This window comes from Roseovarius sp., assembly GCF_030373445.1.
In the GTDB taxonomy this organism is placed as follows: domain Bacteria; phylum Pseudomonadota; class Alphaproteobacteria; order Rhodobacterales; family Rhodobacteraceae; genus Roseovarius.
Window position 1 is genome coordinate 1 of sequence record NZ_JAUCYU010000011.1, and the last position, 55,877, is coordinate 55,877.

Below are 55,877 nucleotides of genomic sequence, written 5' to 3' on the forward strand. Positions count from 1 at the left end.
GCTATGCCGGGGGCTCCGCGCGCGGCCTCTTACACCAAGCGTTGGGACACGGCCGCATTGCATCACAAACCTGACAGAGGCAGGCCTAAGGGAGATCGTCATTCTTATCTTCGCGGGTGAAACCGCTGAAGTATCCCGTATCGAGAATGAACTAGAAGATTGCGATGATGGAATTATCCGCCACTGCAGAAAAATGAGTTGCGATATTTCTATCTGGTCGGCTCCATCATTGGTCGCGGGTTTGGTGCCGTTCTCGGAAAAGGATATGCTGGTTCATCTTGCTACGGATTTGTGGGCACAGGGTGAATCCGGGGCGGGCGCAAATGAATGTGCCGTCTACTGCAATTCTGCATGGCCGGACAGCCGGTCGAGAATTCAGTTCATCAGCGAAATGATGATCCGCCTGAAGCAGCCGGTTGCCTGTGTGCAAACCGGGGCGCCTTGGGAAAACGCATTGCATTCCTGTGCGGTGCTGCGGTCAGACGTCGGACACATTGTCAAAATGCTGGAGCCGGAAACCTGCGTTCCATTGCCAGATACATTGGATGTCATTCGCACTGCGGTCTGTATCCCTGCGGGCACTCTTGGCGACCTGGTCCCTGATGAGGATGGCAGCGGCCGATACTCCTTCCAAACGTTGGTGCATCACTTGATTTCGCGTGCACAGGGCATGTTTGCGGTGCCTGAACAAGGGCGTTTTTTTGACGCGAGATTTTCCGCAGAATTGAATGCTTTCAAACGCATAGGGGGCGAAATCGCGGTTTAGTACGTCCAAACCAGTTTGGACCCTTCTGGCGGATCGGCGCCCAACAAGGATGACTGCGACCACGCCAACTGCATAAGCAACGTCAATTTAACACAGGAAGTGCTGATGATTGTGAACAGCGAGATCAACTCAACCGAGGGCGCGGAAAGGTTGGACTGTATCGTTCCGGCACGGTTGACGATATCAATCCGGAACATCATTAAGAGCGGACTTTGGAACTGCATCAATCACGTGCCCAAGGTCCAATTGCAAACCCCCCGGATCATTCGACTCTGACGTGCCAAGGTGGCGTGCGTCGACGACCCCCCACTTCCAGCGTGCTGAGGAAAGCTTGCAAAATCTGTTCCAGCCGAGCTTAACCAAAAAGAACAAACACATGAAAAACCAGAGCATCTATTATCTGCGTGATAATCTCCGCAAGTTGATCGAAATGCATTCCAGCGTATCACATGCGGCATCTGCGCTGGATATCAACAGACAGCAACTCAATAAATATTTGGTTGGAACTTCGACGCCATCGATACGGACGCTCGCAACTATCGCAAGTTACTTCAATCTCACGGTTGATGACATGTTCCTGCCACCTGACAAGTTCGCGCGTCGAGCGCCTAATCCAGATATAGCCGAACACCTACCTGATTTTACCACTGAGGCTTTGAGGGCGATTGTTCAGCGCGGAACTGCTGTACAGGATGCACTGGCAGGTTACTGCGGAAATTACTTCAGGATATCTTCCAGTCCCAATCTTCCCTACAAAATCATGAGAGCCTATACTAGAATTTACCAAGAGGAAGGTCTGACTTTAGCCACTACCGTTGAAGTGCATTCTGCGTGTCAATTACACGCTCGGGACGGTCGCTTTATCAGGAAACTACACAGCTTAGTCGTGTCCGTCGGTGACCGAATTTACTTCCTTGATGCATCTCAGAGGATGCGCCTTAGTGCATCAATATTCTACCCCGAAACCATTCCAAAATTCGAATTCCTCAGGGGGTCCGAGATGTCGGTATCAGACACGGGATTACGAAAGATCTACCAGATTCCGGTACTGTTACAAAAACTGGCAAACGGTCCACTTACGAAATCACAAGTCAAGGCTTGCGGGTTCTTTGACAGCGACAGCCCAGAGATCGGCGACGAAGCCCTTAGACGATTGAATCTCGAGTGGTGATGGTTGTCGACGGTGTCATGATGCTGAGCAACCTGATCTGACTGAAATGGTCCTGGTGTCCAGTTTCCTGTGTCTGGGCCGCTGATCGGGGGTGCTCTCAATGGGTTTCCGGGATTGGTGTGCGCATCTTGATAACCTGATGCGGCCGGGTTCGGTTGCACTGGCGACGCCTATGATTGATGACCACCTGGGCTTGGCCCGCCGTTTCAATCCATCGCCGCCGCGGCGGCATTGCCTTCCGCCTTCTTCGGTCTTTGCGCCAGCACCGAAGCCAGCGCCAGCAGGCCGGAGCCGAGCATCAGCACCACCGACATGGCATTGAGAACCGGGGTGGAGCCGACCTTCACCATGCGGTCATACATGGTGATCGTCAGCGGCGCGTCGGAGCCGACCAGCATCAGCGTGGTGTTGAAATTCTCGAAGGATACGAGAAAGGCCACCACGAACGCCGAGAATAGCGCCGGGAACAGGAACGGCAGCGTGACGGTCGTCAGAACGCGGACCCGGCTTGCCCCGAGGTTCAGCGCCGCCTCCTCCAGCGCGATGTCGAACTTCTGCAGCCGCGCGGCAATGACGAGCGACGTGATGGTCGTCAGGAAGGAGAACTGCCCCAGCACGATGAGCGGGATGCCCGGGCGGAGCGACAGGAGGAAGATGCCGAACTCCCGGTCGAGAAAATTGGCCACCATCGAGGCGAGGAGAAGGATCGAAATGCCGATGATGACGCCGGGAATGACCAGCGGGATGATCATCAGGATATAGAGCAGGGATTTCATCGGGAACTGCCGGCGCTCGAACAGGAAGGCGTTGCAGGTGCCTGCCGCCACCGACAGCGCGGCGACGATCACCCCGATGTAAAGCGAATTGCCCATGCCGCGCAGCAGCCGGTCGTCATGCAGCAGGCCAACCTTGGGATCGCTTGCGGAAAAGAACCAATCCCAGGTGAAGCCCTGCCACGGCAGCGAGGGGAACATCGAGTCGTTGAAGGCAAAGACCCCGGCGGCCACGAGCGGCGCGATCAGGTAGATGAAGAAGATCAGCACGTAGGCCCGGAACACCCAGACGAGCGATTTACTGCCCTGCATCGGCCTATTCCTTCGCAACCGTGGTGGCGAGGCTCTGCCCCGTCAGCCGAAGGCCGAGCCAGACCACCAACGAGGTGAAGATCAGCAGCAGGACACCGAAGGTGGAGCCCATCTCCCAGTTGTAGCGGGTGATGAACTGGGTGTAGATCTGCTCTGTGAACCAGCTCGAATTCTTGCCGCCAAGAAGGATCGGCGTCAGGTAGCTGCCCGCCGTCAGCATGAAGGTGATGATGCAGCCCGCCACGATGCCCGGCATGGCATAGGGCACGATGATCCGCCGGAACACCGTCAGGCGCGAGCCGCCAAGGTTGTAGCCCGCCTCCAGCAGCGCGTCGTCCATCCCCTGCAAGGTCGAGACGAGCGGCACGATCATGAACAGGATCACCGTGTAGACAAGGCCGATGATCACGGTCACATCGTTGTAGAGCATCTCGACGGGGCCGGAGATGATGCCGAGGCTGACCAGCGTGGTGGAAATGACGCCGGTTTCCCGAAGCAGCAGGATCCAGCCATAGGCGCGCACCAGGTCGGATACCCAAAGCGGGATAAGACACATCAGGAACAGGCCCGCGCGGCTGCGCTCCTTCGCGATCTTGGCGATGTAATAGGCAACCGGAAAGCCCATGATCAGCGCCAGTGCGGTCACCAGGATGGAAATCCACGCCGTGCGCAGCAGGGTATTGCGATAGATCGGCTCCTCGAAGAAGGCGGCGTAGTTCCCGAAGCCGAAGGTGAACTCGTTCACCCCCACCTTCTCCCGAAGGGACACGTAGCCGATGCCAAGCTGCGGCAGCACGATCAGAAGGCCGATCCACAGCGCGAACGGCGTGAAGAGCAGGACCAAGGACAGCCTGTCGGCGCTGCGGCCCATCAGCCGGCCCTCCGCGCGAAGACCAGCGCGTGGTCGGGGCGCCAGTTGACGGTGGCGGCATCGCCCTCGGCAATCGCAGGCGCTTCGGCCGGGATCGCAACCTCCAGAAGCTGTCCCGTGCCGGCGCGCATCAGGATGCGGGAATTGGCCCCGTTGAAGAGCAGGCTGTCCACCGTCCCCTCGAGGCTCTGTCCTGCCCCGCCCGCGCCGAGACGAAGCGCCTCGGGTCGCAGGAACACCTCCACGTCGTCGCCTGTCCGGCTGCCGTCGCAAAGCTTGCCGATCACCTCCCCGCCCTGTGGCAGCTCCACCCGCGCCTCGCCGGAACGTATCTCGGCGATCTTGCCGGGAATGCAGTTGGCATCGCCCACGAAACCCGCGACGAAGCCCGACACGGGCCGGTCATACAGCTCGCGAGGGCTGCCGATCTGTTCGAACCGGCCGGCATTCATCACCGCCACCTGATCCGACATCACCAGCGCCTCGGACTGGTCGTGGGTGATGTAGAGAAACGTCGTCTCGAACTGGTGCTGAAGCTGCTTCAGCTCGATCTTCATATGCTCGCGCAGCTTGAGATCCAGCGCGCCGAGCGGTTCGTCGAGCAGGAGAACATCCGGCTCCAGCACCATGCAGCGGGCGATGGCGATGCGCTGTTTCTGCCCGCCCGATAGCTGCTCGATCCGCTTTTCCTCGACCCCGGGCAATCCGACACGGTCCAGCACGCGAGCCACTTTTTCGGCAATACCGGACCGGGCATCGCCCCGGCAGCGCAGGCCATAGGCAATGTTTTCGCCCACGTTCATCATCGGGAAAAGCGCCAGATGCTGGAACACCATCTTCACGTTGCGCCGGTTGGGCGGCAGGCCCAGCACGCTTTCCCCCTTGATCCGGATGTCGCCGGAGCTGGGCGTCTCGAACCCCGCGATCATGCGCATCAGGGTGGTCTTGCCACAGCCCGACGGCCCCAGGATCGAGAAGAAGGCACCGGACGGGACGTCCAGCGACACTTCCGAGACGGCGGTGAAATGGCCGAATTTCTTGGTAACGCGCTCGCAGCTCAGGTCATTCATCGCGGCTCATCCGTCAAGCAAGGGGTCCACCCGGCGCACGGCGCGCGCCGGGTGGCCTGTACACTCATTCCGAGGTGGCGGCCTTCACGCGGTCCAGCACCCGGCCTTCCAGGTCTTCCAGCCCCGGCGGAACGCTGGGCATGAACTTGAGGTTGTCCAGCGCCTCCTCGTCAAAGGCGGCCGCGACGGCCTCCCGCGCGCCTTCCGGCATCAGCTCGACCCCGCCCTTCACCGCGCTGACCGCGCCGCTGGACTCGGAAATCATGGTGACGATCTCGGGCTGGTTGACGAAGTTGATCCACTTGTAGGCTGCATCGTCCGCCTCGCCCCGCTTGGGCAGGGTGAAGGTGTCGATCCAGGCCAACGCGCCGGTCCGGGTCGGGATGAAGCGGATATCGGGGTTTTCCTTGTACAGCTTGAAGGCGGTGGAATCCCACGCGTCGGACACGACGATCTCTCCGGAAAGCAGCAGCGCGGACAGGTCATCCCCGCCGGTCCAGTAGGTCTTCACGTTGTCCTTGCAGTCAATCAGGGTTTCGCCGATCTCGTCGATCATCGCTTCGTAGGCCTCGAAATCGTCATAGGCCGCAAACGGATCCTTGCCGGTGTCGAAGGCAAAGCCCAGCAGCAGCGCCCGCTTCAGGCGCATGGAGACGCGCCCCTTGTATTGCGGATCGCACAGGTCGGTCCAGCCTTCCACCTCCGGCGCCTTGGAGATGTCGACCACAAGGCCCTGGGTGCCCCAGACATGCGGGATGGAATAGATCTCGCCGTCTATCTCGGCGTATTTCTCCATCGCCTCCATCATGTTCGGCTGGAAGACCGAGGTGTCGACCTGGGACAGGTCCATCGGCTTGTAGATGCCGTATTCGGCCTGGGCCGCCTTGATGCGCGACACGCTCGGCTGCGCAAGATCATAGCCCGAGCCGCCGGTGGCGCGCAGCTTGGCGACCATTTCCTCGTTGTTGGAGAAGGTCACCTCCACGTCGATATCGGGATATTTCTCTTCGAAGAGTTCGATCACCGAGTCCGGGGCATAGCCGCCCCATGTCAGCAGCCGGAGCGTTTCCGCTTGCGCGCCGTGGGCCGAAAAACCGAGAGCCACGACACCGGATACGAATGCGTTCATCTTTTTATTCATCGTCTTCTCTCCTATTGGATGGCAGTTTCTGGTTGTTCTAGTTTCTTGTTTTTATGTGGAAATAAGGCGTGCTCGATACATCCTCGCCTAGGCCCGGAAAGAAGGACGACACCCCGTCGCAGGCGATCTCGAAATAGTAGAGGATCGCGTAGGGGCTGTCTGTGTATTCTCCGGGAATGGTGGCATGACAGGCGCCGCCGGCCCACGTCATCGGGGCCTCCTGCCACGGGGCTGTCTGCAGCGTCTGGCGGTAAAGCAGGCGGACGTCGCGGCGCGAGGCGCCGAAAGGGATGCAGGTGATCCGGACGGGCTCGCCGCGCGTGACCTCGGGCCGGGGGACATGCTGGCAGGGCATGATCTGCGCGGTGGACCAGTGCAGGATGCGCGCCATGGCCAGCGCGTCCTGCCGCGTTCCCTCGCCGGCGCCATCCGCTGCCAGTCTTGCCGCCATGTCCTCGATATCCGCGTCGATCGCGGGCAGTCGGTCATCCCAGCGCCCACGCAACCAGCGGAGCGGGCCGAAGGCGATATCCTCCAGGTAAACCTCGCGGCTGATCTCGGCCGCCACGGCCCAGGCGGCGCGGGCCGCGCGGTAGCAGCGCAGCGCCTCCCGACCCGCCCCGGCGGCCCCGGACAACAGGTAATATTCCCAAAGCGTCGCGGCGCGGATCTTCTCGGCGAAGAACCGGCCGATCCCGGCCATGATCGTTACGTCGACACGCAGCAAGTAAAGCGCCGTGCTTTCCTCCCCCGTCCCGTCCAGCGCGCGCGCCATTGCGGCCTCGGCCGTGTCGGCGAACTGTTCCAGCCAGTTGGCCCATGTCAGGGGGGCCAGCTTGCGGATCGGCGCGCCGTCCCGAAGCGCGCGGGCGAACCCTGCGGGAGAGAGGAACATCTGCGGATCGGTCGCCCCCACCGTGCCGAAGCGGGATCCGACAGGCAGTTCGTACCCGTAGGGCAGCGGCGGCGCGTCATGCAGGATCGACATGTTCTCGTACATCTCCGGCCAGTAGGAGTTGTTCGAGGCGGTTGGCGCATGGGCATGGGCGATCAGCGGCATGATCCGGCTGGCCGAGGCAAGGGCCGTCGCGCAATGCGGCGCGGCGGGCCCGTACTTCGCGGCCATCCCCCGCTCGAACGCCTGCCCGTCGGCGCGCGGGTCATAAAGCGACCGGCCCCAGACGCGGTAGGTATAGGTGAATTTCTCCCAGTCGCGGGACCGCGGGAAATAGGGCTTGTTGTAACCGATCCGGTCCTTGTCCTGCGCCGCGCCCATGCGGCCCTTGAAGGACAGCGGATCGCACAGCTCGATCCCTGCCGCACCGCTGAAACTGCCATTTGCCCCGAAACCCGCGGCCAGCACCGGATCGCCCCAGAGCAGCACCCGCTGCGTGCCCGGCCAGATGCGGAACATCAGGTCATAGGGCCGGTCCGCGGTCAGCAGGTCGCCATAGGAATAACGCATGAACTTGCGCGAGCCCTCGCTGAACTTCCACAGCCCGTCAAAGCGATGCGCATCGTCGCCCGAGTAGAGCGTCTTGCGCGCGCTTTCCTTGCCGCCTTCCAGATCCAGCTCCAGCGGCCGGATCGAGGCCTGGTGATAGGCCAGCCCCATATGCTCCAGCGTGTACTTGGGAGATACCGTCACCGGCATGCCCGTCTCCAGCGCCATGCCGATCAGCGTCTCGTCGATCCCCTTGGCATGAAGATCGAGCCGCAGGGTGCGACCGGCGCCGGTCACCGCGCCGAAATAGGTCTTCCAGAAGGCGTAATCGCCCTCGGGAATGCCCGATTCCACATGCACCCGCAGGGTCAGGCCGCTGATGTCCGGCACCTCCGCAAGGATCAGCGCCAGCGCGTCGCGGCAGTAGGCGGCCAGGTTGTCCGGGCCCAGCCCCTGCACCTGGTGGCGCGCGCCGGGGTAATGGTCGAAATCGTAATTCTGGGTCCAGAGCGCAAGCTGGAACTCCAGCCCGCGCCGCGCGGCCTCTCGCGCGATGAACTTCAACGTGTCGAGATTCTCGCGCCGCTCCGCCTCGGGCAGGTTGGTGATGGTGACGCCATGGCCCGGCACGTCGACAAGGAAAGGATAGGCGAAATGCAGGTAGACATCTGACAGGAACTCGTTCCCGTAGGGATAATTGTAGTGCATCCCCAGCGTCAGGGTCAGGCGGTTGAACCGGTGGGTGACCAGCTCGTCGAGATACGCCTGCCAGCCGTCGCGGTCACGGAACCACGGCAGGTCCTCCACCTCGCTTGAAAAGCATTTGGAAAGGCTTCGCACCCGAGTGGCGGGCTCTCCGACCAACGGCAGGGGGATGTCGAAGGCCTGCTCCGGCGCGGGCATGGTGCGCAGGCGGTCGGCCAGCTCGGTGATGGCGTAGATCAGCCCGCGCAGGTCCGCGCCGTAAAGGCAGAGCGGCGCCTGCGCCTCGCGGCCGTTGCGGAAGATCGCGAAGCTTTCCGCCCCCTCGGGAAGGGTCACGTCGCAGGCGGCAGCGCTACGGGTGATTTCCGCCCCGGCGCCCAGCGCAAGGACAAGGTGATCGCGACCGCCCGCACCCGGCGCAGCCGCCTGTCGAAGCGCCGCGCCGCAGGTACCCAGCCGGTCCGCCAGCAGGGCGATGCCCCAGTCGAGCCCGTCCCGCTCCGCCGCGCTTTCCACGCCAATCACGCGGAAGGACACGGAATCTTCCTGGTCCAGAACCGTCTCACCCTGTCGCGTCATTGCGGCCATCCCCACGTCTCGGGGTCGTCTTGCGCCTGCGCGGCGTCTTTCCCCTTGAGCCAAGGCTAGGTCACAAGATTAAACCGATAAAGCGAATATATTTGCGCAATATAATCGGAATATCCGATTGAATATCGACAGGCCGGCGCGCTGGGTGCTAGCCTTGCCTGCGCCCCCGGACCCCGCACGGAGAAGCGAAGAGCGATGCATATCGACCAGATCCGCACCTTTCTCGAAGTGGTGGCGACCGGGAATTTCAACCGCGCCGCCGAGAACCTCAATGTCACGCAATCCACCGTCAGTGCGCGCATCCGCTCGCTGGAAGAGGAGCTGGGCCGCGCGCTGTTCGAACGCGGCCGCAACGGCGCGCGGCTGACCGCGGCGGGGGACCGGCTGCTGCGGCACGGGCACAGCATGCGGCGCCTGTGGCAGCGCGCGCGCAATGACGTGGCCCTGCCGGATGCCTATGATTCCTCGCTCAGCCTTGGCGTGACGCTCAGCCTCTGGGAGGAGATAGAACTGCCCTGGGTCAACTGGATGCACCGGGAGGCGCCGACGGTCTCGCTTCACGTGGAGGCGGATTATTCCCCCGGCCTGATGCGCCACCTGCGCGACGGCATCCTCGATATCGCGGTGATGTACGAGCCGCTCCAGATGCAGGAACTGGTGATCGAGGAATTCCTGCGGGACGAGCTGATCCTGTTCACCACCCATCCCGCCTGCGACGTGGCCGATGAGATCTGGCGGCAGGATTACGTGCTGGTCGATTGGGGCGAGGATTTCCGCTACGACCACGATTCCATGTATCCGGACCTCGTGCACAGCTTCTCTGCCGGGCTCAGTTCGGTCGCGGTGCAATACCTGGAGCAGAACGCCGCCAGCGCCTATCTTCCGGCGCGTCTGGTGATGCGGCAGCTGAAGAAAGGGTCGGTCCGGCCTGTGCGCAATGCGCCGGTCTTCGAACGCACCGGCTGCCTGATCTACAGCAAGTCACCGGCGGATGGCGATCTTCTCCATCTGGGGCTGGAGGGGCTGCGCAGCGTCACCGCCGAACTGGAAGCGCAGACGGCGCGGCTCGTCGAAGCCGCGCGCTGAACCGCCCCGTTTGGCATGGACATATCAACGCGACGGACGGCGAGAGGCTACATCAAACCCCCGTCCGGTCCGCCGTGCCGGCGTCGCGCAGCGTCGCGAGCAGGGCCTGCACCGGGTGGGCGATGTCGAGCCCGGAGAAGCGCTGCACCTGGCTGCGGCAGGAGTAGCCGGTGGCAAGGGCCGGGGGTGCATCCACGGCCTCGGTCACCTCTCGCCACGACAGGTCGTAGATGCGGCGCGAGGTGACGCGGTTCCGTGCCTCGTGCCCGTAGGTGCCCGACATGCCGCAGCAGCCCGTCGGTACCAGCTCGAGCTCGCATCCGAAGGCCGCGAAGACGGCCTGCCACTCCCGCGTGGCCCGCGACCGCGTGGTTGCCTCGGTGCAGTGGGAGAGCAGGCGGTACGATCTGCCACGGCCGGGGGACGGGGGGTGTTTCAGCTCGCCTGTATTGGCCGCCATCCATTCCTGCAGCAGCTGCACCCCGGGTACGGCCTCCGGGCCAAGCGCCCTGCAATAGTCCTGCCGGTAGGTCAACGTCATCGCTGGGTCGATGCCAATCAGCGGAATCCCGTGGTCTGCCAATGCCCGTAGCCGCAGGGCCTGCCGGCGCGCGACCCGTTCGAAGGCCCCGAGGAACCCGTGGACCTGCATTGGTTTGCCGTTGGCCGCGAAAGGGGCAACAAGGACCCGGATACCGAGACGGGTCAACAGCTCGACGGCATCGGCCACAACCTGGGCGTCGAAGAAAGTGGTGAAAGCGTCCTGCACAAGGATGACGCTCCGGGCCTTTTCGGCTGGGGACAGCCGGGCGAGCCGGGCAGGGGTCGCGGGTTCGGCCCCCAGGCGTGTCAGCCGCGTGCGCAGTCTGCGGGGAGACAGCCGGGGGAGATCGCAGAGGCCAAGCAGGTGTTCCGACAACCGTTCCGCGCCCGGCAGGCGCAGCACCCCGTTGTAGATCGCGGCGCCCCGCGACAGGAGCGGCACGGCGAATTCCAGCCCGGCGACGAGGTAGTCGCGCAGCGGCCTCTGGTAGCGGTCATGGTAGAGTTCGAGGAACCGGGCCCGGAACTCCGGCACGTCCACCTTGACGGGGCATTGACCCGCGCAGGACTTGCAGGCCAGGCATCCCGCCATGGCCTCCCTTACTTCGTGCGAGAAATCCGGCACGCCCTGCCGCCTGTGCCGGTTGTTGGCCAGCCGCCGGGGCAGGCCGGACAGGAAGCTCCTCGTGCCACCGTTCCGAATGCGGCCCGCGACGCTCAGCACATCGGTGCCCGCTTTCCCCTGAAGCCGCAGCCATTCCCGCATCAGGCTGGCGCGGCCCTTCGGCGAATGAATCCGCTCGCGCGTGGCCTTCCAGGAGGGGCACATCGCATCCCGGGGATCGTAGTTGAAACAGGCGGCGTTTCCATTGCAGTGGACGGCACCGGCATAGGCCTGCCACACGCGCGGGTCGATCTGGCGATGCAATGCCCCGGCCGTGGTCACGCCGTCGATCCGCAGCAGGTCCGGGTCGTCGGGCCCGGCCAGGGGCGCCTTCTCCGGGCCGGCGGGGGTCGCGATCTTGCCGGGATTGAGCTGGTTGCGCGGGTCGAAGGCGCCCTTGATCCGTCGCAACGCCGGGTAGAGCGGGCCGAAGAACTGCGGCGCGTATTCGGACCGCACGCCCTTGCCGTGCTCACCCCACAGCAGGCCGCCGTAGCCTTGGGCCAGCGCGGCCACCTCGTCGGTGATCTCGCGCACCAGCCGGGCCTGCGCGGGGTCCTTCATGTCGATCGCCGGTCGAACGTGCAGCACACCGGCATCCACGTGACCGAACATCCCGTAGTCAAGCCCGCGTGCATCCAGCACGGCCCGGAAGTCGGCGATGAAATCGGCAAGCCGTTCGGGGGGCACGGCGGCGTCCTCGACGAAAGGGATTGGCCGCTTTTCGCCTTTGGCGTTGCCCAGCAGGCCGACGGCCCGCTTGCGCATGGCGTAAAGCCTGGCGACCTGTGGACCGCCGATGGCAAGCGTGTGGCCAAGCCGGTCAGTGCCCCCGTTGGCTAATCTTTCGGCCGCCAGGTGTTCGGTGAAACGGCGGATCTTCGCGTCGAGCGACCCGCGATCGTCCGCGTTGAACTCGACAAGGTTGATCCCCCGGATAGGGCGGCCGCCCTCGCCCTGCGGAAAGTAGCTGGCGACGCCATCCCAGGTGAAGTCTTCCATGGCGAGCGACAGCACCGTGTCGTCAACCGTCTCGATCGAGGTCGGCCGGGGCAGCGCCGGGTCCGGGCCGTCGTCCAGTCCCATCAGCGCACCGGCATCCCGCAGGGCCGCCATGAAAGAGCCGTAGCGGACATTGACCAGCGCGGTATGCGCCGGCAAGGGCAGGACGTTCAGCGTCGCCTCGCTCAGGAAGCCGAGCGTGCCCTCAGAGCCGCAGATGACGCTCCCCAGGTCGAACCGCCCGTCCGGCCTGCGCAGGTGCGCGAGGTCATAGCCGGTCAGACAGCGGTTGAGGTCGGGAAACCGTTCCGCGATCAGGTCGCGTTGCCCGTCGCAGATGTCGCAGACAGCGCGATAGACCTCTCCCACCCGGTCGCCGCGGCGGCATTCGGCGTCGAGCTCGGCCTCGTCCAGGGGACGGGTGACAAGCCGGTCGCCGCCCAGCAGCACCATCTCCAGCGCCAGGACGTGGTCGCGCGTCTTGCCGTATTCGCAACTGCCCTGGCCGCTCGCATCCGTAGAGATCATGCCGCCCAGCGTCGCCCTGTTGGAGGTCGACAGTTCGGGCGCGAAGAACAGCCCGAACGGGCGCAGCGCGGCGTTCAGCTGGTCCTTGACCACGCCGGGCTGTACCCGGACGCGCCGATTGCCCTCGTCGATCTCGAGGATGCGGTTCATGTGCCGCGAGACGTCGACCACGAGCCCCTCTGTCAGCGATTGGCCGTTGGTGCCCGTGCCGCCCCCGCGCGGGGCCAGGACGATGCCGGCGAACCGCTCGGTGCCGGCGAGGTGGGCGATACGGTCCAGGTCGGCGGTGTCGCGCGGGTAGAGCACCGCCTGCGGAGCGCGGCTGTAGATGGAATTGTCGGTTGCCAGAACGGTGCGGTTCGCATGGTCGCGCGCGATCTCGCCCGCGAAGCCCGCCTGTGCCAGCGCGTCCAGGAAGGCGCCATGGCCCGCATCGACAGGGGCCGGCGGGGGGAGACGGCTGATCATCGTCATCTTGGTGTCCGTGGTCACCATACGCCAAACGCTCTGCCACCGGCGCTGTCGTCGGCATGACTGCGGCCGGGGTGCCCCCGGCCGCAGCATGGCCAGGTTCAGACCGGGCGGTCGCCGTTCACGGTGACGCGGTGCATTTCGCGGCGGAACCCGTGGTAGTCGTTGAGCGCGTAGTGATAGGTGCAGCGGTTGTCCCAGAAGGCGATCGAACCCTCGGCCCAGCGGAAGCGGCAGGTGAACTCGGGCCGCGCGGCGTGGCGCACCAGGTAGTCGATCAGCGGCTGGCTTTCCGCGCGCGTCATGTTCTCGAACCGCACGGTGAAGGCCTCGTTGACGAAGAGGCACTTGCGCCCGGTCTCGGGATGGGTCCGGACGACCGGGTGAACCGCCGACATCTCCTGCCGCTTGTCCTCGCGCAGCTTGGTCGAGCGGGTCTTGTTCCGATCCTCATCGCCTTCCTTGCCACCAAGCAGGTAGGCATTGCTGTGGACGGCATTGAGCCCTTCCAGCATCTCCTTCATGCCATCGGAGAGCGCGTCGTAGGCCATGCTGAGATTGGCAAAGAGCGTGTCGCCCCCGTAGGGCGGGATCTCGCGCGCATAGAGGATCGAGCCCATCGGCGGTTCGGGCAGGAAGGTCACGTCGGTGTGCCACGTGTCGCCGATGTTGTGCTTGGCGTCCTTGTCCTTGACCACCGCGAGGATCTCGTCATGCCCCGGAAGGGGCTCGTAGGTGGGGTGGATGTTCAACTCACCGAAACGCCGCCCGAAGGCCTTGTGCTGATCGGGGGTGAGCGACTGGTCCCGGAAGAACACGACCGAGTATTCGAGGAAGGCGCGATGTATCTCCGCGAAGGCCTCGTCGGAGAGGTTCGACAGGTCGACCCCGATCAGTTCCGCGCCCAGCGATCCGGCCAGCGGCCGGACGTCGATGTGCCGGTAGACCTGCTCCTGTGCCGCGGTTTTCGTCATTGCTGTCATTGTTCGTACTCCTTTTTTTCCATCTGAAATTTTCCGGAACGCCCGGCGAGAAGGTAGCGGATGCCGATGTGCAGCGCGGCCAGCGCCAGGCCCGCCAGGTTGAGAAGGTTGGAGGGCTCCACCAGGCAGTAGGCGATGCCAAGGTAGAGGATCCGCTCCGGCACGGTCTTGGCCGGATGGCCGCTGACCGCGACCCCGAAGGCCACCGCGCCCGCGACGGCGGTGGTGACGGTATAGACCATGGCGACCGGTCCGAGGTCGCTGCCGATGATCAGAAGCTCGGGGTTGTAGACGAAGATGAAGGGCATGACGAAGGCCATGCCGGCATATTTCACCGCCGCATTCCCCGTGGCCGTCACCTTTGCCTTGGCCAGCGCGGCGGCGCCGAAACTGGCGATCATGACCGGCGGCGTGATCAGGGAAAGGACAGCGAAGTAGAGCACGAACATGTGCGCGGCCAGGAGGGGCACGCCAAGCTCGACCAGGATCGGCCCGCCGATGGCGATGGTGACGATGTAGGCGGCGACGGTCGGCATCCCCATGCCGAGGATCACGCAGGTCACCATGACCAGGAGCAGGGCGATCAGCATGTGCCCGCCGGTGATCGTGAGAAGCTGGCTCGACAGGCGCAGGCCCAGCCCGGTCTCGTTGATCACGCCGACGACGATGCCGGCCGCGGCACAGGCCACGGTGGCGATGATGGTCGTGCGCGCGCCGGTATGCAGGCACTCCACGATATCGGTAAGGCTCAGCCGTGTCTCGCGCCTCAGTGTCGCCGCCACGATCGCCACCCCGAGGCCGATGAGCGCGGCCATCATGGGCGAATAGCCGACCACCAGCGCCGCCACGAGCGCCACCAGCGGCAGGGTCATGTGCAACAGGCGCAGGATCTCGCCCTTCTTCGGCATCATCTCGTCGGGGACGCCGGCCATGTTGTCGCGCCGCGCGGTCAGGTCGATGGCGACGAAGAGCGACACGTAGAACAGCAGCGCCGGCAGGGCCGCGGCGATGATGATGTCGGTGTAGGGCAGGCCGGTGATATCGGCCATGACAAAGGCCACGGCCCCCATGATCGGCGGCGTCAGCTGCCCGCCAGAGGAGGCGGCGGCCTCGATCCCCGCGGCGTTGTGCGGCTTGATCCCGATCCGCTTCATCAGCGGAATGGTGACGGCGCCGGTGGCCATCACATTGGCCAGCGCACTGCCCGAGATGCTGCCGAAGGAGGCGCTGGTGACCACGGCAACCTTGGCCGGTCCGCCCGGGGAGCGGCCGGTCAGCGCCAGCCCGCAGCGCTGGATCAGCATGCCGGCCTGCGACCGCTCGATGAAGGCGCCGAAGATGATGAACAGGAAGACATAGGTGGCGATCACCCCGACGGGCGAGCCGAAGATCCCCTTGGTTGTCATGTAGAGGCTGAGAAACAGGTCCGTCGGTTCCACCGGGCGGTGCCGGAAGATGGAAAAGGTATTCCCGCCCCAGAGCCCGTAGGCCAGAACCACCAGCAGCAGGATCGCGATGGGAAGGCCGATGCAGCGCCGGGAAAGTTCCACGACAATCGCGACGAGCGACACCCCGAGCCACACGTCCATCCGGGTGAAGGAATAAAAGGCATACCGTTCCTCGAAGGCCGTCGGCTGCAGAATGGCGTTGAGAGAGGCGGCTATCAGCGCGAGGGCAATCACCGCGTCAATGGCCCAGCTCCAGTCGGGCGCGAGGAAATCACGCCGCTGCCCCCTGAAGTCGAAGAAGATCAGCCCCACCAGCCCGATGAGCATCAGGTGCAGCGGTCGCAACACGAAGGTCTCGTAGGCTCCGACGAAGGGAATGTAGATGTGGTAGAGGCTCGCGCCGACGGCAATCAGGATGCCGATGAACGCGATCCACCGCCCCCAGCCGCCCCGGAAGGGCCGACGGAGCAGGTCGCGGGTGCAGAGCCATTCGTCGCGGCCCGTTTCACTGCCTGCGGCGCCAAACTGCGCCGTGCTCGGTTGTGTATAAGATGACATGACGACCCTCTGATGCGGCATCCCGACCACGGGCCGCCACCGATTGGGGAACCAGGAAGACGCGCGCGGCCGGGGCCGCGCGCGCGGCGATCAGGACTTGAGAAGCCCGATTTCGCGCCAGTATTGTTCCGCGCCCGGGTGCAGGGGGATGCGGATGCCGCTGAGCGCCAACTCCTCGGTCAGTTCCTTGTAGGAGGGATGCGCCTGGATCATCCGGTCGCGCCCTTCCCAGGTCGCCTTCGTCAGCTCGTAGACCGTCTCGTCCGCGAGGTCTTCGTGGGTGACCACCTGGGTCACCGACCCGGCGGTCACGACAGCCTCGTCCTGGCCGACGAAGGTTCCCGCGGGGATCACCATCCGCTCGTAATTGTACTTTTCGCTCAGGCGCTCGACCAGGTCGTCGTCCATGCCCAGCAGGTGACCGTCCGCGGTCGAGAGGATCTCGTTGATCGTCGAGTGCGGGATGGAGCCGATGACGTTCGCCGCCGAGACGACCCCGTCCTTGAAGAGGCCGGACATCTCCGGGTAGTCGGTGTTCACCTCCTCGACCTGGTCGGCAATGCCCACCTCGTTGACCACGTTCCGGAAGGCCGCAAGGCCCGTCATGCCCGCACGCCCGGGGGCGACCGAATGGCCCGCGAGGTCGGCGTAGGTCTTGATCTCGGGCTTGGCCACCATGCTGAAATAGGCCGCATTGGTGGACATGATGGCGCGCAAACCCGGGATCGCCCGGCCCTCGAAGGCCAGCGTGCCCTGCTGGGCCGCCGTCACATCCATGGCGAAGGAATAGGCGATGTCGATCTTGCCACGGCCGACGCCCTGCAGGTTGGCAAGGCTTCCGCCGGGGGTGACGGTGGTGGATATGTCCGGCCAGAGGCCCTTGGCGATCTCGGCCATGGTCGCGGCCCCCAGGTACCAGGCACCGCCCTGGCCCCCGCCCACCAGCGTCAGGTATTCCGGTGCATCGGCAGCCTGCGCCATGCTCCCGAGCAGCGACGTTCCCGCCGCGAAGCCCGCCATGGAGCCCAGCCCCCGGTGCATGAACGCACGTCTGTTGATGTGATTTGCCATATCGTTTCCTCCCTGTTTGATTGATGGCACGTGATGATCTCGGGATCGGGTCAGAAGGCCTCGCGCTCTCTGCGCGGGGGCAACTGACCGACCCATTCGCTGGCCTGGAAATCCTCGGCCAACTGAACCAGACGCTCGCCCAGATCCTCCAGCTTGTCGGCGGGCAGCCGGTGTGAGGGGCCGCCACAGTTGAAGGCGGCCAGCATCTCAGAAGACAGGCGCACCGGGGCGCCCACCGCATTGACGTCATGCTCCCAGCTGCCGATCGCGCGGCAATAGCCCCGCTCCCGGTACTCGACCATGGCGTTGTTGAGGACCTCGCGCACCTCGTCGAACTGTTCGGGATGGTGCTGCGCGTAAAGATCGAGGATCTCCCGGCGCTCTTCCAGGCGCGCGGCCGCGAAATAGGCCCGGCCCATCCCGGTGGTCGCCAGCGGAAGCCGCGAGCCGATATCCAGCGGCAAAGCGCTGACGGTGCGGTTGCGCGACCGTTCGATCAGGACCATGGACAACCCGTCGCGCAGCCCGAGCGAGACGGTCCCGCCGGAATGGTTGGCAAGCTCATGCATCAGGGGCGCGGCCACGTGTCGGCGGTCGACATTCGCCAGCACCGGGTAGCCCAGTGACAGGATCCTCGGGTGCAGCTGGTAGTGGCCGATCTCTTCCCGGAAGGACAGGTAGCCAAGCTTCATCAGCGTATGCGTCAGCCGGGTGATCGTCGATTTCGGCAGGCCGGTACTCCGCGCCAGATCGCCCGCCGACATGGTCACCTTGTCGGGGGTGAAGGTCGCGAGAACCGACAGACCGCGCGCCAGGCTCGTCACGAAATGGCGGTCCTTGTCGTCGTTCTCCACCAGGCTCTCCTCCGATCCGGGGCGGTTAGGTTCGTGCAAGCCCTCCGAGACGTCATCCTGTCCGCTTGCCCGTCGGACGAAGTTGGCATAGCGTCGGGTCCAAGTCAAAATAATAGTACATTGTACTGCACTGCAGTACACATATACTGCATAGCGGTCTCGACGTGGGAGGAATAATCTTGAAGAAGCAACCAGTTACCCTGGTGACGGGCGCGACCCGCGGCATCGGCGCAGCCACCGCGCAAATGCTGGCGGAGGCGGGTCATTGCGTCATCGGCACCGGCCGCAACCGTCCCGAGCATGCGCCCGGCCCGTTCTACGAGGTGGATTTCGCCGATCCGGACGCCACGGCGGCGGTGCTGGCGCGAATCGTCGAGGAGCACGAAGTCGATCACCTGGTGAACAACGCCGGCGTATCGCAGTCGCGAAGCCTGGAAGAGACAACCGTCGCCGACATGGACCTGCATTATGCCGTTAACCTTCGGGCCGCCGTGCAATGCACCCAGGCCGTCGTGCCGGGGATGAAGGGCAGGGGCCGCGGCCGGATCGTGAACATATCCAGCCGGGTCGTGCTGGGCCGGGCGGATCGCACACCCTATGCCGCCGCCAAGGCCGGGCTTCTGAGCCTGTCGCGCGGCTGGGCGCTGGAACTGGCCGCCTTCGGGATCACGGTGAACACCATCGCGCCAGGGCCGGTGCGCACCGCGCTCTTCGACCGCAACCACCCGGAAGGGTCGGAGGCCTACGACACCCTGCTGAAAACGGTGCCAGGCGGACGTTTCGGAACCCCGGACGAGGTCGCGGCGCCGATCGCCTTCCTGCTGACGGACGGCGCCGCCTACATCAACGGCCAGGTCATCTATGTCTGCGGCGGCGCCAGCGTCGGCGCGGCGCCGGTCTGACCCGGCCCCGCCACCCGGCAAGGGCAACCGTCGCGGGCTGAGGCGGGGGCAAGATCGATCACGGGCTCATCGCTCCGACAACTCCCTTGCCCGTCCCGCGCGATGTCACGGCGCGACGTCCGGAAGGCGCCCGGCGAGACGGTGGGCCCGGGTTCATGGAGGTGGACAGCCGGCCGCCAGCGTACCATAAATGGCATCTCTGCGGATGGCTGACGAAAACATCGGGAATGGAAGAGTTTCGGTTCGATACGGCGCAACGGGATGGCGACACGATCGGAGATTTCGCCTACCGGCGCCTCCGGTCGCATATCGTCAACGGCCAGCTCCAACCCGGCCAGAAGCTGAAGCTCGACCACCTGCGCGATGTCTACGGCGCCAGCGTCACCACCCTGCGCGAAATCCTCAACCGCCTGGCGGTCGAGGAACTGGTCACGGCGGAAGGCCAGCGCGGCTTCCGCGTCTCCGGCGTCAGCGATGCCGAGCTCCATGACCTCGCCGATCTGCGCACGCTGCTGGAATCCCACGCCCTGCGCCAGTCCATCCGCCTTGGCGATCTCGACTGGGAAGCCGCCGTCGTCGCCGCCCATTACAAGCTCTCGGTGCTGGAAAGACGGCTGATGCAAGACCGCGAGTCCGTCGTCGAGCAATGGGTCGCCTGCGACTGGGGTTTTCACAACGCCACCATCTCGGCCTGCCGCCAGCCGGTTCTGATGCGCACCTACGCCTCTGTCTTCGACCGCTTCGCGCGCTACCACATGCTGGCGTTGAACTTCCGGGGCGAGGGCGTGTTCCGCGACCACGTGGCCTTGCGCGACCTCGTCATCGAACGCCGCGCCGACGAGGCGGTTGACCTGCTCACCCGCCACATTCAAAGCGGGGTCGAGCATATCAAGTCCAGCGGCGGCTTCGGTTGATCCTTCAGCCCCGCGCCAGCTCCGCCAGCTTCCGAACCGCGAACTCGTAGCCCCGGATTCCGAACCCCTCGATCTTGGCCGTCGCGGCCTTCGAGACATAGGACAGGTGCCGGAACGCGTCGCGCCGGAACAGCGGCGAAATATGCACCTCGATGATCGGCCCCTCGAAGATCAGCAGGCTGTCGAGAATGGCGATCGAGGTCGAGGTGAACCCCGCCGGGTTGATCAGGATCCCGGCCCGCGTCCCGCGCGCCTCCTTGATCCACTTCATGATCTCCGCCTCGCTGTCGCTCTGCCGGAAATCGATCTCGACGCCTTCCTCCTGCGCCGTCCGCCGGCACAGCGCCTCGACATCGTCAAGCGTGTCGTGCCCGTAAACCTCGGGCTGGCGCGTGCCCAGCATGTCGAGGTTGGGGCCATTGATGATCAGGATGGTGTCGGTCATCGGGGTCTCCGTATGTCAGCCCTTGTAGCCGTAAAGCCGCGGCAGCCAGAGCACGAGGTCTTCGAGGAAGGTGATCAGCCCCAGCCCGACGATCATGATCGCAAGGAAGGGCAGCAGGTGCCGGATCGTCTCGCGGATCGGCGAGCGGGTGATCGAGCTGACCACGAACAGCAGCAAACCGTAGGGTGGCGTTGCCAGCCCGATCATCGTGTTCACCACCACGATCACCCCGAAATGCACCGGGTCCACCCCGAGCGCCACGGCGGTCGGCAGGAAGATCGGCACGATCACCAGCAGGATCGCGTTGGCCTCCAGCAGGCAGCCCAGCACCAGCAGCAGCGCGTTGACCATCAGCAGGAAGGTGATGCGCGTGAGTTCCGTATCGCCGAGGAAATCGCGGATCACGTTCGGCACCTGCTCGATCGTCACCACGTAGTTGAAGGCCAGCGCCCCCGCGATCAGGAAGCCGACCCCGGCGGTCGACTTGGCGCTCTGCCGCACCGTCTCGTAGGCTTTCCGCAAGGACACCGAGCGGTAAAACACCGTCGACACGATGAAGGCATAAAGCGCGGCCAGCGCGGCGGCCTCCGTGGGCGTGGTCACGCCCCCGTAGATCCCCACCAGAAGGATCACCGGCATCAGCAGCGCCGGCACCGCGCGCAGGGTGATCCCCGGCAGCTCGCGCATCGGCACCGGCTCTTCCACCGGGTAGTCGTGGATGCGCGCCTGCCAGCTGTTCATCGCCATCAGCAGAACGCCCAGGATCAGCCCGGGCGCGACACCGCCCAGGAACAGGAACCCGATCGACGTGTCCGACACCAGCGCGAACAGCACCATCGGGATCGACGGCGGAATGATCGGCCCGATGATCGCCGAGGCAGCGGTGATGGCCCCGGCATAGGAGCCCGGGTATTTCCCGTCCTTCGTCATCAGGTTGATGATGATCCGCCCCATGCCCACCGCATCGGCGATGGCCGACCCGGACATGCCCGAGAAGATCAGCGAGGACACCACGTTCACGTGCCCCAGCCCCCCGCGGAACCGCCCCACCAGCGCCCGGCAGAAATCCAGCAGCTTGTCCGACAGCGAGCCGACATTCATCAGGTCGGCGGCGAAGATGAACAGCGGAATCGCCAGCAGCACGTAAGACCCGTAAAGCCCGGTCAGCATCTGCTCGAAGGCAATCGACATGTCCTGCCCCTGCAACAGCAGGTAGAACACCGAACTTGCCAGCATCGCGTGCCCGATCGGCAGGCCGACCAGCGCGGTGGCGATGATCATGGCGACGGTCGCGCCGAACTCCCAGCTCATGCCTCGCCATCCTCGCGGCTGGCCGCCTCGGCGGCGGTGGCGGGCGCATCCTGGCCCTTGGCGGTGGTCCAGAGGATCCACAGGTACCGCAGGATCGACGCGACCGAGAAGATCAGCGCGATGGAATAGACCCAGTTGAACGGAATATCGAGGTAAGAGGTTTCCTGGATCTTCATGAAGGTCACGAAATCCCACAGCGCGGGCAGGGACCACATGTAGATCCCCACGAGGAAGACCGAGAAGATCATCCGGAACCAGCGCCGGACCGACGGCCTGACACTGCCATAGACGATGTCGAAGCGGATCTCGTCAGCCTCGGTCGCCGAGACCGACTGCCCCCATAACAGGATCCACAGCCAGGCGATCACGCAGACCTCGACGGTCCAGCCCACCGGGCTGTCCATCACGTAGCGCATGAAGACCTGGATGATGAAGCAGACGAACATCGCCGCCAGAAGGATGGCGGGCACCGCGTCGGCCAGTTGGCGCGCGTGTTTCACAAGGCGGGAAGACGTGGTCAATTTCGGCCCCCGGCGGCGCCGGGCCCGCGTATCCCGCAGGTCCGGCGCCGTGGTTGGATTGAGGTGCGGCGCTTACTCGGCCAGCGCGTTGATCGCGTCCAGCATACCCTCGGGCCAGCTCGCGGCGAACTCGGATTCGAGGTATTTCTGCTGCGCATATTCACGGAACGCGTCGCGGTCCGGCTCGTAGACCTTCAGCCCCTCGTCCTTGAAGAACTGCACAAGCTCGGCCTCGCGGTCGAGGTGGCGCTGCGTGCTCTCGGCAATCGCCTCGTCCACCGCGGCTTGCAGCGTCTCCTGCTGCTCGGCCGAAAGCTCGTTCCACAGCTCGGCGCTGATCGCCAGAACGTCGAAGCCGATCAGGTGATTGGTCAGCACGATCTGGCTCGTCACCTCGTAGAACTTCATGTTGTAGTCGTTGGGCAGCGGGTTGTCCTGCCCGTCGATCGCCCCGGTCTGCAGCGCGGTATAGACCTCCGCATAGGCCAGCGGCGTCGGGTTGGCACCGATCGCCTCGCCCAGGAACTGCCAGGCGTCGCCACCCGGCATCCGCATGGTGATCCCGTTCAGGTCCTCCGGCGTCTGCACCTCGATATCCGGTGCAAGGTTCACTTGCCGCGCGCCGAAATAGACCGGCGCCAGCACGTGAATGCCCGCCTCCTCGGCCATGTCGGTAAGCTGCTTGCCGACATCGCTGTCGAACGTGGCCTTCAGGTGATCGGCATCGCTGAACAGGTAGGCCGAGGTCACGATCGACCATTCGGGGATCTGCTCGGCAATGGTCTGGGGCGCGATCAGCCCCATCTCGAGGTTGCCGCGCTGGATGGCGGTCATCTCGGTGCCCTGCGCCACGAGGGTCGCGCCGTTGAACACCTGCATGTCGAACGTGTCCGACACCGCTTCGGCGATCTTGGCGAAGGCCTCGGCGCGGATGTCGTTGTCCGACACGACCGAGGACAGGCGCAGCGTGGGTTTCTCCTGCGCAAGGGCCGTGCCCGGCACGGCCAGCGCGGCCGTGGCGGAAAGCGCGACCGCAAGCGCGGTGCGGCGGGTGAAGTTGGTCATTGGTTTCCTCCCTTCGTTGATGTCACCGGGAACCGGTGGGCTCGTCGTCAATTTTATAGGACATTTTTCATAATGTCCTACGTATTCTGCATGGCGGGCATGCCTTTCGGCGGCTGCAACCGTTTCAGGGCAGCAATGCGGAACGGCGCGTTGGGCGCGCCATAGCCCGCGTATCCGCCCCGCCGCTCGACGATCTCGAAGAACATCTGCCCGGCGAACGGTTTCGAATAGAGCTGGAAGAACTCCCCCTGCTCATCCGCGTCGTAAAGGATGCTCGCAGCCCGCATCCGCTCCAGCATCCCCGGCTCAAGGTCGAACCGGGCCGCGAGGTCGTCGAAATAGTTGGGCGACAGCGGCAGCGCCTCGAACCCCTTCGCCTTCAACGCCTCGGCGGTGGCAAAGATATCCTCCGTCGCCAGCGCCACGTGCTGGATCGTTGCGCCCAGCCCCTCGGCCAGGAACGACCCCGCCAGCGTCTTGTGCGTCTCGGCCCCGTTCAGCGTGATCCGCGCCTCGCCCCCCGGCGCGGCAATCGCCCGGCTCCGGATCAGCCCGTCCGGGTCGACCACGTCGACCATCGGCGCCTTCTGCATGTCGAAAAGCGTGGTCCAGAAAAGTGACCACGACAGCATCTCGTCATAGCTCATCGTCTGCGCGATATGATCGACCCGTGTCAGCCCGGCCTCAGCCGCGGCCTCGCCCTCGGGCAGGAACTCCACGTCCCACACCTCCGACAACGCGCCCTCGTCGATGAAATGCATCACGCTGCCGCCCAGGCCGCGAATGGCGGGGATCGGCATCTCGCCGGGCCCCAGCGGCTGTGAAAACGGCTTCGCCCCCAGCGCCTCGGCCCGCGTCACCGTATCGCTGGCCGAGCTGACCGACAGCCCGATATCGCAGATCGTCGTGCCCCGCACGTTCCACGCATTCGCCGCATGGCCCGTCGTCTCGGCATTCAGCACGATCCGGATGCCGCCCTGCTGCCACAGCGTCACCGCCTTCGACACGTGCCGCCCGGTGCGGCGGAACCCGAGGCTCCACAACAGCCCCTCAAGCTTCTCCAGACCCTCGCCCTGCGCGGCGAACTCGAGGAAGGCCGTGTCCCGCACGCTCACCGGCGCGGGCAGGGCGGGCATGTCCTGCTCCGCCTCCGGCTCCTGCCGCCGCACCTCGTCCATCAGCGAGATCAGCGACCGGTAGCCATCCCGCGCGATCGTCTGCGGGCTGCCGCCCCGGAACTGGTCGTTGAATATCTCCAGGCTCACCGGCCCGGCATAGCCCGTCGCCATCACCGCCCGCATGAAGGCCGTCACTGCCAGGTCGCCCTCGCCGGGCATGTTCCGGAAATGCCGCGACCAGTAGAGCAGGTCCATGTCGATCAGCGGCGCATCGGCCAGCTGCACGAAGAAGATCCGGTCGCCGGGGATCCGCCGGATCGTCTCGGGGTCGATCCCCCGGGCCAGCGTGTGAAAACTGTCGAGGATCAGGCCGACGTTCGGGTGGTCCGCCCGCCGCACGATCTCCCACGCGTCGCGGTGGTCGTTCACGTGCCGGCCCCAGGCCAGCGCCTCGTAGCCCACGCGCAGGCCGCGCTTCGCCGCCATCTCGCCAAGCGCGGCGAAATCCGCCGCCGCCCGGTCGATCCCGCCCAACGCCTCCGGATGCACCGACGAGCAGATCAGCATCAGCTCGCAGCCCAGCTCCTGCATCACGTCGAACTTCCGCTCCGCCCGCTCGAACGCCTTGGCGCGCAGCGCCTTGGGCAAGCCTTCGAAATCGCGGAACGGCTGGAACAGCATCACCTCCAGCCCGCACTCCCGGATCCGCCGGCCCACGGCGGCGGGGCTGCGGATATCGGCGATGAAATCCTGCTCGAATATCTCGATGCCGGTGAACCCGGCCTCGGCAATCGCCTCGATCTTCTCCTCGAGGTTGCCCGAGATCGAAACGGTGGCGATCCCCGTCTTCATGCCTGCTCCCCCTCGGGCGGCGCCAGCCGCTGAAACGTCTGCCGCATCCGGTCCGGGTCGGCCGTGCGCCCGGTGAACAGCTCGAAGGCCCGCACCGCCTGGAACACCGCCATGCCAGCCCCGCTCAGCACCCGGCACCCCGTGCCGCGCGCCGCCTTCAGCAACTCGGTCTCCAGTGGGAAATAGACGATATCGGCCACCCAGTGCCGCGGTTGAAGCAGGGCAGGGGAGACCGGCGTGCCCGGCAGCTTCGCCATGCCGACAGGCGTGGCATTGACGATCCCGTCCGCCAGGCCCACCGCCCGCGGCACGTCTTCCACCGCCTCGGCGGGCATCCCGATTGCCCCGGCCAGCGCCGCCGCCGCGCCGGGGCGGGTATCCGCGATCATCAGCCGGTTCACCCCCAGGTCGGCCAGTGCGAACCCCACCGCCGCGCCCGCGCCCCCGGCGCCCAGCAACAGCACCCGGTCCATCGCCGCGCTCTGCAGCCCGCGCCTCACGCTTTCGGAGAACCCCCGGAAATCGGTGTTGTGCCCGAACCGCCCGCCATCGCGGAACACCACCGTGTTCACCGCGCCGATCCGTTCGGCCGCCTCCGACACGCCATCGAGATGGTCCATGACGGCCTGCTTGTAGGGAAAGGTGACATTGAGCCCGGCAAACCCGTCCGCCTCGGCCCGGTCGAGGATCGCGGCAAGGTCGTCCCCGGCCCCCGCATCGCTGTCAAGCAGGACATACCGGCAGCGCAGCCCGTGCGCCGCGGCCTCGGCCTCGTGCATGGCCGGCGTCCGCGACAGCTGGATGCCACGGCCCACCAGCCCCAGTCGCAGCATCGGCTGGTCCGTCTCCGGGCGTCCGTCCTGTGAACCGTCGAGATGCATGGGCGCGTGGACCTCCCCTTCCACGACTCTCCCCGGCAAAATGTTCCGGACGGTACAATTCGTCAAGCAAAAATGTACTGACTTGTTCATTTCGGGTGTGATATGCCTCCCGCGGGGAGGGGCGCATGGCCTTGAAAACAGAGACCGAGCGGCGCAGCTGGCGCCAAGATCCCGAGGCGGTGAAGCGCGACATTCTCGCCGTGGCGCTGTCGGAGTTTGCCGAGAACGGCCTCTCCGGTGCCCGGGTCGAGACAATCGCCTCGCGCACCCGCACGTCGAAGCGGATGATCTACTACTATTTCACCGACAAGCTGGGCCTTTACACCGCGGCGCTGGAAGCCGCCTACATGAAGGTGCGGGAAGGCGAGGCCGCGCTCGACCTCGGCGGTCTGCCCCCGGCCCGGGCCCTGGCGCGGCTGGTGGCCTTCACCTTCGATCATCACCGCCGCAACCCCGACTTCATCCGGATGGTCATGATCGAGAACATCCACAACGCCGAGAATCTCGTGGCCTCTCAGGTCATCCGGGACATGAACGTGGCGGCCATCGACAAGCTGGAAGACATTTGCAAGCGCGGGCAGGAGGACGGCACCTTCCGCCAGGGGCTCGATCCGGTGGCCCTGCACTGGCAGATCAGCGCGGCGAGCTTCTTCAACGTCTCCAACCGGCCGACCTTCAACGCCATATTCGGGCCGAACCTGTTCACCGGGACCGCGCAGGCGGACCTGCGCCGGCAGATCGTCGAAAGCGTGCTCGCCATCGCCCTGACCCCGCCGGCACTCACGGAAATCCGGGCCGAGATCGCCGGCACGGCCGCCCCCGGCCTCTCCGGCTGAGACGGCAAGCGCGCGGCCCGGATCACCCGGGCGCGTGCCGTCAGTCACTTGCTCCTTGTATGTCAACGGTCTATTGTCAACACCGGGTTGACCGCCACCGGCGAACTTGAAGATAGCGAGACGGAATATGGGTAGCAAAATCGAAGCCAGATCGCTTGTGGAAGCCGTGACGGAACGTCTGGAAGCCTCGATCATCAGCGGTGATCTCGAGCCCGGAACGCGCCTGCGCGAACAGGTGCTGGCCAAGGAATACGGCATCAGCCGCGGCCCCCTGCGCGAGGCCATCCGCCGGCTCGAGGGGCGCCGCCTTCTCGAGCGCAAGGCCAATATCGGGGTCAGCGTCGTCGCCCTGTCGCTGCGCCGGCTCGACGAGCTTCTCAAGGTCCGCGAGGCGCTCGAGGGCATGGCCTGCCGCCTCGCCGCCGAACGGATCGAGCAGGACGAGGTGGACCAGATCCGCAAGCTGCTCGACGAACACGCCCTGCGCGACGAGGTGCTCTCGGGCGAGGGCTATTACCAGCAAAGCGGCGATTTCGACTTTCACTTCCGCATCGCCAAGGCCTCGGGCAACGAGTACCTGATGGACATGATCTCGGGCGATCTCTACGACCTCTTGCGCATCTACCGCTACAAGTCGTCGACCATGACCGGCCGGGCGGTGCATGCGCTGCGTGAACACGCCACCATCGTCGACGCGCTCGAAGCCCGCGACCCGGATGCCGCCGAAGCCGCGATGCGCACCCACATCGCCAACGCCCGCAAGCACGCCATCCTCGCCATGGAAACCGCCGCGAAGAAAGAGGCGGACAAGGCCGCGCAGGACACGGCCGGGGGCTGATCCGGCCGAACCCGCCCGGTCAGCCGCGCAGCGCCGCGATCAGCGTGTCAACGCTACCGCCCCCCAGCCCGACCACCGCATCGCGGATCGCCCGGGCGCGGCCCTCGTCCATCGCCAGCCCGGTGTTCTGAAGGAACTTCTCCGTCGTCTCCTCCAACGTCATCTTGCGCTCACCGGCCCCGCTGTTCACCGGCACGTGCCGGACCAGCTCGCGACCGTCTTCCAGCCGCACGCGCACCCCGCCCGAGAAATACTCCGGAAACCGCGTCTCCGGGTCGGCATGGCAGCTACAGCGCCGCGCCAGCGCCTGCGTCTCGCCATCGGCAATCGCCGCGTCGGTCAGGTCGGCCAGCCCGAACCGCCCCTTCAGCAGGGTCGAGGCCACCACGAATGGCGCGCTGAACTTGGCCTCGTACTCGTTCTTCGCATGCCGCTTGTGCTCGATCGGCTCGGCCACGATCTTCAGCGTGTCCTCCGGCAGGTAGATATCGACCTCCGCGATCCCGGCGCCGCCGATCTCATCGCGCAGGTCCAGCGCGGCATCCGCCGCCCCGTGGATGAAATGGCACACCGGGTAGGGCTTCAGCGCGGTGTCGGCCATCATCCAGCTCTCGCCCAGCCCCTCGGTCAGGTAGGCCATGTCGACATGCGCGGCGTGCTCGTGCAGGTGCGTGTCGAACAGCCCGAACCGCCCCTCGAAGGCGCGCGTCGGCCCCACGAACCCATGCCGGGCCAGCGTCGCCGCGGTGATTCCGCCCGCCGCCGCCCAGCCGGGATGCAGCCGCTTTGTCCACGCCCCTTCCTCCAGGAACACCTGGATCCCCGAGGCGGTGCTGGCGGCGATGCCAAGCGCATTCACGTGATCCGACGCCGCGGCGCCCATGATCCGGCCCGCCGCAAGGGCCGAGCTGAAATGCGCCAGAACCCCCGTCGCGTGAAAACCGGTATGGTGGAACCCGCCCTTGACCGCCGCCCCCAGCCGGATCGCCGCCTCCATCCCGATGCAGAACGCCGCCAGCGTCTCGCGCCCCGACAACGCGCGCTCCTCGGCCAGCGCCAGCACCGCGGGCAGCACGGCCGCGGTCGGATGCACGATCGCCTGCAAATGCGTGTCGTCGTAATCCAGCCCGTGGATCAGCACGCCGTTCGCCATCGCCGCGTCCCGTGGCGCCGCGCGGAACGCCCGGCCGATCACCGTCGCGCCCTTGTCCCCGCCGCTCAGCTCCTCCACCGCCGCCAGGGTCGGCCCGGCAAAGGGAAACACGGTCGAGGCCACGGCAAGGCCAAGCCCGTCAAGGATGTGGATCCGCGCCCGCTCCAGCACGGTTTCGGGAATGTCCTCGTACCGAAGCGTCGCGGCAAACTGCGCCAGCGCGTCCGATGGGGTGCCGACCTTGCCGGCCTGCGGGGGCGTCATGGTGTTCACTGGGGCGTCCTTTGTCATTGTCCGGTGGGCTCACTCGGTCGGATCGGCATCGAGCCGCACGATGCCCTCGGCGCTGCCCGACAGCGGGTAGCGCTCCAGCACCAGCGGGTCATGCCCGGGCACGATATGCTGCGGCGACGAGGACAGTTCCTCCAACACGGTATAGCCGTTCAGCATGTCCGCCACGTCGACGACCACGGGGAAGGGGGCGTGGTTCTGGAAATTCTCGTAGTAATGCGCCGCGTCCGAGGCCAGCACCACCCAGCCCCGCCGCGTCCGCACCCGCACCACCTGAAGCCCGCGCGAATGCCCGCCCGTCCAATGCACGCTCAGCCCCGACGCCAGCTCGCGGCTGCCGTCGTGAAAGCACACGCGCCCTTCGAAGACGCGCTTGACCATGTTCTGCACGTCGGCCACCTCGAAGGTATGGTTCAGCGTGTGGTGGCACATGCAGGGCCCGGTGGCATAGGCCATCTCCTTTTCCTGGAGATGGTACTTCGCCTGCGGGAACAGCTCGTGATTGCCGGCATGGTCCCAGTGCAGATGCGTGACGATCACGTCGCTGACCGTGGCCGGGTCGACATCGACGGCCGTCAGCCCCGCCTCGACAGGCCGCCAGACCTTGCGGTTCCGCCGCGCGGCCGTCGCCGGGTCGAAGCCCGTGTCGATCACGAAAGTGCCGGCCTCTCCCCTCACGACCCACAGGAAGAAATCCAGCGGCATCGGCCCGTCATGATCGTCGAGCTTGATGAAATTGTCCGACCGCTTCCGGTCCATCGAGGCATACTTGATGGCGTGTATCTCGTAGGTCGACATGCGTTCACTCCCTCCTGTTCGGCCCGTTCAGCCCTGTGACTGCCGCCACCGGATCAGCCGTTCGATCCCCTCCTCGATGCTGACCTGCGGCTGCCAGCCGATCATCTCGCGGATCTTGGTGATCGAGAAGTCCAGCTCGCTCGACGTCGTCACCCGCACGGCGCCCTCCTTGTCGCCGTATTCCGGCGTCAGGTCCGAGCCCACGATGCCGGCCACGATCTCGAACAGTCGGTTGAGGTTGGTGGCGGTGCCGGTGGCAACGTTGAAGCTCTCGCCGGTCACGTCGCTGTCCATCGCCATCAGGTTGGCGCGCGCCACGTCGGCCACGTGGATATAGTCATGCACCTCCGAGCCGTCGCCGGGAATCCTCGGGCGCTCGCCGGCCACCAGCTTGTCGTAGGTGTCGATGATGTAAAGCGCGTTCACGCCCCGGTAATGCTGCCGCTCCCCGTAGACCGTCGCATAGCGAAGCGACACCGACTGCACGCCGTAGCGATCGGAATAGAGCCGGCCAAGCTGCTCGCCGATGATCTTGGTCGAGCCGTACAGCACGCCCGGCGGGGTCATCGTGTGGAACCGGAAGGGGCGCGTTTCGTCGATCTCGCCCGGCTCCGGGTCGCCATAGGCCGCCACCGACGAGGAAAAGACCACCTTGCGCACGCCCCGGTATCGCGCGGCCTCCAGCACGTTGGCATGGCCCAGCGCGTTCACCGTCAGGCCCAGCGTCGGGTTGGCGCTGAAGGGCAGGGTCAGGAACCCGGCGATCGCGAAGATGCCGTCCACCCCGTCAAGCGCGTCGAACAGCTCGTTCACCCGCGTGATGTCGCCCCGCACAAGCCGCACCTTGGGGTTTTCAAGCAGGTGCCCGATCATGTCGTTCGAGCCCAGCGAATAGTTGTCGAACAGGATCACTTCCTCGGCGCCCGCCTCCAACAACTGCTCCGCCACGTGGCTGCCGATAAGGCTCACGCCGCCGGTGACCATGTATTTCTTGCCGGAAATCGTCATCTTTCTCTCTCCCAATCGGCCCGCCCGGGGCCCTTCAGTTCTTGATGGCAAACGGGTCGCTGGCCGTGCCCGACCAGTCGATCATCACGTTCTTCTGCACGGTGAAATCCAGGATCCCCTGCTCGCCGCGCTCGCGGCCGAAGCCGCTTTCCTTGGTGCCGCCGAACGGCGCCTGCGCGGCGACCATCCGGTAGGTGTTCACCCAGACACCGCCGGTCCTCATCTGCGGCACAAGGCGCATCGCGCGGTTGATGTCCCGCGTCCAGATCCCGGCGGCCAGCCCGAAGGGGATGTCGTTGGCGATCCTCACCGCCTCCTCCTCCTCCTCGAAGGGCAGGATCGACAGGACCGGGCCGAAGATCTCGGTCTGCGCGACCGTCATGTCGTTGCGCACGTCGGCAAAGATCGTGGGCTCCACGAACAGCCCGTCACCCAGCGCCTCGCCCCTTGCCCGCCCGCCACCGGTCAGCAGCCGCGCCCCCTCGCTCTTGGCGCCCTCGATGGCGGCCATGATCCGGTCAAGCTGCGGCCGGTTGGCCACCGTGCCCATTTCCGAGGCCGGGTCGAGCGGGTCGCCCAGCCGGATGGCCTTTGCCCGCTCCACGAGGGTCTCCGTGATCCGCTCGTAAAGCCCGCGCTGCACCAGCAGGCGCGAGCCCGCGACACAGGTCTGCCCGGTGGCCCCGAAGATCCCCGCCAGCGCGCCCACCGTGGCGGCCTCCGGGTCGGCATCGTCGAAGATGATGTTCGGGGATTTCCCGCCCAGCTCCAGCGTGACGGGCTTCAGGTTCTGCCCCGCCGCGGCGGCGATCCGCCGGCCCACGGCGGGCGAGCCGGTGAAACTGATCTTGGCAATGCCCGGATGCTCGACCAGCGCGGCGCCGGTGTCCCCGGCGCCGGTCACCACGTTGACGACGCCGGGCGGAAGCTCGGCCTTCTCCAGCAGCCGGCACAGTTCCAGCGTCGAAACCGAGGCATGCTCCGACGGTTTCACCACCACCGTGTTCCCCGCCGCCAGCGCCGCCGGCAGCTTGTTGCAAAGCAGCGTGATCGGCGAGTTCCACGCGGTGATCAGCGCGATAACACCATACGGCTCGCGCCGCGTGTAGTCGAAGACATGCGGGTTATCGAGCGGGATGACACTGCCGTATAGCTTGTCGGCATAACCCGCGAAGAACCGGAAGAGGCGGGCGGCGAACAGCATCTGCGACGACGTCTCGCGGATCACCTTGCCGTTGTCGGTCGATTCGAAGACCGCCATCTCGCTGGCATGGTCGACGATCACGTCGGCGATTCGGTTCAGGATCAGCGCGCGCGTCGCGCCATTGGTGGCGGCCCAGCCCGGCTGCGCCTCGGCCGCCGCCGTCACGGCCGCGTCGACGTCGCTCGCATCGGCCTCGCCAAGCTGTGCCCATGTCTTGCCGGTGAAGGGGTTCACGGCATCGAACCGGCCGCCCGCACGCGGCGCCACCCATGTCCCGCCGATGAACAATTCATAAGGTTTCATTCTGTTCTCCGCCTCTCCAACGCGGCCAAACTGAGCCGCGGCAGCAAAAATGTCAACAGTTGACGCCATGTGTTTTTGCCGCCATAAAGACGCTGGCTGCACCAAGCCAGATGCAGTGACGAAAAAGGGAGGATAAAGGTGAAAACATCATTGTTGACATTGAGTGCATCGGCCATCGCGCTGGGCACGTTCGCAAGCGCCGAAACCATGACGGTCGGCCTTGTGGCCCCGCTCTCGGGCGGCGGCGCGGCATGGGGCAACGCCATGAAGGGCGCGCTCGAACTGGCGGTCGAGGATATCAACGGGGCGGGCGGGCTCGAGGTCGGCGGCACGACCTACGAGATCTCCATCGCCGCCTATGACAGCCACTACAACCCGAACGACGCGGTGACCGCCGTGAACCGCCTGATCTACGAGGACGAGGCCGCCTTCATCGTGGGCCCCCTCGGCTCGGCCCCGCTCGCCGCGCTGGTGCCGGTGACGACCGAGAACAAGAAGATCACAGTCACCGGCGGCTTCACCCCCATCGCCATGGCCGAGGAGCACCCCTATTCGTTCCGCGCCGTGCTGCCTACCCAGATCTACGGCAACCCGCAGATCGCCTACGTGGTCGAAAAGCTCGGTGCCAAGAAGGTCGGTTCGCTCTTCCCCAATGACGAGACCGGCCAGACCATGGCCAACGACATCTCCACGGGCTACGAGGCCGCCGGCGCCGACGCCTCTGCGGTGGACTATTACGAGCGCGGCCGCGTCGATTTCGTCCCGCTCCTGACGCGCGTGATCGCCCAGGGCATCGACACGTTCGAGCTTGACGGCTCCCCGCCCCAGACCGCCGGCCTGCTGGTCCGCCAGCTCCGCGACCTTGGCTTCGAGGGCAACATCGTGCGCACCGGGGGCGACGCCACCAACGACATCCTCGCGGTCGCCGGGCCCGAGGCCTCCGAAGGGCTTTACGTCCACATGGAATACGACGGCTCGCTCGACTCGCTTGCCGCCTACGAGACCCGCTACATCGATGCCTACGGCGGCACCATGAACGCCTTCAGCCCGCTCTTCTACACGACGATCAACATGATCTTCGAGGGCATGAAGGCGGCCGGCACGGTCGAGGACAGCGACGCCATCGTCGCCGAGATGGCCAAGCTGACCGATTTCGAGGGGCCCGCCGGCAACGCCAACTGGATGGGGCAGGAGGTCTGGGGCGTCATGCGCCAGCAATACATCCCCTACGCCATCGGCCAGGTGACCGACGGCACCCCCACGGTGATCGCCACCTGCGACCTCGAGAAATGCGAGTAGCACAGGCGCGGTGAGGTGACAGCCTCGCCGCACCCCCACCGGTCGAACCGACACGAACTGCGGAGCAGACGATGGACATGATGACGCTCCTGATCCAGGCCGGTGTGAACGGCCTGGTGATCGGAACGATGTACGCGCTGATGGCGATCGGCTTCACGCTGGTCTTCGGGATCATGCGCGTGGTGAACTTCGCCCACGGCGAATTCTACATGATCGGCAGCTTTATTGCCTTCTTCACCTACGCCCAGTGGCAACTGCCCTTCGTCGTCACGATCCTCGCGGCCGTGCTGCTGGTGGGGGTCGTGGGCGCGCTGGTCGAATGGGCGCTGATCCGGCCGCTGCGCGGGGACGAGCTGACCGGCATGATCGCCACGCTCGGCATTTCCGTGGTCATCCAGAACACCGCCCTGATGTATTTCGGCGCCTCGCCCCGGCCCATGCCCGACGTGATCTCGGGCCTCGTCCGGGTTGGCCCGGCGGTATTCTCGTGGTCGCGGATCTTCGTCATCATCGCGGCGGCCCTGGTGATCGGCGCCTTCTGGCTCTTCATGCAGAAATCGCGGACGGGACGCGCCATGCGCGCCGTCGCCCAGGACCGCGAGGCCGCCCTGATCCAGGGCATCGACGTCGAGAAGATCTTCCCGCTCGCCTTCGGCATCTCCGTGGCGCTGGCCGCCGTAGCCGGCGCGATGATGGCCCCGGTCTTCTCGGTCTCGCCCTTCGTCGGCGTCACGCCGATGCTCAAGGCCTTCATCGTGGTCATCCTCGGCGGTCTCGGCTCGATCCCCGGCGCCGTGCTGGGCGGGCTGCTCCTCGGCATGATCGAAAGCTTCGGCGCGACGCTGCTGGGCGCCATGGTCGCCGACATGCTCCAGCTCGCGCTCGTCATCGCCATCCTGCTCGTGCGGCCCTCGGGCCTGATGGGCCGCAAGGAGGCCTGAATGAATACCACGGATACAACCGTCGCCCCGCCCGCACCGAAAAGCCGCGCCTCGGCCAGCGGCCTCTGGACACGCCTCGCGCTGGTCGCGGCGGCCTGCGTCGCGGCGGGCTTCACGCCGGGGCTGCTGCCCAACCTCTTCTACGTGCACATCGCCAACCTGACCCTCATCAGCGGCATCTTCGCGCTCAGCCTCTGGATCATCTACTCCGTCGGCCAGCTCTCGCTCTGCCACGCCGCCTTCGCGGGGCTGGGCGCCTATTGCTCGGCGCTGCTGTCGCTCCGCCTCGGGGTGCCGCCGGCCCTCTCTCTGGTCATCGCGGGGCTCTTCACGGCGACCATGGCGGCGCTTCTGGGCGCGGTGATCCTGCGGCTCCGCGGCGTCTACTTCGTGCTCGTCACCTTCCTTTTCGGCCAGATGTTCACCCTTCTGGCCCTCAACTGGCAGGACGTGACCAACGGCGCCAACGGTCTGATCAGCATCGCGCCGATCAAGCTTCTCGGCATAAGCTTCGGGCCCCGCTCGATGTTCTTCTACCTCGCCTTCGCCATGTTCATGGCGACCCTGCTCTTCACCTGGGCCCTCAGCCGGTCGACCTTCGGGCGCGCCTTCAACTCGATCGAGCAGAACATCGACCTCGCCGAAAGCTGCGGCATCGACACCGCCCGCTTCCAGGTCATCGCCTTCGCCATCGGCAGCGGCATCGCCGGGGTCGGGGGCGCGCTCATCGCCCATTACATCCGCTACATCTCGCCCGACACCTTCACCTTCCACAACTCGGTGGCCTACATCACCATGCTGGTGGTCGGCGGCCGGTCGATCTTCTGGGGCGCGGTGGTGGGCGCGGCCTTCCTGACCCCGCTGCCCGAGTTCCTGCGCGATTTCGAGGGGCTGCAGCACATCATCTACGGGGCGATCATGGTGCTTGTCCTGCGCACCCTGCCGGGCGGGCTGATCTCGATCCCCTCAACCCTTCGCAGACTGACGGGAGGCGGCAAATGAGCATCCTGCTTGACGTCAAGGACGTGGCCAAGCGGTTCGGCGGGCTGACCGCGCTCAAGGACGTCACCTTTTCCGTGGCCGAGGGCGAGATCGTCGGCCTGATCGGCCCCAACGGCGCCGGCAAGACGACCTGTTTCAACGTGATCAGCGGCACCCTCCCTCTGTCGGACGGACGCATCACCTTCCAGGGCCAGGACATCGTCGGGCTGCGCCCCAACCGGATCATCCGAATGGGGCTGGCCCGCACCTACCAGGCGACAAGCGTCTTCCCGCACTCGACCGCGCTCGAGAACGTCATGCGCGGCGCCTTCTGCCGGAGCGAGGACACGTTCCTCGGCTCGATGCTGGCCACCCGCGCCTCGCGCGAGGCCCAGTCGAAAGAGCGCGATCGCTGCATGGCGATCCTCGACCGGGTCGGCATCGCCCATGTCCACGACCACCTCGCCGGCGCCTTGCCCTATGGCTACCAGCGGCGGCTGGGCGTTGCCATCGCGCTCGCCTCCTCGCCGAAGGTGATCATGATGGACGAACCCGCCGCCGGGCTGAACCCCGAGGAAAGCATGGCCATGGGCCAGCTCATCAGGGACATCCATACCGACGGGCAGGTCAGCGTGCTGATCGTCGAACATGACATGAAACTCGTGATGGGCATCTGCGACCGCATCATCGTCCTCGATCACGGCGAACAGATCGCCGCCGGAAGCCCGAACGAGGTCCGCAACAACCCGCAGGTGATCGAGGCCTATCTCGGAACGGAGGTCGAGGCATGACCGCGCTATCCCTTCAGGACATCCGAGTCAGCTATGGCCCGATGGCCGCCCTCCACGGCCTGTCGATGGATGTGGGCGAGGCCGAGATCGTGGCGCTCATCGGCTCCAACGGCGCGGGCAAGACGACCACGCTGCGCGCCATCATGGGCCTGACCCCGCCCGACAGCGGCGCCATCTCCTTCGACAACCGAGACATCTCCGGCATGCGCCCGCCCGCGGTGGTGGGCCTGGGCATCGCGCTCTCGCCCGAGGGCCGCCGCGTCTTTCCGCAGATGACGGTGGAAGAGAACCTCCAGCTCGGCGCCTACCTCAAGCCCGACAAGGCCCAGGCGAAAGCCTCGATGGAGCGGGTCTACGGCTACTTCCCCCGCCTGCTCGAACGGCGCACCCAGATGGCGGGCTCCATGTCCGGCGGCGAACAGCAGATGCTCGCCATCGGCCGCGCCCTCATGGCCCGGCCCCGGCTCCTCCTCCTCGACGAGCCGTCGCTCGGCCTTGCGCCCATCCGGGTACAGGAAATCGGCCGCATCATCGAGGAGATCAACCGCGAGGAAGGCATCTCGATCGTGCTGGTGGAACAGAATGCCAGCATGGCCCTGCGCCTCTGTCACCGCGCCTACGTGATCGAAAGCGGCTCCATCGCCCTGCAGGGCAGCGGCCGCGACCTCGCCGCAAGCGAACATGTCCGGAAGGCCTATCTCGGCATCTGAGCCGCCCCCGGACAAACCAACCAGAACCGCCGCCATCCGGGCGGCGCCGAACAAGGAGAGATCAATTGAGCGACTATGACGTGATCGTCGTCGGCTGCGGCAACGCGGCCCTCTGCGCGGCCATCTCGGCGCATGAGAACGGGGCCAGGACACTGGTCCTCGAACGCGCCCCCGAAGACGAGAGGGGCGGCAATTCCTACTTCACCGCCGGCGGCTTCCGCTTCGCCCACGAGGGGCTCGAGGACGTCACCGAGGACATCCTCACCGACCTCTCCGACGACGAGCGCGAGCAGATCATCCTGCCGCCCCACAGCCGCGAATTCTTCATGGACCAGATGCGCGAAGTCACCCGCTTCCAGTGCGACGAGGAACTCGCCGGCCTGCTGGTCGACCGTTCCCGCATGACGATGGGCTGGCTGCGCAAGCACAACATCCGCTTCGTGCCCATGTTCGGCCGCCAGTCCTACCTCGTCGACGGCAAGCACCACTTCTACGGCGGCGTCAACATCGAGGCGGTCGGCGGCGGGGCAGGGCTTGTCGAGGCCGAGATCGCCCGCGCCGAGAAGCTCGGCATCGAGATCCGCTACGGCCACGCCGCCATCGGCCTCCTGCAATCGCAGGACCGCACCGTCACCGGCGTGAAGATCCGCACGAAGGAGGGCTATTCCGAGATCAACGCCAAATCCGTGATCCTCGCCTCCGGCGGGTTCGAGTCGAACGCCGAGATGCGCGTGCGCTACCTCGGGGTCGGCTGGGATCTCTGTCGCGTGCGCGGGACCCGCCACAACATGGGCGAGGGCATCAAGATGGCGCTCGAGATCGGCGCCAAGCCCTACGGCAACTGGTCTTCCTGCCACTCCTGCGAATGGGACATCTCGGCCCCGCCCTATGGCGACCGCTGGGTGCTCGACAACTTCCAGAAGCACTCCTACCCGCTGGGCATCATGGTCAACACCAATTGCGAGCGCTTCGTCGACGAGGGCGCCGATTACCGCAACCTGACCTACGCCAAGTACGGGCGCGAGATCATGGCCCAGCCCAACCGAACCGCCATCCAGATCTTCGACCAGCAGACCATCCACCGCCTGCGCGACGAGTACCGCATCCGCGAGGTCACGAAAGCCACCTCCGACACGATCGAGGGCCTCGCCGAACAGCTCGACCTCGACCCCGAGAAGCTGGCCCGCACGGTCCGCGAATACAACGAGGCCTGCCAGGGCGGCGACTACAACCCCTCCATCCTCGACGGCGTCGGCACCCGGGGCATCACCCCGCCCAAAAGCCACTGGGCCCTGCCGATCAACGAGCCGCCCTACGAGGCCTATGTCTGCACCACCGGCATCACCTTCACCTTCGGCGGGCTGCAGATCAACACGTCGGGAGAGGTGCAGGACATGACCGACCAGTCGATCCCCGGCCTCTACGCCGCGGGCGAACTCGTCGGCGGCCTCTTCTACGAGAACTACCCCGGCGGCACCGGCCTGATGTCCGGCTCGGTGTTCGGCAAGCTCGCCGGCGAAAGCGCCGCGGCCTATGTCGGCGCGTCCTCCGGCAATGTTCAGAAGGTCTCCTGATCGCCGGTCCGCGTCACATGAAGCGGCCCGGGCAGGTCTGCCCGGGCCGTCATGCCGTAACGGCACAATTCGCGTCGCAACAGGGCAGGGGCCCCTCAGCCGCCGGGCAGGCGCACGAACCCCTCGAACAGCGTCCGCGCCGTGCGATAGATCACGCCCTTGCGCGCCGTGACTTCGCCGCCGGTGGTCTCCACCTCGGCATCCACCACGATCACGCCCGAAGGGTGCGCCACCGTGATCGCGCCGTCTCCCGCCTTGCAAAGCGCCCCGGGCACCGACCCGGGCACGCGCGCCGCCACCGCAAGGCAGATCGCCCCGGTGATCGGCACCGCCCGGTGCGGCTGCTCCATCGAGATCATCCGCACCCCCAGCGACATCTCGCCCGCCCCGATGATCTCGCCCGACAGGGTCGTCACATCGGCCGGCGCCGCCACGATGGCGACCTTGGGAACGCTCGGGATCTCCGCCGCGCCCGCAAGGTCCGCCGCCATGCCCATCCGCACCGACCCGGCACAGCGCAACGCCTCCATGTCCGCCATGAACGCCGTATCGGCGGCCAGCGCCCCCGGCGTCTCGCCCCCGGTCTTGCCCAGGTCCGCGGCGGCCACGAAAACGCAAGGGTTCGCCGCATCCACGAGGCTCGCCCGTACCTTTCGCCCGTCGGGCAGGGCCAGCAGGTCACAGGCAGTCCCGCTCGGCAGCAGCCGCCCGGTCCGCGCGCCCCCGGGCTCGAGAAACTCCAGCCGGATGGGCGCCGCCCGCCCCGCGACACCGGCAATGGCCATGTCGCCCGCGGGCGCCAGCAATCCATCTTCCACCGGGAACCGCGCCACGATGATCTTCCCCGTGTTCGTGTTGTGGATGCGCACCCGCGCCTCGCCCGTCTCCGGCGCCGCGACAAGACCCATCTCCAGCGCCGCGGGCCCCATGGCGGAACTCATGTTGCCGCAATTGCCCGCGTAATCCACCGTCGCCTTGTCGGTGCCGATCTGCGCGAAGGTATAGTCGATATCCGCATCGTCCCGGCTCGGCGGCCCGATCACGCAGACCTTCGACAGCGAGGATATGCCGCCCCCCATCCCGTCAAGCTGCCGCCCGTTCGGGTCGGGCGCGCCCATCGCCCCGAGGAACAGCGCGTCCCATTCCCCGCGCTCGGCAGGCAGGTCCTTCACATGGAACACGAGGGCGTTCGACGTGCCCCCGCGCATGAACAACGCCGGCAGTCTGCGGTGTGCCATCATCCCATCCCCGGTCTGTCAGGAGCCGTCGTACCTGTCCGCCAGCGTATCGAACTCGTCCTTGCCCACAAGCCTCTGCCGCTCGGCGAAACTCGCCAGCCGGTCCGACACCCCGTCAAGCGACCCGGTCCGCCGCAAATGGCCCAGCACGTCATGCATCGCCCGGACCGAGGCCTGAAGCGCCGCGTTGGCATACAGCACCAGCGAGAACCCGGCATCGCTCAGCGCGTCGGGCGTCATCATCGGGGTCTTTCCGCCGAAGACGAAATTGATCAGCTGCGGCGCCGGAAGCTGTCCGATGGCGCGGATTTCCTCCTCGTTCTCGGGCGCCTCGACAAAGATCATGTCCGCCCCCGCCTCGATCATCCGGTGCGCCCGCTCCATCGCCGCCTCGAACCCCTCGATCGCCCGAACATCCGTTCTCGCGATGATCATCGTATTGCCGTCGCGCCGCGCATCGAGACAGGCTTTCAGCTTCCCCACGAACTCCTCCGTCGGGATCACCGCCTTGCCGGCGAAGTGCCCGCATTTCTTCGGAAAGACCTGGTCCTCGATCTGGATCGCGGCGGCCCCCGCACGCTCCAGCTTGCGCACGGTGTTGTAGGCGTTCAGCGCGTTGCCGAAACCCGTGTCCATGTCGACGATCAGGGGCAGGGTGCAGACATCGCTGATCCGCGCCGTGGCCTCGACCACCTCGTTCGACGTCACGAAACCGAGATCGGGAAGCCCCAGCGACATGTTGGTAAGGCCGGCCCCGGTAAGATAGGCCGCGCGAAACCCCAGGTCTTCGACAATGCGCGCCGTCAGGGCATTGGGTGCGCCGGGCAGGACAACCGCGTTCTTCTCCGCGACCAGCGCCCTGAGGACACTCCGGCGATCGGCGAAATCCGTGTCCCGACCCGTTTCCGGGGCACGTCGGGTGTCGTCCGTCACAGCGTTGTTCATCGTGTCTGAATCCAAATTGCGGTTACCGGACACTATGATGGCCGGAACAGATATGTCAACTGTAGACAGTTGAAGGTTTCACCCGCCACCGCGCCCTCTGCCCGCCGATGTCATCCCCGGCCCATTCGCTGGTCTACGGGCTCTATCACGATTTCGGCCGTAGCATCCCCTGCGGCGAGGTCCCGTCGCAGCGCGCGCAAGGCGCCGGCAGCGGTTATGGCCAGCGCTACATGGTCTACGGGCGCATCCATGCCGGGCAGCAGGCGGCGATCGGCGTCTATTCCGATTCCGTGGTCGTGACGGTGCATTACCAGGGTGGCGGGGCAGGGGGCCGCACCGACCCCGCACCGACGCGATACCGACAAGATACCGACGTGGTACCAACATTGCGAAACCCCTATGCGGGAGCCGACCACGGCCCGCTGCCGCATCCCATGTATTAACCGCAGTTCAGAAAAGAATTCCGCACTGCGGAAGGAACGTTCCGGTATTTCGCTTTACAGTCCCCCCATTCGCGGCTTGTTTTGAAACCGATCCGGCACCGCGGCCAAGGGCCCTTCGCCCCCGCCGCCGCCGAACCAAGGGAGGAACCTGCAAATGACCTATTTCAAACAGACTTTCTGTGCCGCCGCCATCCTGGCCGCGGCCGCCGTCCCGGCCCGCGCCGAGACCCTGACCATGCTGTCGAGCTGGGACGAAAGCTACAACGCCGTCCCCGTCTTCGCCCAAGGGTTTGCCGAGAAACTGGCCGAGAACTCCGGTGGCGACCTCACGGTCGAGCTGCGCGGCCCCGAAACCGTCTCGCCCTTCGAACAGCTTCAGCCGGTCTCGGCCGGCCTCTTCGACATGCTCTTCACCCACGGCGCCTATCACCTGGGCGAGACCGCCATGGCCTTCGGCATGGACGCGGTCACCGACGACCCCGAGGCGCGCCGCGAAAGCGGCATCTACGACGTGATCGACAGTCACTACAACAAGCGCAACCTCAAGCTCATCGGCGTCTTCTCGGCCGCCTCCGGTTATCACATCATGCTGCGCGAGCCCATCGGCGAGGACGGCGCGCTCGAAGGCCGCAAGATCCGCGCCTCGGGCACCTACCATGACCTCGTGACCGAACTTGGCGGCTCCGTCGTCACCCTGCCGGCGTCCGAGATCTACTCCTCGCTCGAACGCGGCGTGGTCGACGGCGCGGCCTGGCCCGTCTTCGGCGCGATGGACTACAAGTGGTACGAGGTCGCCGACTACATGACCCGCCCCACCTTCGGCGTCACCAACCTGTCGCTGTTCATGAACCTCGACACCTGGAACGGTCTGAGCGAAGATCAGCAGCAGATGGTGGTCGACACCGCCACCACGCTGGAAGTCGAAGGGCGCCTGCACTTCGAGGACCTGTGGGAGAAGGAAGACAAGGCCATGCAGGAGGCCGGGCTCGAAATCACCCAGTTCGGTGACGAGACCGCCGAGAACGTGAACGCCATCTTCGCCGCCGGGATCTGGAAACAGGTCGAGGAGAAGGCCGGCGAAGACGGCACGGCGTTCCACGAGCTCGCCGTCGAAAAAGGCCTGACCGCCGAGTAAACCGGCCCGACCCCGGGAGGAGCAACACCGGATGAAACGCCTCTGCCGCGTCCATGACGCGATCACCGGCGCCACGTTCTGGGCGGCGTCATTCGGGGTCCTCTACCTCACCCTCGTAACGGCCGGAGAAGTCTTCGGCCGTTACGTCCTGGCCTCGCCCTCCGACTGGTCGCCCGACACGGCGGCGGTGGCCTTCGGCCTGATCACCTTCCTCGCGGTGCCGTACCTGACATGGAAATCCGGCCACGCGTCGATGGATTTCATCGTCAACGCGGTGCCCCGGCGGGTGTCGGTCGGCATGATGCGCCTCAACTACGTCATCGGCTTCGCCGTCTGCGCGCTCTGCGCCTGGGTCGGCGGGGTCGAGGCCGCGCGCCAGATCTCCTCGGGCGTCATGATCGTCTCGGTCACGCCCATTCCCAAATGGGTCGTCTTCGTGCCGCTGGTCTACGGGCTGGCCAACTCGGCCCTCTATTTCATCCGCCATTTCGTGGCGACGTTCGAAAGATCGCCCGACACAGACAAGGGAGCGCCGACGTGGAGTGGTACGTAATTCTCGGCAGCGTGTTCTTCCTGCTGCTGGCGCTCTTCCTCATGGGGTTGCCGATCTTCCTGTCCTTCCTGCTCATCAACGTGGGCGGGCTCTACATCCTGACGGGCGACATCAAGGGCGTGCTGCTGGTGGTGAACTCGATGTTCAGCACCTCGACCAGCATCTCGCTCGCCGCCATCCCGCTATTTGTCCTGCTGGGGGAGCTGCTGTTCCGCTCCGGCTCGGTCAAGATCATCTTCGACGCGGTCGACGCGCTGGTCGGCAATTTCCGCGCCCGGCTCTACGCGGTCAGCATCGTGCTCTCCACCGTCTTCGGGGCGCTCTCGGGCTCGGCCATGGCGGTGGCGGCGATGATGGGCTCCTCGCTCCTGCCGGAAATGCAGAAGCGCGAGTATGACCGCAGCCTGTCGATGGGCACCATCCTTGCCGGCGCCAGCCTCGCGCCGATCATCCCGCCCTCGGTCATGGCCGTCGTCCTCGGCATCCTCTCCAAGGTCTCGATCTCGGCCCTGCTGGTCGCGGGCATCCTGCCCGGCATCCTGCTCGCCACGGCCTTCCTGCTCTACACCATGGTCCGCGGGTTTCTGAACCCCAACGTCGCGCCGCTCGCCGAAAGCGCCGAGCGCCCCTGGTCCGAACGCGGCCGCACCGCGCTCCGCGCCGCGCCGTTCCTCCTGATCATCGTCACCATCCTCGGCCTCATCCTCGGCGGCATCGCCACGCCCACCGAGGCCGCCGCCAGCGGCTGCGTCGCCGCCGCCATCATCTGCGCCATCTTCGGCAACCTGCGCCTGTCGTCGCTGATCGAGGCGCTACGCTCCACCGCCATGATCACCGCGATGATCATGATCATCATGGTCTGCTCGGTCTCCTTCAGCCAGCTCCTCAACTTCACCGGCGCCACCTTCGAGCTGGTCAAGCTGGTGTCGGCCCTGACCCTGCCGCTGGTGCTGATGTTCATCATGCTGCAACTGCTGCCCTTCGTGCTGTGCATGTTCATCGACCAGATCGCGCTGATGATCATGCTGGTGCCGATCTACCAGCCGATGATCGGCGCGCTGGGCTTCGACCCGATCTGGTTCTGGACCATCTTCCTGATCAACATGTCGATCGGGGGCATCACGCCGCCCTTCGGCTACACGCTCTTCTCGCTGCAGGGCGCCTCCGACGGCATCCCGATCCAGGCCGTCTACCGCTCGGTGCTGCCCTTCATCGCGATCTTCATCGCCGTCATCGCCGTGCTCGCGCTGGTGCCGGAGATCATCCTGTTCCTGCCGTCGCTCCTGTGACGGCCCCACACTTCCGGAGGTGACAATGGACCTTGGTATTTCGGGCCGCGCGGCCCTCGTTCTCGGCGGCTCTCAGGGGCTTGGCCTGTCCTGCGCGAAAGCCCTGGCAGAGGCCGGCGTGCGCGTCGCCATCAACGGCCGCGACGCGGCCAAGGCCGAAGCGGCGGCGCAGGAAATCGGCGGCGGCGCCATCGCCGTGCCGGGCGACATCTCCGACCCCGCGAACCGGCAGGCCATCGTCGAGAAGGCCCGCGAGGCACTGGGCCCCATCACCATCCTCGTCACCAATGCCGGCGGCCCGCCGCCCGGCCCGGTGGAAAGCCACGCCGAAGACATCTGGCTGAACGCGCTGAAAACCAACATGCTGCCGGCCATCGACTTCGCGCGCCAATGCCTGCCCGACATGCGCGCCGAAAATTACGGCCGCATCGTCAACGTCACCTCCTTCACCGTGCGCGACCCGTACCCCAACATGGGCGTCGCCACCGGCGTGCGCGCCGGCCTCACCGGCGCCATGCGCAGCCTCTCGCACGAGATCGCGCCCGACGGCATCACTGTCAACAACCTGCTGCCGGGCCTCATGGACACCGGCGCGCTCGAACGGGTCTACAACGCCCAGTCCAAGGCAAAAGGCATCACGCCCGAAGAGGCCAAGGGCGCCATGGCCGAAAGCGTGCCGATGCGGCGGCTGGGGCAGGCGGCCGATTTCGGCCCGGCCTGCGCCTTTCTCTGCTCGGTCCACGCGGGCTACATCACCGGCCAGAACCTGACCGTGGATGGCGGGCTGGCCCGGCCCCTGCTGTGATACGGGCCATGACGGCCCCCCGCTCAGAAGGCGTTGGCCTCCTGCAGCATCGCCTGCGCGATCTCGCCGCGCATCTGCTCCTCGCTGACGCTGCCGGTTGCCACCGGCACGGTCAGCGCGGCGGTCTCGCCCTGGAAGCTGATCGGCACGCCGACCCCGCCGATCCCCGCCTTCCACGAATTGCGCACCGTCGCGAACCCGTCGGCGAGGCAGGCCTCGAGCGCCCGGTCGAACCCGTCCGTCGACTCGCCCCGCCGCGTCATGTCGGCCCGCAGCCGCCCGGCCAGCGCCCGGCGCTCCTGGACGGGCAGGGCGGCCACCAGCGCGATCCCCGCCGCCGAGACCTGCATCCTCAGCCGCCCGCCGGTCGCCAGCCGCACCGATACCATGTTCGTCCCCGGCACCACCGCCACGAAGGTACAGTACAGCCCGTCGCGAATGGCCAGCGCCGCCGTCTCGCCGGTTTTCCGGCTCAGCGCCTCCAGGTGCGGCCGTGCCCTGTCCCGCAGGCTCAGCCCCGCCAGCACCGGGTAGCCCAGCGTCAGGCTCTTGGGCGTCAGCTCATAGGCGCGGCCCGTGCCGGTGGGCCGGATATAGCCCAGGGCGCACAGCGTATGGGTCAGCCGGCTCACCGTCGAGGGCGCCAGCCCCACCGCATCGGATATGGCGCGATTGCCGATCGGCTGGTGCGACCGCGACAAACATTCCAGGATCGCCAGCCCCCGCGCCAATGCATCCACGAACTGCCGGTCGCCCTGTGCCATGCCGAAACTCTCCTGCCGTTGTATTCCGCTCTGCGGAATAGATTTCTGCAATTTCCCATTGCGTTTACCGCCTCCTTCGGGACATGTCGAGACCATCGGCCCAAGCCGGTGAAAGGGAGGAAGACATGCTGACAGGCGATATGCTCCGCCGCTCCGCCGAGCGGTTTCCGAACAAGCCCGCCATCCTCTGGCAGGGGCAGTCGACAAGCTATGCAGAGCTCGACAAATCGGCCAATAAACTGGCCAATCGCCTGCTGGGTGAGGGGCTTCCCAAGGGCACCAAGGTCGGCATGATCTCCCGCAACCGTACCGAGTACGGCGTTGCGTTCTTCGGCATCGCGCGGTCCGGTTGCGTGATGGTAAACATTTCGGTGCTCTATGCGCCCGACGAACTGGCCTACGTGCTCGACAAGGCCGACGTGGAACTCCTCGTTTACGAAGATATCTTCGCCGAGAAGATCGAGGCGGTGAAGGACAGGCTGCCGAAGCTGAAGAAGCTGGTCTGCATCGGCGACGGCGGCGACGAGACGTTCGAGAGCTTCATCGCCGAAGGCGGCGAGGGCTATCCGGACGTCGCCATCGACGAGGACGACCCGTTCTGCATGACCTACACGGGCGGCACCACCGGCCGGCCGAAAGGCGTGCTCTGCAGCCACCGCAACCGCAACATCACCGCCCACACCGTGATGGTCGAGGAAGCCATAGACGAGCGCGACATCGTCGGCATCGTCACCCCGCTCTTCCACGTGGCGGCCCTCAACATCATGTTCCAGCCCGCCATCCTCGCCGGCGCCACCACGACGCTTCTCAGCAAATGGACGGTCGAGGATTTCGCCGCCATGGCGAAGGAAACCCGCATGACCGCGCTCTTCGCCGTGCCGACGCAGCTCTCCATGGTCGTGAGCGACCCGAATTTCGACGCCGCCAACTACGCCACCTGGCGCAAGGTCTCCTTCGCCGGCGCCCCCATGCCCGACTGGGTCCAGTCCGAGCTGATGGAAAAGCTGCCCAACCTCGCCATCACCCAGATCTACGGCCAGTCGGAAATGGGCGTGCTCACCTCGCTCCGCGCCTGGAACCTGCCGGAAAAACTCGGCTCGGTCGGCCGCCAATGCTACAATGTCGACGTGGGCGTCATCGACCAGAACGGCAACAAGGTCGCCCCCGGCGAGATCGGCGAAATCGCCTCGCGCGGGCACAACGTCATGCTCGAATATTACAACGAGCCCGAGCAGACCGCGAAGTTCTGGCAGAACGGCTGGGCGCTGACGGGCGACGTGGGCACGATCGACGAAGAAGGGTTCATCACCCTGATCGACCGCTCGAAGGACATGATCATTTCCGGCGGCGAGAACGTCTACCCCAAGGAAATCGAAGACGTCATCTACGACCGGGACGAGGTCGCCGAATGCGCCGTCTTCGGCATCCCCGACGACAAGTGGGGCGAGGTGCCGGCGGCCTTCGTCATGCTGAAGGCGGGCGAAACCCTCGACGAGGCCACGCTGGTGGAGCATTGCGCCGAACGGCTCGCCCGTTTCAAGCGCCCCCGCCACGTGGAATTCGTCACGGATTTCCCGAAAACGCCCATCGGCAAGATACAGAAGAACATCCTCAAAGAGCCATTCTGGAAAGGCAGGGAGAAGAAGATATGACCGACACCTACGAAGGCTACGAGCGCCTGAAATTCGACTGGCCGGCCGAGCGCGTGTTGCGGGTGACCATGGAAAACCCCGGCCGCATGAACGCGGCCGACGGCGTGATGCATGGCGAGCTGGTCCGCATCTGGCGCGACATCGACGCGGATTCGCGGGTCAACGCGGTCATCATCCGCGGCGCGGGCGATGCCTTCTCGGGCGGCGGCGACCTCGAACTGGTCAAGGAGATGACGCAGGATTTCAACACGTTGAACCGTGTCTGGAAGGAAGCGCGCGATCTTGTCTACAACGTGATCAACTGTTCCAAGCCGGTCGTCTCGGCCATGGAAGGCCCCGCCGTGGGCGCAGGCCTCGTCGCCGGGCTGCTGGCCGATGTCTCCATCGCCTCGCGCACCGCCCGCATCATCGACGGCCACACCCGGCTGGGCGTCGCCGCGGGCGATCATGCCGCCATCGTCTGGCCGCTCCTCTGCGGGCTCGCCAAGTCGAAATACTACCTGATGACCTGCGATCCGGTCAGCGGCGAAGAGGCCGAGCGCATCGGCCTCGTCTCCCTCGTGACCGAACCCGAGGACCTGCACGACAAGGCGCTCGAAGTGGCCACCAAGCTGGCCAAGGGCGCCCCCGGCGCCGTGCGCTTCACAAAGTACGCGCTCAACAACTGGCTGCGCATGGCCGGGCCCACCTTCGACACCTCGCTGGCGCTCGAATTCATGGGCTTCAACGGCCCCGACGTGCAGGAGGGCCTGTCGTCGCTCAAGGAAAAACGCAAGCCGAACTTCGACCCCGAGTCGCCGCTCTAGGCCGCCCCGGAGACCCCCGCAGACACAGGAATGACGATGACAGACCAATCCGGCCCGCCCGAAGACATGGTGCTTCTCGAACATCCCGAACCGGGGGTCGCCGTGGTGCGCCTCAACCGGCCCAGCGTGAAGAACGCGCTCGACCTCGAGATCCGCAAGCGGCTGGCCGAGGTGTTCCGGGGGCTGGCCGAAGACCCCGACCTGCGCTGCGTCGTCCTTACCGGAGACGAGACCAGCTTCGCCGCCGGGGCCGACATCTCCGACATGTCCCGTATCTCGGCGGTCGAGATGTACCACCGCCACACCGAACGCCTCTGGGCCGCCGTGGCCGACTGCCCGGTGCCGGTGATCGCCGCCGTCAACGGCTACGCCCTTGGCGGCGGGCTCGAACTGGCGCTTCTCTGCGACATCTCGATCATCGGCCGCAGCACCAAACTGGGCCAGCCCGAGGTGCGCGTCGGCATCATGCCCGGCGCCGGCGGCACCCAGCGGCTGGTGCGCGAGATCGGCAAGTTCCGCGCCATGCGCCTGTGCCTGACGGGCGAGGTCATCACCGCCGAGGAAGCATGGGATATGGGGCTCGCCTCGAAGGTCGTCGACGACGACAAGGTGCTCCCCGAGGCGATGGCGATGGCCCGCACCATCGCCGCCATGCCCCCCATCGCCGTCGCCCAGATCAAGGAGGTAATCCTGCACGGCATGGATGTCCCCCTCGGCGCCGCGCTGGCGCTGGAACGCAAGGCGGTGCAGCTTCTCTTCGCCACCGAGGACAAGGCCGAGGGGATGCAGGCCTTCCTCGACAAGCGCGCGCCCAAGTTCACCGGGCACTGAGCCCGGCCCCCACTGCCCGAAAAACCGCACGATCACGCAATCGTGGGCAGATTTCATGCCCCCCGGCGGCGGTTCGGGTTGGCACGGTGCTGGCATCGCTCCAGATAGGAATGGTACGGTCGGGTCACGACACGACCTTGGTTGCGCAACCCCACGCACGAAAGGAGAGACCTCAATGCCATCCCCCTTCCTCAACCGCCGGACCCTCCTTGCCACGGGCGGCGCGACGCTCGCCACCGGCGCCACGGGCCTTCTCACCCCCGCCATGGCACAGGACGTGGCCCCCACCGCCTCGATGCGCGGCGGCGCCAACAACTACCGCCCCGGCGCGCCCATCGTCGAACGCATCGGCGGCGGCGGCTTCTGGATGTCCGGCACCGTGCGCCGCGCGGGCGACGGCGCCCCGCTGGAAGGCCAGCGCATCCAGATCTGGGCCCACACAACCGAGGGGCACGAGCGCGACTGGCACAGCCACGGCGCCACGCTGACCGACGCCAACGGCGAATTCCGCCTCGAAATGCCCCAGATCGTGCCGGCCTTCGGCCAGCCCCACGGCCATCTCGCCTATGACAGCGAAGACCACGAGACCGTCTTCCTCCGCCCCGTCATGTCGAGCGCGAGCGACACCAGCCTCGAGGCGCATTTCGTCCTGAAACCCGTCTGATCCCCCGCCGGACCGCCGCCCTGATGCCCCTGCTGCGCGCCACTCTGATCTGGGCCGCCACCGCCTTGGTGCTGGCCGTGCCCCTGGTCGCGGCGGCGCTCAGCCCACTGCTCGAATGGCGCCAGCCCGTCTACATCGCCGCCGGCTTCGCGGGCGTCACGGGCATGGCCTTGCTGCTGATCCAGCCGCTCCTGATCGCGGGCCTCCTGCCGGGCCTCGACCCGCTGCAGGAACGCCGCATCCACCGCTGGACCGGCGCGGCGCTGGTCCTTTCCGTCATCCTCCACGTCGCCGGCCTCTGGCTCACCAGCCCGCCCGACGTGATCGACGCCCTCCTTTTCACCTCGCCCACGCCCTTCACCCCGTGGGGCGTCATTGCCATGTGGGCGCTCTTCGCCACCGCGATCCTCGCCGTGATCCGCCGCCGCCTCCGCCTGCGCTGGCGCACCTGGCGCATCGCCCACACCGCGCTGGCCCTCGTCATCGTCACCGGCAGCGTCGTCCACGCCATCCTCATCACCGGCACGATGGAAACCGTCTCGAAAATCACCCTCTGCACCCTGGCGCTCGCCCTAACCCTCCGCGTCGCCTTCGACCCCGGCACGCTCAAACGCCTCCGCCGCGCGCGTTGATCACCCGCGCCGCGCCGCCTCGGCCCGCGTCGCCAGCCCATCCACCACCCGGTGCAGCGCCAGCGTCAGCACCGCCACCACGATCACCGTCGCGAACATCAGGTCGATCTTCGCCCGCCCGTTCGCCAGCAGCATCAGGTAGCCCAGCCCGCGCGACGCGCCCACCCATTCGCCGATGATCGCCCCGATCGGCGCGTAAACCGCCGCCAGCCGCAGCCCCGACAGCAAGCCCGGCAGCGCCGCCGGAATCCGCACGTGCCACATCACCCGCATAGGCCCCGCGCCCATCACCCGCGCCTGTTGCAGCCACGCGGGCGGGGTCGAGACCAGCGCGTCGAAGAAGGCCGACGTCACCGGGAAATAGATGATCAGCAGCGCCATCGCCACTTTCGATCCCATCCCGTAGCCGAACCACAGCGTGAAGATCGGCGCCAGCGCAAAGACCGGCACCGCCTGGCTGAACACCAGCAGCGGCCGCACCAGCCGCCGGGCGGCGGGCGACAGCGCCAGCCCGATCGCCGTCACCCAGCCCAGCACGGCGCCAAGCGCCAGCCCCACCAGCACCTCCGTCACCGTCACCAGCGCGTTCTCCGCCAGAAGCGCCCGGTTCTCCCAAAGCGCAATGCCCACCCTTGCCGGCCCCGGCAGGATGAAATGCGGCACCTGCAACACCACCACCGCCGCCTGCCAGAGCGCCAGCCCGAACCCCAGCGGCAGCAGCGCCCACAGCCCCCTCATGCCGCGTCCAGCAGCAGCCGGGTCAACCGCCCGGTCACCGCCAGCGTCTCGCCCGTATCGGGCGCGCGCGGGATCGGTTCGGGCGCCTCGACCGCCACCTCCGACAGCCCTTGCCCGGTCAGCACGAACACCCGCTCGCCCAGCCGCGCGGCCTCGGCCGGGTCGTGCGTGACATGCAGCACCGTCCGCCCGCGCAGCACCTCCGCCGCCAGCTCCTGCATCCTCGCCCGCGTCGCCACGTCCAGCGCCGAAAACGGCTCGTCCAGCAGCACCACGGGCCGATCCTCGTAAAGCGTCCGCGCCAGCGCCGCCCGCTGCCTCTGCCCGCCCGACAGCGCCCGCGGTCTCCGCCCCGCCAGCGCCTCCAGCCCCACGCGCCGCAACAACTCCTCTGCCCGGGCCACGTCCCCGCGCAGGCCGCGCAGCCGCGCCCCAAGCATCACGTTCTCCCGCACGCTCAGCCACGGCATCAGCAGGTCCGCCTGCGCCATCATCGCCACCCGGCCCTGCAACGCCCCGCCATCGCTCGCCCGCGCCGTGCCCTCCAGCACCAGCCCGTCCCCCAGCCCGGCAAAACACTGCAAAAGCGTCGATTTCCCCACGCCCGACGCCCCCAGCAGGCAGGTCCACCGCCCCGCCGGCACCTCCAGCGACACGGGCGCAAGGATCTCCACCCCGCCCACGCTCACCCGGCCCGAGAAGCAAAGCCCCGGCGGGGCCGTCACGGAGTCAGCCCCATGTCCCAGAACCCCGCCTCCAGCCGCGTCGCCATCCCGAAGGTCCGGCACAGACCCTCCCAGCGCGGGCTCGCCTGCGGATCCGGCCCCAGCCGCCGCGCCGCCGCCCCGTCGATCAGCGCGCCCACCTCGGCACACAGCGCCTGGGTATCCTCCCCGCCATAGGTCGCGATCCACTCGGCATAAGGCGTCTCGCCCGCCTCAACCGCCAGCCTTGCACCGATCTCGCCATAGCCCAGCACGCAGGGCGCCAGCGCCGCCAGCAGGTCGAGGAAATCGCCCGAATGCCCCGCATCCAGCACGAAGCGCGTATAGGCCAGGTTCTCCTGCCGCTCCTCGGCGGCAAAGAGCGTGGCCTCGTCGATCCCCGCCTCGGCGCAGATACCGACATGCAACTGCATCTCCTCGTCGATCAGCGCCTTGGTCACCCCCGTACAGCTCCGCATCTCCCCGATCGTGCCGGCCTTGGTCACCGCCAGCGCCCAGGCGCGGCTGAAATGCACGAGGAAGATGTAATCCTGCACGAGGTAATGCAGGAACGCCGCGCGGGGCAGGGTGCCGTCGCCCAGGCCCTCCACGAACGGATGCCGCACGTAGCGCGCCCATTCCGCCCCGGCGGCCTCGCGCCACAGGGGATAGACCGTGCCATAGCTCATCCGTCCGCCCCCGGCACATGGGTCAGTGCCGAAACCGGCTTCACGTCCTCCAGCAGCCCCGCCTCGAACAGGAACCGCTCGAACCGCGCATAGCGCCCCGCATCCACCGCCGCGGGCCGCAGCGCGAAACGGGGCAGGGTATCCACCCACGCCTTGGCGTTCAGCTCGTCATCCAGCTCCCGCGAGGAGCCCGCGAACACCTCCCAGCTTTCCTCCGGATGGTTGACGATATACTGCACCGCCTCCTCCGTCGCCGCCAGGAACCGCGCGGCGGCGTCGCCATCGACATGCTCCGGGTTGGCCACGTAGACCAGCTCGTCATAGGGCGGCACGCCTTCCTCCTCGGGGTAGAAACAGCGCCCCGCCACCCCCTCGATCTCCATCTGGTTCAGCTCGAAATTCCGGAACGCCCCGATCACCGCATCCACCTGCCCCGACATCAGCGAGGGCGACAGCGACCAGTTCACGTTGACCAGCTCGATATCCCCCATCCCCAGCCCCGCGGGCTTCAGCATCGCCGACAAAAGCGCCTCCTCGACCCCCGCCACCGAGAACCCCACCTTGCGGCCCTCGAGGTCGGCCAGCGACTTGACCGGTCCGTCCTCCCGCACCAGCAGGCAATTGAGCGGCGTCGCCACCAACGTGCCGATCGCCTTCAGCGGCAGCCCCTCGGCCACCTGCAGATGCAGCTGCGGCTGGTAGGAAATCGCGATATCCGCCTGTCCCGAGGCCGCCATCTTCGGCGGGTCCGCCGGGTCGGCGGGCGCCACGATCTCCACCTCCAGCCCATGCTCGGCGAAAATCCCGTTCTCCTGCGCGATGATGATCGGCCCGTGATCGGGGTTCACGAACCAGTCCAGCGCCACGGTCAGCTTGTCCTGCGCCAGCGCGGGCTGCGCCAGCAGAAGAAGGGGAAGGATCAGTCGTTTCATGCGGTCTCTCCGGTTTGGTCGCCAAGCGCGACAAGTGTGATTTCTCCATCCCAGCGGGCGGCCAGCCGCTCGGCGGCCGTCCACGCCCTGAGGCCCGAGCGACAGCACAGCACGGCCCGCTGGCCGGGCGCGGGGCAGGGGCCGCCATCGCCCATCGCCTCGGGCGCGATGCGCCGGGCGAGCGGGTGCGCCAGCGGCCCTTCCTCGGGCGCTCGCAGGTCGATGACGAAATCATCGGCGGCAATCGTCGCCGGGTCGATGAAGCCGGGCCGCCAGTCCGGCTCCGGCGCACCGTCGAAGCGGAACCCGCCGAACCTGTGGGCCATCGCCTCGTAACTCACCACCCGGCCCAGCGGCGAAGGCGCCATCCCCGCCGCCACCGCCAGCGCCATCTGCGCCTGCAGCCCGCCGATCACCCCCACCACCGGGCCTAGCACGCCATCCTCGGCGCATGACCCCAGCCGTTGCGGCAAATCCGGGAACACCGCCCTCAATGACGGCACCCCGCCACAGAACCCGCCGGCATAGCCCTCCGTCCCGATCACCGAGGCGGAAATCAGCGGCAGGCCCTTTTCTGCGCACAAATCCGACAGCACGTAACTCGCCGCGAAACTGTCGGCACAGTCGAGCACCAGCCCGATCCCCTCCGCCAGCGCCGCCGCATTCCCCGGCCCCAGCACATCGCGCACCGCCTCCACCCGGCAGTCGGGGTTCAGCCCCGCCACGGCCTCCCGCGCGGCCTCTACCTTCGGCCGCCCGATATCGCCCATCCGGAACAGCGTCTGCCGGTGCAGGTTGCTCTCCGCCACCACGTCGCCATCGACCAGCCGGATCATCCCGAACCCCGCCCCCGCCAGGTACTGCAAAACCGGCGCCGCCAGCCCGCCCGCGCCCACCACCAGCGCACGCGCCGCCCGCAGCCGGGCCTGCCCCCCGGCGCCCAGTTCCGGCACCGCCACCTGCCGCGCATACCGGCTCACCGCGTCACCTCCAGCCACTCCCGGATGCGCACCTCGGGGTCCTCATTGCGCGTGATATCCGTCACCATCGAGACGATATCCGCCCCCGCCCCGAACGCCTCCGCCGCCCTTTCCGGCCGCAGCCCGCCGATCGCCACCAGCGGCAAATCCCCGATCCGCGCCTTCCATTCCCTGACCCGCGCCACCCCCTGCCGATGCCACTTCATCTTCTTCAGCACCGTCGGCCACACTGGCCCCAGCGCCACGTAATCCGGCCCGACCCCCAAGGCCCGTTCCAGCTCCGCCTCGTCATGGGTCGACAGCCCCAGCCGGATCCCCGCCCGCCGGATCGCCTGCACATCCGCCGTATCGAGGTCCTCCTGCCCCAAATGCACCCAGTCGCAGCCCAGCTCGATCGCCTGTCGCCAGTGATCGTTCACCACCATCACCGCCCCTGCCGCCCGGCACAGGTCCCGGCTCCGCGCCAGCTTCTCCAGAAGCTCCGCCTCGGGCAGGTCCTTGAACCGCATCTGCACCAACCGCACTCCCAGCGGCAGCGCCCGCTCCAGCCACGCGGGATCGTCGAAAATCGGGTAGAACCGGTCCAGCCTCATTCCAGCACCGCCAGTCCCAGCAGCGGGGTCGAGGGCGCCGCCATGTCCCGCGCCTCCATCGGGTCGGCGCCATGCGCCAGCCGCCCCGCCTCCAGCGCCTTGGCGAACCCCTCCGCCATCGCCGCCGGGTCGCCTGCCTTCGCCACGGCGGTATTCAGCAGCACGGCATCAAACCCCAGTTCCATCGCCTGCGCCGCGTGGCTCGGCAGGCCCAGACCCGCGTCGATCACCATCGGCACATCCGGGAACTGCGCCCTCAGCGTCCGCAAACCGTAGACATTGTTCAGCCCCAGCCCCGTGCCGATCGGCGCCCCCCAGGGCATCAGCACCTCGCAGCCCGCCTCCAGCAAGCGCCCCGCCAGCACCCCGTCCTCGGTCGTGTAGGGAAACACCCTGAACCCGTCATCGCTCAAAATGCGCGCGGCCTCCACCAGCCCGAACGGGTCGGGCTGCAGCGTGTCCTCGTGCCCGATCACCTCCAGCTTGATCCAGTCGGTTCCGAACAGCTCCCGCGCCATGTGCGCCGTCGTCACCGCCTCGCGCACGCTGTGGCAGCCGGCGGTATTGGGCAGCACCGGCAGGCCCAGCCCCTCGATCATCTCCCAGAACGCGCCGCCATCGCCGCCCGCCGCCTCGCGCCGGATCGACACCGTCGCGACCCCCGCGCCCGACCGCCGGAACGCCTCGGCCAGTACGGCG

General features: G+C 66.5%; 53 protein-coding genes (1 of these 53 running past the window's edge). 23 read left to right on the forward strand and 30 right to left on the reverse strand.

Annotation, left to right across the window (positions count from 1 at the left end; genetic code table 11):
- Together QUV18_RS18045 and QUV18_RS18050 are read left to right on the forward strand one after the other, a co-directional pair.
- Window positions 1-766: hypothetical protein (locus tag QUV18_RS18045; protein ID WP_300895484.1), on the forward strand; the 766-nt coding region annotated here is incomplete at its 5' end.
- Between the two features lie 376 nt (window positions 767-1,142).
- Entirely contained in the window at window positions 1,143-1,937 is a 795-nt protein-coding gene (locus QUV18_RS18050; protein ID WP_300895485.1) for a helix-turn-helix transcriptional regulator, read from the forward strand.
- A gap of 206 nt (window positions 1,938-2,143) precedes the next feature.
- On the opposite strand, the gene QUV18_RS18055 is transcribed toward QUV18_RS18050, so the two are convergent.
- From QUV18_RS18055 to QUV18_RS18075, 5 genes are all read right to left on the reverse strand, one after another.
- Window positions 2,144-3,022, reverse strand: coding sequence for an ABC transporter permease (locus QUV18_RS18055; RefSeq protein WP_300895486.1), 879 nt, complete (start codon window positions 3,020-3,022; stop codon window positions 2,144-2,146).
- A 4-nt stretch (window positions 3,023-3,026) separates the two neighbouring features.
- Window positions 3,027-3,893 carry an ABC transporter permease gene (locus tag QUV18_RS18060; RefSeq protein ID WP_300895487.1) on the reverse strand — a complete coding sequence of 289 codons (867 nt, stop codon included), beginning with the start codon at window positions 3,891-3,893 and terminating at the stop codon, window positions 3,027-3,029.
- Window positions 3,893-4,963: an ABC transporter ATP-binding protein gene (locus QUV18_RS18065; protein ID WP_300895488.1), complete on the reverse strand. Its 1,071-nt coding sequence runs from the start codon at window positions 4,961-4,963 to the stop codon at window positions 3,893-3,895. Before QUV18_RS18065 ends, QUV18_RS18060 begins: the two co-directional genes overlap by 1 nt.
- Before the next feature lie 64 nt (window positions 4,964-5,027).
- Window positions 5,028-6,092, reverse strand: coding sequence for an extracellular solute-binding protein (locus QUV18_RS18070; protein WP_300895489.1), 1,065 nt, complete (start codon window positions 6,090-6,092; stop codon window positions 5,028-5,030).
- Between the two features lie 49 nt (window positions 6,093-6,141).
- The gene (locus tag QUV18_RS18075; protein ID WP_300895490.1) at window positions 6,142-8,832 is read right to left on the reverse strand and encodes a hypothetical protein; all 2,691 of its coding nucleotides are present in this window, start codon (window positions 8,830-8,832) and stop codon (window positions 6,142-6,144) included.
- Window positions 8,833-9,036: 204 nt separating this feature from the next.
- Here QUV18_RS18075 and QUV18_RS18080 point away from each other — a divergent pair, with 204 nt between their 5' ends.
- Window positions 9,037-9,927, forward strand: a complete 891-nt coding sequence (locus tag QUV18_RS18080; RefSeq protein WP_300895491.1) for a LysR family transcriptional regulator — start codon at window positions 9,037-9,039, stop codon at window positions 9,925-9,927.
- 52 nt (window positions 9,928-9,979) lie between these two features.
- Here QUV18_RS18080 and QUV18_RS18085 read toward each other — a convergent pair whose 3' ends face one another.
- The 5 genes from QUV18_RS18085 to QUV18_RS18105 all read right to left on the reverse strand — a co-directional run bounded on the left by QUV18_RS18085 (window position 9,980) and on the right by QUV18_RS18105 (window position 18,049).
- Window positions 9,980-13,138, reverse strand: a complete 3,159-nt coding sequence (locus tag QUV18_RS18085; RefSeq protein ID WP_300895492.1) for an FAD-binding and (Fe-S)-binding domain-containing protein — start codon at window positions 13,136-13,138, stop codon at window positions 9,980-9,982.
- Window positions 13,139-13,236: 98 nt separating this feature from the next.
- Window positions 13,237-14,118 (reverse strand): TauD/TfdA family dioxygenase, encoded by an 882-nt coding sequence (locus tag QUV18_RS18090; RefSeq protein WP_300895493.1) that lies wholly within the window; start codon window positions 14,116-14,118, stop codon window positions 13,237-13,239.
- Window positions 14,115-16,124: a TRAP transporter fused permease subunit gene (locus tag QUV18_RS18095; protein ID WP_300895494.1), complete on the reverse strand. Its 2,010-nt coding sequence runs from the start codon at window positions 16,122-16,124 to the stop codon at window positions 14,115-14,117. The genes QUV18_RS18090 and QUV18_RS18095 overlap by 4 nt, the downstream gene beginning before the upstream one ends.
- Window positions 16,125-16,214: 90 nt before the next feature.
- Entirely contained in the window at window positions 16,215-17,195 is a 981-nt protein-coding gene (locus QUV18_RS18100) for a TAXI family TRAP transporter solute-binding subunit (protein ID WP_300895495.1), read from the reverse strand.
- Window positions 17,196-17,245: 50 nt separating this feature from the next.
- Window positions 17,246-18,049 (reverse strand): IclR family transcriptional regulator, encoded by an 804-nt coding sequence (locus tag QUV18_RS18105; protein ID WP_300895496.1) that lies wholly within the window; start codon window positions 18,047-18,049, stop codon window positions 17,246-17,248.
- 179 nt (window positions 18,050-18,228) lie between these two features.
- On the opposite strand from QUV18_RS18105, the gene QUV18_RS18110 reads away from it, so the two are divergent.
- Window positions 18,229-18,951: an SDR family oxidoreductase gene (locus tag QUV18_RS18110; protein ID WP_300895497.1), complete on the forward strand. Its 723-nt coding sequence runs from the start codon at window positions 18,229-18,231 to the stop codon at window positions 18,949-18,951.
- 227 nt (window positions 18,952-19,178) lie between these two features.
- Window positions 19,179-19,865: a GntR family transcriptional regulator gene (locus QUV18_RS18115; protein WP_300895498.1), complete on the forward strand. Its 687-nt coding sequence runs from the start codon at window positions 19,179-19,181 to the stop codon at window positions 19,863-19,865.
- A gap of 4 nt (window positions 19,866-19,869) precedes the next feature.
- On the opposite strand, the gene QUV18_RS18120 is transcribed toward QUV18_RS18115, so the two are convergent.
- The 6 genes from QUV18_RS18120 to QUV18_RS18145 form a co-directional block, all read right to left on the reverse strand.
- Entirely contained in the window at window positions 19,870-20,310 is a 441-nt protein-coding gene (locus QUV18_RS18120) for a type II 3-dehydroquinate dehydratase (protein WP_300895499.1), read from the reverse strand.
- A gap of 15 nt (window positions 20,311-20,325) precedes the next feature.
- Window positions 20,326-21,621, reverse strand: coding sequence for a TRAP transporter large permease (locus QUV18_RS18125; protein ID WP_300895500.1), 1,296 nt, complete (start codon window positions 21,619-21,621; stop codon window positions 20,326-20,328).
- Window positions 21,618-22,121 (reverse strand): TRAP transporter small permease subunit, encoded by a 504-nt coding sequence (locus tag QUV18_RS18130; RefSeq protein ID WP_300895501.1) that lies wholly within the window; start codon window positions 22,119-22,121, stop codon window positions 21,618-21,620. Before QUV18_RS18130 ends, QUV18_RS18125 begins: the two co-directional genes overlap by 4 nt.
- Window positions 22,122-22,214: 93 nt before the next feature.
- Window positions 22,215-23,207, reverse strand: a complete 993-nt coding sequence (gene dctP / locus QUV18_RS18135; protein WP_300895502.1) for a TRAP transporter substrate-binding protein DctP — start codon at window positions 23,205-23,207, stop codon at window positions 22,215-22,217.
- Between the two features lie 77 nt (window positions 23,208-23,284).
- Window positions 23,285-25,177 carry a sugar phosphate isomerase/epimerase and 4-hydroxyphenylpyruvate domain-containing protein gene (locus QUV18_RS18140; RefSeq protein ID WP_300895503.1) on the reverse strand — a complete coding sequence of 631 codons (1,893 nt, stop codon included), beginning with the start codon at window positions 25,175-25,177 and terminating at the stop codon, window positions 23,285-23,287.
- Entirely contained in the window at window positions 25,174-26,082 is a 909-nt protein-coding gene (locus tag QUV18_RS18145; RefSeq protein ID WP_300895504.1) for a shikimate dehydrogenase, read from the reverse strand. The genes QUV18_RS18140 and QUV18_RS18145 overlap by 4 nt, the downstream gene beginning before the upstream one ends.
- A gap of 101 nt (window positions 26,083-26,183) precedes the next feature.
- Between QUV18_RS18145 and QUV18_RS18150 the strand changes: the two genes are divergently transcribed.
- Both QUV18_RS18150 and QUV18_RS18155 read left to right on the forward strand, forming a co-directional pair.
- Window positions 26,184-26,894: a TetR family transcriptional regulator gene (locus tag QUV18_RS18150; RefSeq protein WP_300895505.1), complete on the forward strand. Its 711-nt coding sequence runs from the start codon at window positions 26,184-26,186 to the stop codon at window positions 26,892-26,894.
- Between the two features lie 127 nt (window positions 26,895-27,021).
- A complete protein-coding gene (locus QUV18_RS18155; protein WP_300895506.1) occupies window positions 27,022-27,732 on the forward strand; it encodes a GntR family transcriptional regulator in 711 nt (236 codons plus the stop codon).
- Window positions 27,733-27,751: 19 nt separating this feature from the next.
- Here the strand turns inward: QUV18_RS18155 and QUV18_RS18160 are convergent, their stop codons facing one another.
- Genes QUV18_RS18160 through QUV18_RS18175 form a run of 4 tightly spaced genes read right to left on the reverse strand, consistent with a single transcriptional unit; the run spans window position 27,752 to window position 32,489 of the window.
- Window positions 27,752-29,149 carry an MmgE/PrpD family protein gene (locus QUV18_RS18160; RefSeq protein ID WP_300895507.1) on the reverse strand — a complete coding sequence of 466 codons (1,398 nt, stop codon included), beginning with the start codon at window positions 29,147-29,149 and terminating at the stop codon, window positions 27,752-27,754.
- Window positions 29,150-29,188: 39 nt separating this feature from the next.
- The gene (locus tag QUV18_RS18165; RefSeq protein WP_300895508.1) at window positions 29,189-29,974 is read right to left on the reverse strand and encodes an N-acyl homoserine lactonase family protein; all 786 of its coding nucleotides are present in this window, start codon (window positions 29,972-29,974) and stop codon (window positions 29,189-29,191) included.
- 27 nt (window positions 29,975-30,001) lie between these two features.
- Complete coding sequence (locus tag QUV18_RS18170; protein ID WP_300895509.1) at window positions 30,002-30,982, reverse strand: NAD-dependent epimerase/dehydratase family protein; 981 nt, start codon at window positions 30,980-30,982, stop codon at window positions 30,002-30,004.
- A gap of 34 nt (window positions 30,983-31,016) precedes the next feature.
- The gene (locus tag QUV18_RS18175; RefSeq protein WP_300895510.1) at window positions 31,017-32,489 is read right to left on the reverse strand and encodes an aldehyde dehydrogenase; all 1,473 of its coding nucleotides are present in this window, start codon (window positions 32,487-32,489) and stop codon (window positions 31,017-31,019) included.
- 138 nt (window positions 32,490-32,627) lie between these two features.
- On the opposite strand from QUV18_RS18175, the gene QUV18_RS18180 reads away from it, so the two are divergent.
- The 6 genes from QUV18_RS18180 to tcuA all read left to right on the forward strand — a co-directional run bounded on the left by QUV18_RS18180 (window position 32,628) and on the right by tcuA (window position 38,785).
- Window positions 32,628-33,788, forward strand: a complete 1,161-nt coding sequence (locus tag QUV18_RS18180) for an ABC transporter substrate-binding protein (RefSeq protein ID WP_300895511.1) — start codon at window positions 32,628-32,630, stop codon at window positions 33,786-33,788.
- A gap of 71 nt (window positions 33,789-33,859) precedes the next feature.
- On the forward strand, window positions 33,860-34,729 hold the full coding sequence (locus QUV18_RS18185; RefSeq protein ID WP_300895512.1) for a branched-chain amino acid ABC transporter permease: 870 nt from the start codon (window positions 33,860-33,862) through the stop codon (window positions 34,727-34,729).
- Window positions 34,730-35,731 (forward strand): branched-chain amino acid ABC transporter permease, encoded by a 1,002-nt coding sequence (locus QUV18_RS18190; RefSeq protein ID WP_300895513.1) that lies wholly within the window; start codon window positions 34,730-34,732, stop codon window positions 35,729-35,731.
- Window positions 35,728-36,501 (forward strand): ABC transporter ATP-binding protein, encoded by a 774-nt coding sequence (locus QUV18_RS18195; RefSeq protein ID WP_300895514.1) that lies wholly within the window; start codon window positions 35,728-35,730, stop codon window positions 36,499-36,501. The genes QUV18_RS18190 and QUV18_RS18195 overlap by 4 nt, the downstream gene beginning before the upstream one ends.
- On the forward strand, window positions 36,498-37,211 hold the full coding sequence (locus QUV18_RS18200) for an ABC transporter ATP-binding protein (protein WP_300895515.1): 714 nt from the start codon (window positions 36,498-36,500) through the stop codon (window positions 37,209-37,211). The genes QUV18_RS18195 and QUV18_RS18200 overlap by 4 nt, the downstream gene beginning before the upstream one ends.
- A 65-nt stretch (window positions 37,212-37,276) precedes the next feature.
- The gene (gene tcuA / locus QUV18_RS18205) at window positions 37,277-38,785 is read left to right on the forward strand and encodes an FAD-dependent tricarballylate dehydrogenase TcuA (protein ID WP_300895516.1); all 1,509 of its coding nucleotides are present in this window, start codon (window positions 37,277-37,279) and stop codon (window positions 38,783-38,785) included.
- A gap of 95 nt (window positions 38,786-38,880) precedes the next feature.
- On the opposite strand, the gene QUV18_RS18210 is transcribed toward tcuA, so the two are convergent.
- A complete protein-coding gene (locus QUV18_RS18210; protein ID WP_300895517.1) occupies window positions 38,881-40,023 on the reverse strand; it encodes a PrpF domain-containing protein in 1,143 nt (380 codons plus the stop codon).
- Between the two features lie 18 nt (window positions 40,024-40,041).
- Window positions 40,042-40,968, reverse strand: coding sequence for an oxaloacetate decarboxylase (locus tag QUV18_RS18215; protein ID WP_300895518.1), 927 nt, complete (start codon window positions 40,966-40,968; stop codon window positions 40,042-40,044).
- Window positions 40,969-41,075: 107 nt separating this feature from the next.
- On the opposite strand from QUV18_RS18215, the gene QUV18_RS18220 reads away from it, so the two are divergent.
- The 5 genes from QUV18_RS18220 to QUV18_RS18240 all read left to right on the forward strand — a co-directional run bounded on the left by QUV18_RS18220 (window position 41,076) and on the right by QUV18_RS18240 (window position 45,193).
- Entirely contained in the window at window positions 41,076-41,411 is a 336-nt protein-coding gene (locus QUV18_RS18220; protein WP_300895519.1) for a spore coat protein U domain-containing protein, read from the forward strand.
- Between the two features lie 154 nt (window positions 41,412-41,565).
- Complete coding sequence (gene dctP / locus QUV18_RS18225) at window positions 41,566-42,546, forward strand: TRAP transporter substrate-binding protein DctP (protein WP_300895520.1); 981 nt, start codon at window positions 41,566-41,568, stop codon at window positions 42,544-42,546.
- Window positions 42,547-42,577: 31 nt separating this feature from the next.
- Window positions 42,578-43,099 (forward strand): TRAP transporter small permease, encoded by a 522-nt coding sequence (locus QUV18_RS18230; RefSeq protein WP_300895521.1) that lies wholly within the window; start codon window positions 42,578-42,580, stop codon window positions 43,097-43,099.
- Window positions 43,084-44,388 (forward strand): TRAP transporter large permease, encoded by a 1,305-nt coding sequence (locus QUV18_RS18235; protein WP_300895522.1) that lies wholly within the window; start codon window positions 43,084-43,086, stop codon window positions 44,386-44,388. The genes QUV18_RS18230 and QUV18_RS18235 overlap by 16 nt, the downstream gene beginning before the upstream one ends.
- A gap of 25 nt (window positions 44,389-44,413) precedes the next feature.
- Window positions 44,414-45,193 (forward strand): SDR family oxidoreductase, encoded by a 780-nt coding sequence (locus QUV18_RS18240; RefSeq protein ID WP_300895523.1) that lies wholly within the window; start codon window positions 44,414-44,416, stop codon window positions 45,191-45,193.
- A gap of 23 nt (window positions 45,194-45,216) precedes the next feature.
- On the opposite strand, the gene QUV18_RS18245 is transcribed toward QUV18_RS18240, so the two are convergent.
- Complete coding sequence (locus QUV18_RS18245; RefSeq protein WP_300895524.1) at window positions 45,217-45,957, reverse strand: IclR family transcriptional regulator; 741 nt, start codon at window positions 45,955-45,957, stop codon at window positions 45,217-45,219.
- 125 nt (window positions 45,958-46,082) lie between these two features.
- Between QUV18_RS18245 and QUV18_RS18250 the strand changes: the two genes are divergently transcribed.
- The 5 genes from QUV18_RS18250 (at window position 46,083) to QUV18_RS18270 (ending at window position 50,542) form a co-directional block, all read left to right on the forward strand.
- Window positions 46,083-47,609, forward strand: a complete 1,527-nt coding sequence (locus QUV18_RS18250) for a class I adenylate-forming enzyme family protein (protein WP_300895525.1) — start codon at window positions 46,083-46,085, stop codon at window positions 47,607-47,609.
- On the forward strand, window positions 47,606-48,415 hold the full coding sequence (locus QUV18_RS18255) for an enoyl-CoA hydratase/isomerase family protein (protein ID WP_300895526.1): 810 nt from the start codon (window positions 47,606-47,608) through the stop codon (window positions 48,413-48,415). Before QUV18_RS18250 ends, QUV18_RS18255 begins: the two co-directional genes overlap by 4 nt.
- Window positions 48,416-48,451: 36 nt before the next feature.
- Entirely contained in the window at window positions 48,452-49,246 is a 795-nt protein-coding gene (locus tag QUV18_RS18260) for an enoyl-CoA hydratase-related protein (RefSeq protein ID WP_300895527.1), read from the forward strand.
- 175 nt (window positions 49,247-49,421) lie between these two features.
- Window positions 49,422-49,910 carry a twin-arginine translocation pathway signal gene (locus QUV18_RS18265; protein WP_300895528.1) on the forward strand — a complete coding sequence of 163 codons (489 nt, stop codon included), beginning with the start codon at window positions 49,422-49,424 and terminating at the stop codon, window positions 49,908-49,910.
- Between the two features lie 23 nt (window positions 49,911-49,933).
- A complete protein-coding gene (locus QUV18_RS18270) occupies window positions 49,934-50,542 on the forward strand; it encodes a ferric reductase-like transmembrane domain-containing protein (RefSeq protein WP_300895529.1) in 609 nt (202 codons plus the stop codon).
- Here the strand turns inward: QUV18_RS18270 and QUV18_RS18275 are convergent, their stop codons facing one another.
- The 7 genes in view from QUV18_RS18275 to QUV18_RS18305 are tightly spaced (each overlapping or abutting the next) and all read right to left on the reverse strand, a layout consistent with a single transcriptional unit that may run on beyond the window.
- Window positions 50,543-51,280 (reverse strand): ABC transporter permease, encoded by a 738-nt coding sequence (locus QUV18_RS18275; RefSeq protein WP_300895530.1) that lies wholly within the window; start codon window positions 51,278-51,280, stop codon window positions 50,543-50,545. It lies immediately after the preceding gene.
- Window positions 51,277-52,005, reverse strand: a complete 729-nt coding sequence (locus QUV18_RS18280) for an ATP-binding cassette domain-containing protein (protein ID WP_300895531.1) — start codon at window positions 52,003-52,005, stop codon at window positions 51,277-51,279. Before QUV18_RS18280 ends, QUV18_RS18275 begins: the two co-directional genes overlap by 4 nt.
- Entirely contained in the window at window positions 52,002-52,673 is a 672-nt protein-coding gene (locus QUV18_RS18285; RefSeq protein ID WP_300895532.1) for a TenA family protein, read from the reverse strand. The genes QUV18_RS18280 and QUV18_RS18285 overlap by 4 nt, the downstream gene beginning before the upstream one ends.
- Window positions 52,670-53,605 (reverse strand): ABC transporter substrate-binding protein, encoded by a 936-nt coding sequence (locus QUV18_RS18290; protein ID WP_300895533.1) that lies wholly within the window; start codon window positions 53,603-53,605, stop codon window positions 52,670-52,672. The genes QUV18_RS18285 and QUV18_RS18290 overlap by 4 nt, the downstream gene beginning before the upstream one ends.
- A complete protein-coding gene (locus QUV18_RS18295; RefSeq protein ID WP_300895534.1) occupies window positions 53,602-54,585 on the reverse strand; it encodes a HesA/MoeB/ThiF family protein in 984 nt (327 codons plus the stop codon). Before QUV18_RS18295 ends, QUV18_RS18290 begins: the two co-directional genes overlap by 4 nt.
- Window positions 54,582-55,178 carry a thiamine phosphate synthase gene (locus tag QUV18_RS18300; protein ID WP_300895535.1) on the reverse strand — a complete coding sequence of 199 codons (597 nt, stop codon included), beginning with the start codon at window positions 55,176-55,178 and terminating at the stop codon, window positions 54,582-54,584. Before QUV18_RS18300 ends, QUV18_RS18295 begins: the two co-directional genes overlap by 4 nt.
- Window positions 55,175-55,877 carry the 3' portion of a thiazole synthase gene (locus QUV18_RS18305; RefSeq protein WP_300895536.1) on the reverse strand. 68 nt of this gene lie beyond the right edge of the window, so 703 of the gene's 771 nt are visible here — the last part of the coding sequence; its start codon lies off the right edge, out of view; its stop codon occupies window positions 55,175-55,177. Before QUV18_RS18305 ends, QUV18_RS18300 begins: the two co-directional genes overlap by 4 nt.

What these genes read in the sequence shown, in the direction of transcription:
- QUV18_RS18140 (WP_300895503.1), bottom strand. Translation starts at nt 25,177, where the DNA reads ATGAAGACGGGGATCGCCACCGTTTCGATCTCGGGCAACCTCGAGGAG.
- QUV18_RS18080 (WP_300895491.1), top strand. Translation starts at nt 9,037, where the DNA reads ATGCATATCGACCAGATCCGCACCTTTCTCGAAGTGGTGGCGACCGGG.
- QUV18_RS18050 (WP_300895485.1), top strand. Translation starts at nt 1,143, where the DNA reads ATGAAAAACCAGAGCATCTATTATCTGCGTGATAATCTCCGCAAGTTG.
- QUV18_RS18285 (WP_300895532.1), bottom strand. Translation starts at nt 52,673, where the DNA reads ATGAGCTATGGCACGGTCTATCCCCTGTGGCGCGAGGCCGCCGGGGCG.
- QUV18_RS18085 (WP_300895492.1), bottom strand. Translation starts at nt 13,138, where the DNA reads ATGACGATGATCAGCCGTCTCCCCCCGCCGGCCCCTGTCGATGCGGGC.
- QUV18_RS18255 (WP_300895526.1), top strand. Translation starts at nt 47,606, where the DNA reads ATGACCGACACCTACGAAGGCTACGAGCGCCTGAAATTCGACTGGCCG.
- QUV18_RS18120 (WP_300895499.1), bottom strand. Translation starts at nt 20,310, where the DNA reads ATGACCGACACCATCCTGATCATCAATGGCCCCAACCTCGACATGCTG.
- QUV18_RS18055 (WP_300895486.1), bottom strand. Translation starts at nt 3,022, where the DNA reads ATGCAGGGCAGTAAATCGCTCGTCTGGGTGTTCCGGGCCTACGTGCTG.
- QUV18_RS18175 (WP_300895510.1), bottom strand. Translation starts at nt 32,489, where the DNA reads ATGAAACCTTATGAATTGTTCATCGGCGGGACATGGGTGGCGCCGCGT.
- QUV18_RS18290 (WP_300895533.1), bottom strand. Translation starts at nt 53,605, where the DNA reads ATGAAACGACTGATCCTTCCCCTTCTTCTGCTGGCGCAGCCCGCGCTG.
- QUV18_RS18230 (WP_300895521.1), top strand. Translation starts at nt 42,578, where the DNA reads ATGAAACGCCTCTGCCGCGTCCATGACGCGATCACCGGCGCCACGTTC.
- QUV18_RS18160 (WP_300895507.1), bottom strand. Translation starts at nt 29,149, where the DNA reads ATGACGCCCCCGCAGGCCGGCAAGGTCGGCACCCCATCGGACGCGCTG.
- dctP (WP_300895520.1), top strand. Translation starts at nt 41,566, where the DNA reads ATGACCTATTTCAAACAGACTTTCTGTGCCGCCGCCATCCTGGCCGCG.
- QUV18_RS18195 (WP_300895514.1), top strand. Translation starts at nt 35,728, where the DNA reads ATGAGCATCCTGCTTGACGTCAAGGACGTGGCCAAGCGGTTCGGCGGG.
- QUV18_RS18215 (WP_300895518.1), bottom strand. Translation starts at nt 40,968, where the DNA reads ATGAACAACGCTGTGACGGACGACACCCGACGTGCCCCGGAAACGGGT.
- QUV18_RS18260 (WP_300895527.1), top strand. Translation starts at nt 48,452, where the DNA reads ATGACAGACCAATCCGGCCCGCCCGAAGACATGGTGCTTCTCGAACAT.
- QUV18_RS18065 (WP_300895488.1), bottom strand. Translation starts at nt 4,963, where the DNA reads ATGAATGACCTGAGCTGCGAGCGCGTTACCAAGAAATTCGGCCATTTC.
- QUV18_RS18150 (WP_300895505.1), top strand. Translation starts at nt 26,184, where the DNA reads ATGGCCTTGAAAACAGAGACCGAGCGGCGCAGCTGGCGCCAAGATCCC.
- QUV18_RS18170 (WP_300895509.1), bottom strand. Translation starts at nt 30,982, where the DNA reads ATGACGATTTCCGGCAAGAAATACATGGTCACCGGCGGCGTGAGCCTT.
- QUV18_RS18100 (WP_300895495.1), bottom strand. Translation starts at nt 17,195, where the DNA reads ATGGCAAATCACATCAACAGACGTGCGTTCATGCACCGGGGGCTGGGC.
- QUV18_RS18245 (WP_300895524.1), bottom strand. Translation starts at nt 45,957, where the DNA reads ATGGCACAGGGCGACCGGCAGTTCGTGGATGCATTGGCGCGGGGGCTG.
- QUV18_RS18220 (WP_300895519.1), top strand. Translation starts at nt 41,076, where the DNA reads ATGTCATCCCCGGCCCATTCGCTGGTCTACGGGCTCTATCACGATTTC.
- QUV18_RS18095 (WP_300895494.1), bottom strand. Translation starts at nt 16,124, where the DNA reads ATGTCATCTTATACACAACCGAGCACGGCGCAGTTTGGCGCCGCAGGC.
- QUV18_RS18070 (WP_300895489.1), bottom strand. Translation starts at nt 6,092, where the DNA reads ATGAACGCATTCGTATCCGGTGTCGTGGCTCTCGGTTTTTCGGCCCAC.
- QUV18_RS18115 (WP_300895498.1), top strand. Translation starts at nt 19,179, where the DNA reads ATGGAAGAGTTTCGGTTCGATACGGCGCAACGGGATGGCGACACGATC.
- QUV18_RS18185 (WP_300895512.1), top strand. Translation starts at nt 33,860, where the DNA reads ATGGACATGATGACGCTCCTGATCCAGGCCGGTGTGAACGGCCTGGTG.
- QUV18_RS18075 (WP_300895490.1), bottom strand. Translation starts at nt 8,832, where the DNA reads ATGACGCGACAGGGTGAGACGGTTCTGGACCAGGAAGATTCCGTGTCC.
- QUV18_RS18275 (WP_300895530.1), bottom strand. Translation starts at nt 51,280, where the DNA reads ATGAGGGGGCTGTGGGCGCTGCTGCCGCTGGGGTTCGGGCTGGCGCTC.
- QUV18_RS18060 (WP_300895487.1), bottom strand. Translation starts at nt 3,893, where the DNA reads ATGGGCCGCAGCGCCGACAGGCTGTCCTTGGTCCTGCTCTTCACGCCG.
- QUV18_RS18270 (WP_300895529.1), top strand. Translation starts at nt 49,934, where the DNA reads ATGCCCCTGCTGCGCGCCACTCTGATCTGGGCCGCCACCGCCTTGGTG.
- QUV18_RS18250 (WP_300895525.1), top strand. Translation starts at nt 46,083, where the DNA reads ATGCTGACAGGCGATATGCTCCGCCGCTCCGCCGAGCGGTTTCCGAAC.
- QUV18_RS18125 (WP_300895500.1), bottom strand. Translation starts at nt 21,621, where the DNA reads ATGAGCTGGGAGTTCGGCGCGACCGTCGCCATGATCATCGCCACCGCG.
- QUV18_RS18155 (WP_300895506.1), top strand. Translation starts at nt 27,022, where the DNA reads ATGGGTAGCAAAATCGAAGCCAGATCGCTTGTGGAAGCCGTGACGGAA.
- QUV18_RS18300 (WP_300895535.1), bottom strand. Translation starts at nt 55,178, where the DNA reads ATGAGGCTGGACCGGTTCTACCCGATTTTCGACGATCCCGCGTGGCTG.
- QUV18_RS18165 (WP_300895508.1), bottom strand. Translation starts at nt 29,974, where the DNA reads ATGTCGACCTACGAGATACACGCCATCAAGTATGCCTCGATGGACCGG.
- QUV18_RS18210 (WP_300895517.1), bottom strand. Translation starts at nt 40,023, where the DNA reads ATGGCACACCGCAGACTGCCGGCGTTGTTCATGCGCGGGGGCACGTCG.
- dctP (WP_300895502.1), bottom strand. Translation starts at nt 23,207, where the DNA reads ATGACCAACTTCACCCGCCGCACCGCGCTTGCGGTCGCGCTTTCCGCC.
- QUV18_RS18090 (WP_300895493.1), bottom strand. Translation starts at nt 14,118, where the DNA reads ATGACAGCAATGACGAAAACCGCGGCACAGGAGCAGGTCTACCGGCAC.
- QUV18_RS18200 (WP_300895515.1), top strand. Translation starts at nt 36,498, where the DNA reads ATGACCGCGCTATCCCTTCAGGACATCCGAGTCAGCTATGGCCCGATG.
- QUV18_RS18190 (WP_300895513.1), top strand. Translation starts at nt 34,730, where the DNA reads ATGAATACCACGGATACAACCGTCGCCCCGCCCGCACCGAAAAGCCGC.
- QUV18_RS18265 (WP_300895528.1), top strand. Translation starts at nt 49,422, where the DNA reads ATGCCATCCCCCTTCCTCAACCGCCGGACCCTCCTTGCCACGGGCGGC.
- QUV18_RS18240 (WP_300895523.1), top strand. Translation starts at nt 44,414, where the DNA reads ATGGACCTTGGTATTTCGGGCCGCGCGGCCCTCGTTCTCGGCGGCTCT.